Annotated in this window: 51 protein-coding genes and 1 tRNA gene (1 of these 52 running past the window's edge); 26 read left to right on the top strand and 26 right to left on the bottom strand. The window is 74.4% G+C overall.

The features are described from left to right. On the top strand, positions 1-507 hold the 3' portion of the coding sequence (locus KK617_RS07055; RefSeq protein ID WP_277499062.1) for an NHL domain-containing thioredoxin family protein. The gene continues 1,290 nt to the left of window position 1, outside the view; the window shows 507 of its 1,797 coding nt (coding positions 1,291-1,797); the start codon falls outside the window, past its left edge; its stop codon occupies positions 505-507. A gap of 53 nt (positions 508-560) precedes the next feature. Here KK617_RS07055 and KK617_RS07050 read toward each other — a convergent pair whose 3' ends face one another. Then, positions 561-1,283 (bottom strand): hypothetical protein, encoded by a 723-nt coding sequence (locus KK617_RS07050; RefSeq protein ID WP_277499061.1) that lies wholly within the window; start codon positions 1,281-1,283, stop codon positions 561-563. A gap of 293 nt (positions 1,284-1,576) precedes the next feature. Between KK617_RS07050 and KK617_RS07045 the strand changes: the two genes are divergently transcribed. Then, positions 1,577-3,598 (top strand): DEAD/DEAH box helicase, encoded by a 2,022-nt coding sequence (locus tag KK617_RS07045; RefSeq protein ID WP_277499058.1) that lies wholly within the window; start codon positions 1,577-1,579, stop codon positions 3,596-3,598. Positions 3,599-3,850: 252 nt separating this feature from the next. Here KK617_RS07045 and mnhG read toward each other — a convergent pair whose 3' ends face one another. The 7 genes from mnhG to KK617_RS07010 all read right to left on the bottom strand — a co-directional run bounded on the left by mnhG (position 3,851) and on the right by KK617_RS07010 (position 10,990). Continuing rightward, on the bottom strand, positions 3,851-4,219 hold the full coding sequence (mnhG, locus tag KK617_RS07040; RefSeq protein ID WP_277499056.1) for a monovalent cation/H(+) antiporter subunit G: 369 nt from the start codon (positions 4,217-4,219) through the stop codon (positions 3,851-3,853). Next, the gene (locus KK617_RS07035; protein ID WP_277499054.1) at positions 4,216-4,590 is read right to left on the bottom strand and encodes a monovalent cation/H+ antiporter complex subunit F; all 375 of its coding nucleotides are present in this window, start codon (positions 4,588-4,590) and stop codon (positions 4,216-4,218) included. The genes mnhG and KK617_RS07035 overlap by 4 nt, the downstream gene beginning before the upstream one ends. After that, the gene (locus KK617_RS07030) at positions 4,587-5,147 is read right to left on the bottom strand and encodes a Na+/H+ antiporter subunit E (RefSeq protein ID WP_277499053.1); all 561 of its coding nucleotides are present in this window, start codon (positions 5,145-5,147) and stop codon (positions 4,587-4,589) included. The genes KK617_RS07035 and KK617_RS07030 overlap by 4 nt, the downstream gene beginning before the upstream one ends. 8 nt (positions 5,148-5,155) lie before the next feature. Further along, a complete protein-coding gene (locus tag KK617_RS07025; RefSeq protein ID WP_277499051.1) occupies positions 5,156-6,847 on the bottom strand; it encodes a Na+/H+ antiporter subunit D in 1,692 nt (563 codons plus the stop codon). After that, positions 6,844-7,284 (bottom strand): Na(+)/H(+) antiporter subunit C, encoded by a 441-nt coding sequence (locus tag KK617_RS07020; protein ID WP_277499048.1) that lies wholly within the window; start codon positions 7,282-7,284, stop codon positions 6,844-6,846. Before KK617_RS07020 ends, KK617_RS07025 begins: the two co-directional genes overlap by 4 nt. A 1-nt stretch (position 7,285) precedes the next feature. Next, positions 7,286-10,198, bottom strand: coding sequence for a Na+/H+ antiporter subunit A (locus tag KK617_RS07015; RefSeq protein WP_277499046.1), 2,913 nt, complete (start codon positions 10,196-10,198; stop codon positions 7,286-7,288). 162 nt (positions 10,199-10,360) lie between these two features. Then, on the bottom strand, positions 10,361-10,990 hold the full coding sequence (locus tag KK617_RS07010) for a LysE/ArgO family amino acid transporter (RefSeq protein ID WP_277499044.1): 630 nt from the start codon (positions 10,988-10,990) through the stop codon (positions 10,361-10,363). Between the two features lie 70 nt (positions 10,991-11,060). On the opposite strand from KK617_RS07010, the gene KK617_RS07005 reads away from it, so the two are divergent. Then, positions 11,061-11,936, top strand: coding sequence for an ArgP/LysG family DNA-binding transcriptional regulator (locus KK617_RS07005; protein ID WP_277499042.1), 876 nt, complete (start codon positions 11,061-11,063; stop codon positions 11,934-11,936). A 139-nt stretch (positions 11,937-12,075) separates the two neighbouring features. Here the strand turns inward: KK617_RS07005 and KK617_RS07000 are convergent, their stop codons facing one another. Next, the gene (locus tag KK617_RS07000; RefSeq protein WP_277499041.1) at positions 12,076-13,944 is read right to left on the bottom strand and encodes an acyl-CoA dehydrogenase; all 1,869 of its coding nucleotides are present in this window, start codon (positions 13,942-13,944) and stop codon (positions 12,076-12,078) included. Positions 13,945-14,205: 261 nt separating this feature from the next. Between KK617_RS07000 and KK617_RS06995 the strand changes: the two genes are divergently transcribed. Further along, positions 14,206-15,114, top strand: coding sequence for a sulfite exporter TauE/SafE family protein (locus KK617_RS06995; protein WP_277499039.1), 909 nt, complete (start codon positions 14,206-14,208; stop codon positions 15,112-15,114). Between the two features lie 97 nt (positions 15,115-15,211). Then, positions 15,212-15,670: an Rrf2 family transcriptional regulator gene (locus KK617_RS06990; RefSeq protein WP_277499037.1), complete on the top strand. Its 459-nt coding sequence runs from the start codon at positions 15,212-15,214 to the stop codon at positions 15,668-15,670. Between the two features lie 32 nt (positions 15,671-15,702). Here the strand turns inward: KK617_RS06990 and KK617_RS06985 are convergent, their stop codons facing one another. The 3 genes from KK617_RS06985 to KK617_RS06975 form a co-directional block, all read right to left on the bottom strand. Then, positions 15,703-16,386 carry a DUF2461 domain-containing protein gene (locus tag KK617_RS06985; RefSeq protein WP_277499035.1) on the bottom strand — a complete coding sequence of 228 codons (684 nt, stop codon included), beginning with the start codon at positions 16,384-16,386 and terminating at the stop codon, positions 15,703-15,705. Further along, a tRNA-Gly gene (locus KK617_RS06980) sits at positions 16,386-16,461 on the bottom strand. The genes KK617_RS06985 and KK617_RS06980 overlap by 1 nt, the downstream gene beginning before the upstream one ends. Positions 16,462-16,490: 29 nt before the next feature. Then, positions 16,491-17,288: an SGNH/GDSL hydrolase family protein gene (locus KK617_RS06975; protein WP_277499034.1), complete on the bottom strand. Its 798-nt coding sequence runs from the start codon at positions 17,286-17,288 to the stop codon at positions 16,491-16,493. A gap of 67 nt (positions 17,289-17,355) precedes the next feature. Between KK617_RS06975 and dcd the strand changes: the two genes are divergently transcribed. From dcd to KK617_RS06945, 6 genes are all read left to right on the top strand, one after another. Beyond that, positions 17,356-17,931, top strand: coding sequence for a dCTP deaminase (dcd, locus tag KK617_RS06970; protein ID WP_277499033.1), 576 nt, complete (start codon positions 17,356-17,358; stop codon positions 17,929-17,931). A 112-nt stretch (positions 17,932-18,043) separates the two neighbouring features. Further along, on the top strand, positions 18,044-19,102 hold the full coding sequence (locus tag KK617_RS06965; RefSeq protein ID WP_277499032.1) for an ABC transporter substrate-binding protein: 1,059 nt from the start codon (positions 18,044-18,046) through the stop codon (positions 19,100-19,102). A 7-nt stretch (positions 19,103-19,109) separates the two neighbouring features. Next, positions 19,110-20,174 carry an iron ABC transporter permease gene (locus KK617_RS06960; RefSeq protein WP_277499029.1) on the top strand — a complete coding sequence of 355 codons (1,065 nt, stop codon included), beginning with the start codon at positions 19,110-19,112 and terminating at the stop codon, positions 20,172-20,174. 5 nt (positions 20,175-20,179) lie between these two features. Beyond that, positions 20,180-21,247 carry an iron chelate uptake ABC transporter family permease subunit gene (locus KK617_RS06955; protein ID WP_277499027.1) on the top strand — a complete coding sequence of 356 codons (1,068 nt, stop codon included), beginning with the start codon at positions 20,180-20,182 and terminating at the stop codon, positions 21,245-21,247. Beyond that, entirely contained in the window at positions 21,244-22,167 is a 924-nt protein-coding gene (locus tag KK617_RS06950; RefSeq protein WP_277499025.1) for an ABC transporter ATP-binding protein, read from the top strand. Before KK617_RS06955 ends, KK617_RS06950 begins: the two co-directional genes overlap by 4 nt. After that, a complete protein-coding gene (locus KK617_RS06945) occupies positions 22,164-23,135 on the top strand; it encodes a siderophore-interacting protein (protein ID WP_277499023.1) in 972 nt (323 codons plus the stop codon). The genes KK617_RS06950 and KK617_RS06945 overlap by 4 nt, the downstream gene beginning before the upstream one ends. 12 nt (positions 23,136-23,147) lie before the next feature. Here the strand turns inward: KK617_RS06945 and KK617_RS06940 are convergent, their stop codons facing one another. From KK617_RS06940 to KK617_RS06930, 3 genes are all read right to left on the bottom strand, one after another. After that, positions 23,148-25,688, bottom strand: a complete 2,541-nt coding sequence (locus KK617_RS06940) for a CocE/NonD family hydrolase (protein WP_277499022.1) — start codon at positions 25,686-25,688, stop codon at positions 23,148-23,150. Positions 25,689-26,013: 325 nt separating this feature from the next. After that, on the bottom strand, positions 26,014-26,901 hold the full coding sequence (locus tag KK617_RS06935; protein ID WP_277499020.1) for a DUF4097 family beta strand repeat-containing protein: 888 nt from the start codon (positions 26,899-26,901) through the stop codon (positions 26,014-26,016). A 104-nt stretch (positions 26,902-27,005) separates the two neighbouring features. Next, positions 27,006-27,560 (bottom strand): pilus assembly protein HicB, encoded by a 555-nt coding sequence (locus KK617_RS06930; protein ID WP_277499019.1) that lies wholly within the window; start codon positions 27,558-27,560, stop codon positions 27,006-27,008. Positions 27,561-27,675: 115 nt separating this feature from the next. Here KK617_RS06930 and KK617_RS06925 point away from each other — a divergent pair, with 115 nt between their 5' ends. Then, positions 27,676-28,866: an MFS transporter gene (locus KK617_RS06925; protein WP_277499018.1), complete on the top strand. Its 1,191-nt coding sequence runs from the start codon at positions 27,676-27,678 to the stop codon at positions 28,864-28,866. A 293-nt stretch (positions 28,867-29,159) separates the two neighbouring features. On the opposite strand, the gene KK617_RS06920 is transcribed toward KK617_RS06925, so the two are convergent. Continuing rightward, positions 29,160-32,954: a (Fe-S)-binding protein gene (locus tag KK617_RS06920; RefSeq protein WP_277499017.1), complete on the bottom strand. Its 3,795-nt coding sequence runs from the start codon at positions 32,952-32,954 to the stop codon at positions 29,160-29,162. 239 nt (positions 32,955-33,193) lie between these two features. Next, positions 33,194-34,447 carry an ROK family protein gene (locus KK617_RS06915; RefSeq protein WP_277499015.1) on the bottom strand — a complete coding sequence of 418 codons (1,254 nt, stop codon included), beginning with the start codon at positions 34,445-34,447 and terminating at the stop codon, positions 33,194-33,196. 155 nt (positions 34,448-34,602) lie between these two features. Here KK617_RS06915 and KK617_RS06910 point away from each other — a divergent pair, with 155 nt between their 5' ends. The 6 genes from KK617_RS06910 (at position 34,603) to KK617_RS06885 (ending at position 41,090) form a co-directional block, all read left to right on the top strand. Next, entirely contained in the window at positions 34,603-35,631 is a 1,029-nt protein-coding gene (locus KK617_RS06910) for a substrate-binding domain-containing protein (RefSeq protein ID WP_277499013.1), read from the top strand. Positions 35,632-35,692: 61 nt separating this feature from the next. After that, entirely contained in the window at positions 35,693-36,718 is a 1,026-nt protein-coding gene (locus KK617_RS06905; protein ID WP_277499012.1) for an ABC transporter permease, read from the top strand. Then, on the top strand, positions 36,715-37,473 hold the full coding sequence (locus KK617_RS06900; protein WP_277499010.1) for an ATP-binding cassette domain-containing protein: 759 nt from the start codon (positions 36,715-36,717) through the stop codon (positions 37,471-37,473). The genes KK617_RS06905 and KK617_RS06900 overlap by 4 nt, the downstream gene beginning before the upstream one ends. A 176-nt stretch (positions 37,474-37,649) precedes the next feature. After that, positions 37,650-38,513: a sugar phosphate isomerase/epimerase family protein gene (locus KK617_RS06895; protein ID WP_277499008.1), complete on the top strand. Its 864-nt coding sequence runs from the start codon at positions 37,650-37,652 to the stop codon at positions 38,511-38,513. 2 nt (positions 38,514-38,515) lie between these two features. Then, a complete protein-coding gene (locus tag KK617_RS06890; RefSeq protein ID WP_277499007.1) occupies positions 38,516-39,235 on the top strand; it encodes a nucleoside/nucleotide kinase family protein in 720 nt (239 codons plus the stop codon). A gap of 10 nt (positions 39,236-39,245) precedes the next feature. After that, positions 39,246-41,090 carry a S49 family peptidase gene (locus KK617_RS06885; RefSeq protein ID WP_277499005.1) on the top strand — a complete coding sequence of 615 codons (1,845 nt, stop codon included), beginning with the start codon at positions 39,246-39,248 and terminating at the stop codon, positions 41,088-41,090. 32 nt (positions 41,091-41,122) lie between these two features. Here KK617_RS06885 and KK617_RS06880 read toward each other — a convergent pair whose 3' ends face one another. Then, positions 41,123-41,422, bottom strand: a complete 300-nt coding sequence (locus tag KK617_RS06880) for a hypothetical protein (RefSeq protein WP_277499004.1) — start codon at positions 41,420-41,422, stop codon at positions 41,123-41,125. Then, positions 41,419-41,736, bottom strand: coding sequence for a WXG100 family type VII secretion target (locus KK617_RS06875; RefSeq protein WP_277499002.1), 318 nt, complete (start codon positions 41,734-41,736; stop codon positions 41,419-41,421). Before KK617_RS06875 ends, KK617_RS06880 begins: the two co-directional genes overlap by 4 nt. 200 nt (positions 41,737-41,936) lie before the next feature. Between KK617_RS06875 and KK617_RS06870 the strand changes: the two genes are divergently transcribed. The 6 genes from KK617_RS06870 (at position 41,937) to KK617_RS06845 (ending at position 47,975) form a co-directional block, all read left to right on the top strand. Next, positions 41,937-42,266, top strand: a complete 330-nt coding sequence (locus KK617_RS06870) for a hypothetical protein (RefSeq protein WP_277499001.1) — start codon at positions 41,937-41,939, stop codon at positions 42,264-42,266. Beyond that, complete coding sequence (locus KK617_RS06865; protein ID WP_277498999.1) at positions 42,266-44,695, top strand: putative T7SS-secreted protein; 2,430 nt, start codon at positions 42,266-42,268, stop codon at positions 44,693-44,695. Before KK617_RS06870 ends, KK617_RS06865 begins: the two co-directional genes overlap by 1 nt. Next, positions 44,692-45,078: a hypothetical protein gene (locus KK617_RS06860; protein WP_277498997.1), complete on the top strand. Its 387-nt coding sequence runs from the start codon at positions 44,692-44,694 to the stop codon at positions 45,076-45,078. The genes KK617_RS06865 and KK617_RS06860 overlap by 4 nt, the downstream gene beginning before the upstream one ends. After that, positions 45,075-45,929: a hypothetical protein gene (locus tag KK617_RS06855; RefSeq protein ID WP_277498996.1), complete on the top strand. Its 855-nt coding sequence runs from the start codon at positions 45,075-45,077 to the stop codon at positions 45,927-45,929. Before KK617_RS06860 ends, KK617_RS06855 begins: the two co-directional genes overlap by 4 nt. A gap of 227 nt (positions 45,930-46,156) precedes the next feature. Then, positions 46,157-47,095 (top strand): peptidoglycan-binding protein, encoded by a 939-nt coding sequence (locus tag KK617_RS06850; protein WP_277498995.1) that lies wholly within the window; start codon positions 46,157-46,159, stop codon positions 47,093-47,095. 28 nt (positions 47,096-47,123) lie between these two features. Further along, the gene (locus KK617_RS06845; RefSeq protein ID WP_277498994.1) at positions 47,124-47,975 is read left to right on the top strand and encodes a PhzF family phenazine biosynthesis protein; all 852 of its coding nucleotides are present in this window, start codon (positions 47,124-47,126) and stop codon (positions 47,973-47,975) included. A 60-nt stretch (positions 47,976-48,035) separates the two neighbouring features. On the opposite strand, the gene nhaA is transcribed toward KK617_RS06845, so the two are convergent. From nhaA to KK617_RS06815, 6 genes are all read right to left on the bottom strand, one after another. Then, positions 48,036-49,295 (bottom strand): Na+/H+ antiporter NhaA, encoded by a 1,260-nt coding sequence (gene nhaA, locus KK617_RS06840; RefSeq protein WP_277498993.1) that lies wholly within the window; start codon positions 49,293-49,295, stop codon positions 48,036-48,038. 117 nt (positions 49,296-49,412) lie between these two features. Then, positions 49,413-50,510 carry a DUF6882 domain-containing protein gene (locus KK617_RS06835; protein WP_277498992.1) on the bottom strand — a complete coding sequence of 366 codons (1,098 nt, stop codon included), beginning with the start codon at positions 50,508-50,510 and terminating at the stop codon, positions 49,413-49,415. 30 nt (positions 50,511-50,540) lie between these two features. Continuing rightward, entirely contained in the window at positions 50,541-51,008 is a 468-nt protein-coding gene (locus tag KK617_RS06830; RefSeq protein WP_277498991.1) for a hypothetical protein, read from the bottom strand. Beyond that, a complete protein-coding gene (locus KK617_RS06825; RefSeq protein ID WP_277498989.1) occupies positions 51,005-52,252 on the bottom strand; it encodes an acyl-CoA desaturase in 1,248 nt (415 codons plus the stop codon). The genes KK617_RS06830 and KK617_RS06825 overlap by 4 nt, the downstream gene beginning before the upstream one ends. A 67-nt stretch (positions 52,253-52,319) precedes the next feature. After that, positions 52,320-53,444: a ferredoxin reductase gene (locus KK617_RS06820; protein WP_277498986.1), complete on the bottom strand. Its 1,125-nt coding sequence runs from the start codon at positions 53,442-53,444 to the stop codon at positions 52,320-52,322. Between the two features lie 95 nt (positions 53,445-53,539). Then, complete coding sequence (locus KK617_RS06815; RefSeq protein ID WP_277498983.1) at positions 53,540-54,739, bottom strand: MFS transporter; 1,200 nt, start codon at positions 54,737-54,739, stop codon at positions 53,540-53,542. 75 nt (positions 54,740-54,814) lie between these two features. Between KK617_RS06815 and KK617_RS06810 the strand changes: the two genes are divergently transcribed. Beyond that, a complete protein-coding gene (locus KK617_RS06810; protein WP_277498981.1) occupies positions 54,815-55,510 on the top strand; it encodes an HAD family hydrolase in 696 nt (231 codons plus the stop codon). A 9-nt stretch (positions 55,511-55,519) separates the two neighbouring features. Here the strand turns inward: KK617_RS06810 and KK617_RS06805 are convergent, their stop codons facing one another. Continuing rightward, positions 55,520-56,875, bottom strand: coding sequence for an SLC13 family permease (locus KK617_RS06805; RefSeq protein WP_277498980.1), 1,356 nt, complete (start codon positions 56,873-56,875; stop codon positions 55,520-55,522). A 103-nt stretch (positions 56,876-56,978) separates the two neighbouring features. Between KK617_RS06805 and KK617_RS06800 the strand changes: the two genes are divergently transcribed. Further along, positions 56,979-57,602, top strand: coding sequence for a GntR family transcriptional regulator (locus KK617_RS06800; RefSeq protein WP_277498977.1), 624 nt, complete (start codon positions 56,979-56,981; stop codon positions 57,600-57,602). Positions 57,603-57,671: the final 69 nt, after the last annotated feature.

Raw genomic sequence — 57,671 nt, 5'->3', positions numbered from 1 at the left:
CTGGCGACCGACCTGGCGGAGCCCAGCGGCGCCCACGTCGAGGGTGACCACCTCGTCGTCGTGGAGTCGACGGCCCACCGCCTCACCCGCGTGGCCCTCGGCGGGGTCGTCGCCACCGACGGCTTCGCCCACACCACGCAGCGCCCCGTCACCGAGGTCGCGGGCGGCGTCGAGCTCGTCGTCGCGTTCACGCCGCCGCCGGGGCAGAAGGTCGACGACCGCTTCGGTCCGCCGTCGCAGCTCCACGTCTCCGCCACCCCGCCCGCGCTGCTGCGCGACGGCGAGGGGCGGGGCACCGACCTGGTACGCCGGCTCGTCCTCGACCCGGCCGTCGGGGAGGGCGTGCTCCACGTGGCCGCGCGGGCGGCGTCGTGCGACGTCGCGCCGGACGGCGTGCCCGCAGAGGGTGCGGCCTGCCACCTGCACCAGCAGGACTGGGGGGTGCCGGTCCGCGTCAGCGCCGACGGGCCGGCGCAGCTGCTGCTGCCGCTCGGCGGGGAGGGCTGAGCCCGGGGAGCGCGCCGGGGAGCGCGCCGGGCGCGCGCCGGTCCCGGCGGCCGTCAGGCGCGGGCGGCCTCGTAGAAGGCGGTGGCCTGGGCGGTGGCCGCGGCCGCGTCGGTGACCGACAGGGGGAGCAGGAGGTTGGCGACCGCGTCGCCGTACGCCGCCGCGCAGAACCACTGCTGCGCCTGCTGCTCGTCCGCGAGCAGGACGGGCACGAAGCCGCACGCCACGCCGCCGCCGTCGACCTCGTCGGAGACGATCTCCTGGCCCAGGTTGAACTCGACCGTCTGCGCCGCGATCTCGGCCGGCGGGGCGGTGCCCAGGGCCTCGCTGGCCAGCACCACGGCGACCAGCTGCTCGGCCGGGTCGCTCGTGCCCTCGACGACGTAGACGCCGCCCTCCGGACCGCCCTCCGCCCCCGCGGGTCGGTCCGACAGCACCTCGAGCGCCTGGTCGAGCCGCTGCTGCGCCGCGGGGGAGGTGTCGCGCTCCCACGCCGTGCCGCCGACGTCGAAGCCGTCGGGCACGCCCAGCGTCCCGTCGTCCGCGGCGCTCCCGTCCTCGCTGTCCCCGCTGTCCCCGCCGCTCTCGCTGGAGCTGTCGGGGTCGTCGGCGGGCGGGTCGGCGTCGGGCTGGCGCACCCACCAGACGACGGCCACGACCGCCGCCAGCAGCACCGTGAAGGTCACCCACCAGCGACGACGCATCAGCACGGGCCGGCTGTCGGTCGGCGTCGCGGTCGGGGTGCCCGACGTCTCGTCGGTGGGTTCGGTGCTCACGGGCACAGACTGCCACCACGGGTCGGACCGCCCCGGGGGTGACCCACGAGACAACCGTGAGGATTCACGGTCGGGGGAGCAGCGGCGTACTCTGGACGACGGCCAGTGGTCCGCCCCTCGCGGCGGCAGCCACCTCTTTCCTTGCACCCGGTGTGGTGCGTCCCCGCTCCAGGGGATGCAGAGACCAGCGATCGGGTTCATCGAGATCGCGTCTCGTCAGGCCCATCGGCTCCGCACCCGCGGTTCCGCGCGCAGACGCATGCCCGTCACCGCTGTGAATTGAAGGTTCCGCTTTGTCTTCCCACACCCCTGAGCACACCGCTGCCGCGAGCAGCACCTCCGAGAACCCGACGGCCGAGCCCGTCGTGACGGACCCCGCCACGGAGTCCGCGCCGATCGAGTCCGTCGAGACCGAGGCCGCCGCCGCGGCCGAGTCGGAGGCCCCCGCCGCCGACGAGACGACCGCGACCACCGAGGCCGCCGACGTCGAGGTCCCGGAGGTCGCCGAGGCCGACGAGGCCACCGAGATCGCCGAGGCGCTCGCCGCGGCCGCCGAGGACGCCCCGTCGTTCCCCGAGCTGCGCGCCGACCTCATCGCCGCGCTCGCCGTGCAGGGCATCACGTCGCCCACGCCGGTGCAGCAGGCCGTCATCCCCGACGGCCTCGCCGGCCACGACGTCCTGGGCCGCGCCCAGACCGGCTCCGGCAAGACGCTGGCGTTCGGCATCCCCGTGATGCAGCGCCTCGCCGGCAAGCGCAGCCGCCCCTGCCACCCCCGCGCCGTCATCATCGTGCCGACGCGCGAGCTCGCCACGCAGGTGACCCGCTCGATGCAGCCGCTCGCCGAGGCCGTCGGCCTCAAGCTGACGACCGTGTACGGCGGGGTGCCCTACGAGCGCCAGACCCGTCAGCTCCGCCAGCGCGCGGACATCGTCGTCGCGACGCCGGGCCGCCTGGGCGACCTGCTCGAGAACGGCTACTGCTTCTTCGACGACGTCGAGGTCACCGTCCTCGACGAGGCCGACCACCTGTGCGACCTGGGCTTCTTCCCGGTCGTCGACGAGCTCGTCGGCATGACGCCGGCCGGCACGCAGCGCATGCTGCTGAGCGCCACGCTCGACGGCGACGTCGACACGCTGGTGCGTCACCACCTGCGCGACCCGCGCCTGCACCAGCTCGACCCGAACGCCGGTGCGGTCACCACCATGACCCACCACACGATGGTCGTCGGCGGCTTCCGCGAGAAGGTCGACGCCGCTGTCGACCTCGTGAAGGCCAACGGCCGCACGATCGTGTTCACCCGCACCCGTGAGGGCGCCATCGAGCTCGCTGACGCCCTCGAGCAGGCCGGCCTCCCGGCCGTCGACCTGCACGGCGACCTGTCGCAGCGGGTGCGCGAGCGGAACCTCGCGCGCTTCTCCTCCGGCGACGCCCAGGCCGTCGTGGCCACCGACGTCGCCGCCCGCGGCATCCACGTCGACGGCGTGAAGCTCGTCGTGCACTTCGACGCGGCCTCCGACCCCAAGGCCTACCTGCACCGCTCGGGCCGCACGGCCCGCGCCGGTGACGACGGTGGTGTCGTCACGCTGACCACGCCGAAGTTCCTCTCCTCCGTCGTCCGCCTGCAGAAGGGCGCCGCGGTCGAGGTCCGTCACCACGACTTCCGCAAGGCGCAGCGTCCGCTGACCGTGAAGTCGCTCGACGAGTCCGGCGAGGCCGCTCCCCAGCGCACCGCCGGTCCCCGCAGCGAGGGCGGCCCCCGTGGCGGCGGCTCGCGCTCCTTCGGCAACCGCGGTGGTGGCCAGGGCGGCTACCGCGGCAACCGCGAGGGCGGCGGCTACCAGGGCAACCGCGAGGGTGGTGCCCGCGAGGGTGGCTACCGCGGGAACCGTGAGGGCGGCTACCAGGGCAACCGCCCCGAGCGCTCCGGCGAGGGTGGCGGCTACCAGGGCAACCGCGAGGGTGGCTACCGCGGCAACCGCGAGGGTGGTGCCCGCGAGGGTGGCTACCGCGGGAACCGTGAGGGCGGCTACCAGGGCAACCGTGAGGGTGGTGCCCGCGAGGGTGGCTACCGCGGGAACCGTGAGGGTGGCTACCAGGGCAACCGTCCCGAGCGCTCCGGCGAGGGTGGCGGCTACCAGGGCAACCGCGAGGGCGGCGGCTACCGCGGCAACCGCGACGGCGCCCCGGCCGGCGCCCGCAGCGCCGATCGCCCCGAGCGGTCGGAGCGCGGCCCGCGCAACCGCGACGACGCGCCCCAGGGCGCGGGTCGCAAGAAGGAGCGGTGGAGCAAGGAGCAGCGCTTCACGCGCTGATCGCCGACGCCCCCGGGCGTCCCCGGCATGACGAGAGCCCCCGAGCGATGCTCGGGGGCTCTCGTGCGTCCGGGGCGGGGCGGGGCCTCGAGCCCCGCCGAGCGGGAGAGGCGCGCGGCCGGGCGGGCCGCCGTACCGGCCCCGGACTTGCCTCCGGGCGACACTTGACGCCGCAACCCGCCACTTCCGGGTGAAAGCTTGGCACCGGAAGTGGCGGGTTCCCCGGTGCACCGGGGAACCCGCCACGCCCCGTCACGGCGCGCCGCGGTTCTCCTTCAGCCGCGGCAGGGCCTCGCTGAGCTCGTCGGCGACGAGGAGGTCGTCGCGCACCTGCCCGGCTCGGTACGACGCGCGCCCGGCCATGTGGGACGCGACGGGCGAGGTCACCATCTGGAAGATCGCGACGAGCACGAGCAGCGCGGTGGCGGAGGGGTCGCGCAGGCGCAGGGCGAGGCCGAGCACGACGAGGAGCAGGCCGAGCACCTGCGGCTTGGTCGCGGAGTGCATCCGGGTCAGCAGGTCGGGAAAGCGCAGCAGCCCGATGGCCGCGATGAGGGTCAGCAGCGCTCCGAGGAGCAGGAGCGCCGCGGCCACCACGTCGAGGACGTCCGTCAGGCTCATCGCTTCATCCTCCTCGCCCGCAGGCTGTCCTCGCGCAGGCTGCGCGCCCGGCGCTGGGCCAGCCGCGCGCGGTTGTCGGGGTCGTCGGACTCCTCGGCCTCGACGTCGTCGCTGCCCGGCGAGAACCGGGCGACGCTGACGGAGCCGACGAACCCGAGCAGGGTCGCCACGAGCAGCAGCGGGATCGTCTCGGTGTTGGCGTCGATCGCCGCCTCGACGGCGACGGCGCAGATGCTGACCGCGATGAGCACGTCGAACGCGATAGCGCGGTCGAGCATCGTGGGGCCCAGCGCCATGCGGAGCACCACGAGCAGGGCGGACACCCCGAGCAGCAGTCCCGCCACGGCCATGAGGGCCGTCATCACGGTCATCGGTCCACCTCCGTCAGGGTGTGCTCCTCGGGTCCGCCGAACGCGTTCAGCACCCGGTCCTCCTGCGCGAGCACGCGGCGGCGCACGTCCTCGATGTCGGCCTCGTCGGAGACGTCGAGCGCATGGAGGTACAGCGTGTGGCTGGCGCGGTGCACCTCGACCACGACGCTGCCGGGCACGAGGGAGGCGAGCTGGGCGACGACGGTGAGCACGAAGTCGGACTCGGTGCGCAGCGGCACCTCCACCAGGGCGCTCGTCAGGTCCTTCGGCGGGAACAGCGTCACGCGGGCCACCTGGACGCTGGCGACCAGCACGTCCCAGTGGAACCGGGCCACCAGCACGACGAACGCCCACGGCCGCAGCCGCACCTGCATCCGCAGGGGCGGGAGCGGGAAGACGAGGCAGACCCCCACCGCGACCACGACGCCGCCGACGAACGAGAACGCGCTGTAGCTGCCCCACAGCGCCCACCACACGAGGGTGAGCACCAGCACCATCGGCCACTGCACGGAGCGGTAGCGCGCCGGGCGCTGCAGGCCCCCGCGCGTCGTCTTCATCTGCGGGCTCATCCCTCGTCCCCCAGCACGGCGGAGAGGTACGGCGTGCGCTCGAGCAGGTCGTCCGCCGCGCGGTCCGTGAACGCGAACAGCGGGCCGGCGAGGAACGTGATGGCGACGCTCACCAGCACGAGGCCGGCCGCCGGCACGACCATGGACGCCGGCAGGCGCGACGGCAGCGAGCCGTCCTGGAGGCGCTGGTGGAGGTCCCGGTCGGGCTCGTCGTCGTCCGCCACCCGCTTGGCCTCGGCGACGTCGCGCTCGCCGAAGGCGACCGAGCCGACGTGCACGTGACCGCGGTGGCGCACGAGGTGCGGCGCCGAGGAGGTGGTGTCCTCCGCCGGGTCCGCGCCCGTGGGCAGCATCCGCATCATCTCGTGCGCCTGCTCGGGGGACCGCCAGAAGGCGAGCGCCCAGGTCTTCGCGACGGCGTACAGGGTCAGCAGGCTCGTCAGGGTGCCGCCGGCGACGAGCAGCACCGCCAGCCACGACCCGTCGGCGAGGCCGGCCTGCAGCAGCCCGGCCTTGCCGAGGAACCCGGACAGCGGCGGGATGCCCGCCAGGTTCATCGCCGGCACGAAGAAGAGCACGCCCAGCAGCGGCGCCAGCCGGGCCAGGCCGCCGAGGCGGAGCAGCGCCGTGCTCCCGGCGCGGCGCTCGATGAGGCCCAGCACGAGGAACAGCGCGGTCTGGATGGTGATGTGGTGCGCCACGTAGAACACCGCACCCGACAGCCCGGCCTCGGTGGCCAGGGCGATGCCGAAGATCATGTAGCCGATGTGGCTGACCAGCGTGAAGGACAGCATGCGCTTGATGTCCGACTGCGCGACCGCGCCGAGGATGCCGACGAGCATCGTGATCAGCGCCGCCCACATCAGCAGGTCGGTCAGCGGGCTGGCGGGGAAGAGCAGGGTCTGCAGCCGCAGGATCGCGTAGACGCCGACCTTCGTCAGCAGGCCCGCGAAGACGGCCGTCACGGGGGCGGGCGCGGTCGGGTAGCTGTCGGGCAGCCACAGCGACAGCGGGAAGACGGCCGCCTTGATCGAGAACGTGACGAGCAGCAGCAGCTGCAGCGTCAGTGACACGTGGTGGGGCAGGTCGTCGAGCCGCAGCGCGATCTGCGCCAGGTTGAGCGTGCCCACCGCGGCGTAGACCGCGGCCAGCGAGATGAGGAACAGCATCGAGGACGTCACGTTGACGACGACGTAGATGGTGCCCGCCCGCACGCGGGCCGCCGTACCGCCCAGCGTGAGCAGCACGTAGCTGGCGAAGAGCAGCATCTCGAAGCTGACGAACAGGTTGAACAGGTCGCCGGCCAGGAAGGCGTTCGAGACGCCGGCGACGAGCACCAGGAACGTCGGGTGGTAGATCGAGACCGGCGCCTCCGACTCGTCACCCGTCATGCCCTGGCCGATGGAGTAGGCGAGGACCGCGAGGGTGACGACCGACGAGACGAGCAGCATCAGCGCGGCCAGGCGGTCGGCCACGAGCGCGATGCCGATGTCCTCCCACGCCCCGAGCCACACCACCTGCGGCCCGTCCCGGTCGGCGGCGACGAGCAGCACGGCGGCGATGACGACGATGGCGACGAGTACGCCGAACGTCACCGCCCGCTGCGCCTGCGGGCGTCGCGAGAGCATGAGGGCGAGGCCGGCGCCCAGGAGGGGCAGCAGCACGGGGAGCGGGACCAGGTTGGTCATGCGCCGTCCTCCCGGGGGGCCTCGTCGTCGTCCTGCTGGGCCCGGGTCGTCAGGCCGTAGCTGTCCGACGTGGCGTCGTCGATGGCGAGCTTGCGGATGGCGGCGTCCTCCACGTCGTCCTGCACGTCGTCGTGCTCGTGCAGCTGCCACGACCGGTGGGCCATGGCGAGCAGGAAGGCGACCGTGCCGAGGGTGATGACGATGGCCGTCAGCACGAGCGCCTGGGGGAGGGGATCGGTCATCTCCGCGGGGTCCGACGAGCCCACGATGGGCGAGCTCCCCGACGGCCCGCTGGAGATGAGGAACATGATGTTGACCCCGTTGCTCAGCAGCACGAGGCCGACGAGCACGCGGGTCAGGCTGCGCTCGAGCAGCAGGTAGGTGCCGCAGGCCACGAGGGCGCCGCAGGTCACCACGAGGGTGGCGTTGACCTCCACGTCAGACCACCGCCCCGGGCTTCGAGCCGGAGCCGGCCGGACGGCCCTCGCGCTCCGCGCGCAGGATCTGGCGGTCCAGGCGCGAGCCGAAGGTGCGGAGCAGGTCGAGGATGAGTCCCACCACCACGAGGTAGACGCCGATGTCGAAGAAGATCGAGGAGACCAGGTGCACCTCGCCCAGCAGGGGGAGGTGGAGGTAGTAGTCCGCCGTCTGCTGGGGCACGCCGCCGAAGAGCATCGGCGCCAACCCCGCCAGCGCGGAGATGAACAGGCCCGTGCCGATGAGGATGCCCGCGTCGATCGGCGCAGCCTCGTCGAGCTCGTAGCGGCCCCCGGCCAGGTAGCGGATGACGAGCGCGAGACCCGTCACCATGCCGGCCGCGAAGCCGCCGCCGGGCTGGTTGTGGCCGGCCACGAGCAGGTAGATCGCGAACACCATGATCACGTGGAAGACCAGCCGGGTGACCACCTCGAAGATGATCGAGCGGCGGTCGGGGCTGAGGGTGCGCGGACCGGGCAGCCACACCCGGCGCCCCGGCGACGTGGGCTGCTTCTCGACGCCCTTCGGGTACGGGATGTCGTGGACGCGGCGGATGCCGGACATCCGGGTGTCGAGGAAGATCAGGCTGGCCACGCCGGTCGCGGCGGCGACGAGCACGGAGATCTCGCCCATCGTGTCCCAGGCGCGCATGTCGACCAGCGTCGTGTTGACGATGTTCTTGCCGTAGGCGAACTCGACGGACGCCTCGGGGAAGGCGGCGGACACGGGCGTTGCGGTGCGCGCGGCGGCGGCGACGACCATGAACCCGGCGGCCGCGGTGCCGAACAGGGCCGCGAGCCCCATGCGCCAGAAGCGCTGGCGGCTCAGCGGCCGGTTGGTGAAGTAGTCCGGCAGCCGGCGCAGCACCAGGACGAAGACGACGAGGCTGACCGTCTCGACGAGCACCTGGGTCAGCGCGATGTCGGGCGCGCCCTGCACGAGGAAGAGCAGGCCCACGCCGTACCCGGTGACGCCGGCCAGGATGACGGCCCGCAGCCGCCGGCGCGAGCGCACCGTCGCGATCGCGGCCGCCACGACGACGACGCCGATCACCGGCTGCGCCATGCGGTCCCAGGCCACGAGCTCGACGGGGGACTGACCGGTCGCGACGGCCCGCACCGCGGCGTACCCCGGCAGGAGCAGCACGACGCCGAGGATGATGGCGAGGTAGTTGGCCACCGAGCCGCGCTGCAGCGTCCCGGTGACCTCGACCGAGACCCGGTCGACCGCGCGCATGCAGAACCGGTAGACGCCCTCCGCGGTGACCGGCAGCGCCATCCGCCGCTGGAAGCGGCACAGCGGCTCTCGCACCACGAAGAGCGCGACGCCGCCGACGATCGTGACCAGCGAGAAGAGCAGCGGCAGCCCGAGGCCGTGCCAGAGCGCGAGGTACTCCTCGTGCTCGCCCGCGACGAGCGTGTCGGCGTACGGCGAGAACACGGTCGTCAGCGCCGCCCCGGCGAAGCCGAGGCCGAGGCCGAGCGCGGAGAGCACGACCGGGGAGACGACGAACGCGGGGTGGAGCGGCTTCACCGGGGTCGCCTCGACGCCCGGCTTGGCGGCGAACGCGCCCCACAGGAAGCGCGCCGTGTAGCCGGCGGTGAGCGCCGAGCCGGCGACGAGACCGGCGACGACGAGCCACCCGGCCCAGCCGGGGACCCCCGCGGTCTCGCCGTGGGTGAGCTCGAGGAGCGCGGTGAAGACGGTCTCCTTGGCGACGAACCCGAGCAGCGGGGGCAGGCCGGCCATGGACGCGCCCGCCAGGATCGCGGCCACCGCGACGGCCGGCACGGCCCGGCCGACGCCGGAGAGCCGGTGCAGGTCGCGGGTGCCGGTCTGCTTGTCGACGATGCCGACGGAGAGGAAGAGCGTCGCCTTGAACAGGGCGTGGGCCGCCAGCAGGCCGAGCCCCGCGAGCCCGGCCGTGCGGGAGCCGATGGAGAGCACGACGACGAGGAACCCGAGCTGGCTGACGGTGCCGTAGGCGAGCAGCAGCTTGACGTCGACCTGGCGCAGCGCCCGCCAGCCACCGACGAGCATCGTGACGGTGCCCAGCGTCAGCAGCGACAGGTGCCAGCCGGGCACGTCGGCGAAGGCGGGCGCCAGCAGCGCGACGAGGTAGATGCCGGCCTTCACCATCGAGGCCGCGTGCAGGTAGGCGCTGACCGGCGTCGGCGCCGACATGGCGCCGGGCAGCCAGAAGTGGAAGGGGAAGATCGCGGACTTGCTGACCGCCCCGACGAGCAGCAGCAGCACGGCGACCGTCACCGCCGTGCCGGCCGGCGGGTCGGCGAGGATCTCGCTGATGCGGAACGTCCCCGCCTCGCGGCCCAGCAGCAGCATGCCGACGAACATGACGAGACCGCCGAGCGTGGTGACGACGAGCGCCTCCATGGCCGCGAGCCGGCTGGAGCGCTTCGTCGGCTCGAAGCCGATGAGCAGGAACGAGAAGATCGTCGTGAGCTCCCAGAAGACGAAGAGCACGAGCAGGTCGTCCGCCATGACGAGGCCGAGCATGGCGCCGACGAAGGCGACGAAGCTGGTGGTGAAGATGGGGAGCCCGGGCGCTCCGTCCTCGAAGTACCAGGCGCAGTAGGTCAGCACGAGCGTGCCGATCCCGGCGACGACGAGCAGCATCACCCACTGCAGCGTGCCGACCGCGAAGGCCAGCTCGAGGTGGAGCGCGGGGACCCAGTCGACCACCGTCGTGACGCTGCCGCCGTCACGCACGTCGTCGAGGAGCGTGACCGCCCAGACGGTCGTGGCCCCGGGGAGCAGGGCGAGGGCGAGGAACGCGCGGCGGCCGAGCAGGCGCACGAGGGCGGGGGCCACCGCGGCGAGGACGAGGTGGGCGGCGACGACGGCGAGCAGCAAGGAGTGACGGCCTTCGTGGTCGGTGCTGGTCGCGGTCGCGGGTGCGGGCGGTGCAGCGAGGGCGGGCTACGGAGGTCGGGGCTCCCATCCTAGAGGAGGCCCGTGACCCCGCCCCTCGTCGTCCGCGCAGGCTCGCCGCGACGCCGGTCGGGGCGCCGTGACTCAGGCCACCGGCGCCCACGCGAGCCGCGCGGCGATGGCCAGCATGACGAGGCCGACGAGCGTCTCGACCACGCGCCAGGTCGCCGGGCGCGACAGCAGGCGGTGGGCCCGGCCCGCGCCGTACCCCAGCGCCGTGAACCACGCGAGGCTCGCGACGACCGCGCCGCCCGCGAACCACCAGCGCAGGTCCGGCCCCTCCTGCTGGGCCACGGAGCCCAGCATGAGGACGGTGTCGAGGTAGACGTGCGGGTTCAGCCAGGTCAGCGCCGCGGCCGTCAGGAGGGTACGGCGCGCCCCCGCCCCCGCGGCGGCCGCCGGGTCGAGCGCGTCGCCCCGGGTGGCGCGGCGCAGGGCGAGCACGCCGTACGTCACGAGGAAGGCGACCCCTCCCCACCGCAGCACCTCGAGCGCGAGGGGCGCGGCGTCGACCAGCCCGCCGACGCCGGCCACGCCGGCGGTGATGAGCACCGCGTCGGAGACGGCGCACACCGCGACCACCCCGGCGACGTGGCGGCGCAGCAGGCCCTGGCGCAGGACGAAGGCGTTCTGCGCGCCGATCGCGACGATGAGGCCGAGCCCGGTGACCAGGCCGGTGGCGAGGGCGATCAGGGCGGAGTCGGGGAGGGGCACGCGCCCGACGCTAGGGCGCCCCAGGTGTGAAGGGAAGCGAAAGGATCTTCGCATCGCTTAGCGTTGCTTCATGTTCGCGCCGGCCCAGCTCGCCGCCCTCGTCGCCGTCGTCGACCACGGCACGTTCGAGGCGGCGGCCCGCGCGCTGCACGTCACGCCGTCGGCCGTCAGCCAGCGCGTCCGCGCGCTCGAGGCCCAGGTCGGCCAGGTCGTCGTGAGCCGCGCCGCGCCGTGCCGCGCCACCGCGAGCGGGGAGGTGCTCGTCGCCCTCGGCCGGCAGACCGAGCTGCTGGCGGCGGAGGCCTCCCGGCGCCTCGGCGGTGACGCCGCGCCCCGGACGGTCGCCGTCGCCGTCAACGCCGACTCGCTCGCCACCTGGTTCCACGACGTGCTCGAGGCCGTCGCGGGCTGGGCCGGCGTCGCGCTCGAGGTGCACGTGGAGGACCAGGCGCACTCGGCCCGCCTGCTGCGCGAGGGGCGGGTGCTGGCCGCCGTCACCTCCGACGACCAGCCCGTCCAGGGCTGCTCGGTGCGCCCGATCGGCGCGCTGCGCTACCACCCCGTCGTCGACGCGGACCTGCTGGCGCGGGTCGGTGGACCGGACGCCGTCGACTGGCGCCGGCTCCCGCTCGTGCGGTTCAACGAGCTCGACACGCTGCAGCACGAGCAGCTGGAGCGCCTCGGCGTCCCGCCGCCGGACGTCGTCCACCGGGTGCCGACCACGGCCGACATGGCCGAGGCGGTGCGTCGCGGGCTGGGCTGGGGGATGTTCCTCGACGGACAGCTCGACGAGCCCGGCAGCGGCGCGCGGCCCGGACGCCGCGTCGTCCCGCTGCCCGGCGGCGCGCCGAGCTCGGTGCCGCTGTTCTGGCAGCGCTGGCGCGTGCGCTCCGAGGTGCTCGACCGGCTCACCGACGCGGTGGTGGCGGCGGCCCCGGGCGGGTGAGGGCCGCCGTACCCGTCCCGGTGGCGGGGGCCGGTGGCGGGGGCCGGTGGCGGGCGGGTACGACGAGGGGCCCCCGGCGGTGCGCCGGGGGCCCCTTGCGTGGAGCGGGTGGTGCGTCAGGCGGTCGCCCGCCGGGGGATCAGAACGCCGACTCGTCGAGGTCCATGATCGCCAGGTCGGTCGACTCGGCGATGGCGCGCTCCGCGCTGATGCGCGGGAGGTTGGTCTGCGCGAAGAACTGCGCCGCGGCGACCTTGCCCTCGTAGAACGCCTTGTCCTTGCCCGGGTCGCCGGCGAGCGCGTTGAGCGCCACCTCGGCGCCGCGCAGCAGCAGCCAGCCGCAGACCACGTCGCCGAGCGCCATGAGCAGGCGGGTGGTGTTGAGACCCACCTTGTAGACGTTGCGGATGTCGCCGCCGCTGGAGGCGTCGGCCGACATGAGGTCGTTGATCATCAGGCCGACGAGGGCGTTCGCGTCGTCGAGGGCCGTGGCGAGCAGGGCCCGCTCGGTCTTGAGGCGGCCGTTGCCCGCCTCGGACTCGATGAAGCCCTTGATCTCGCCCGCGAGGTGCCCGAGCGCGCGGCCCTGGTCCTTGACGATCTTGCGGAAGAAGAAGTCCTGGCCCTGGATCGCGGTCGTGCCCTCGTAGAGGGTGTCGATCTTGGCGTCGCGCACGTACTGCTCGACCGGGTACTCCTGCAGGAAGCCCGAGCCGCCGAAGATCTGCAGCGACTCGGTGCCCAGCAGCACCCACGAGCGCTCCGAGCCGTAGCCCTTCACGATCGGGAGCAGCAGGTCGTTGACGGCCTCGGCGAGGTCGTCCTTCTCGCCGGTGGACTCGGCGATCTGCACCTTGTCCTGCCACGAGGCGGTGTAGAGCACGAGCGAGCGCATGGCCTCGGCGAACGACTTCTGCGTCATCAGCGAGCGGCGCACGTCGGGGTGGTGCGTGATCGTGACGCGCGGCGCGGTCTTCGCCGAGTTGGTCAGGTCGGCGCCCTGGACGCGGTTCTTCGCGTACTCCAGCGCGTTGAGGTAGCCGGTCGACAGGGTCGCGATGGCCTTGGTGCCGACCATCATCCGGGCGTTCTCGATGACCTGGAACATCTGGGCGATGCCGTCGTGGATCTCGCCGAGCAGCCAGCCCTGGGCCGGCTCGCCGCCGCCGACCTGCGGGTCGCCGAAGGTGACCTCGCAGGTGTTGGAGACCTTGATGCCCATCTTGTGCTCGACGTTCGTGACGTAGACGCCGTTGCGCTCGCCGGTCAGCTCGCCGGTCTCGTGGTCGAAGTGGTACTTCGGCACGACGAAGAGGCTGAGGCCCTTCGTGCCCGGGCCGCCGACGCCCTCGATGCCCGCGGGACGGGCGAGGACGAGGTGGATGATGTTGTCCTGCAGGTCGGACTCGGCCGAGGTGATGAAGCGCTTGACGCCCGTGATGTTCCACGAGCCGTCCTCGTTGGGGGTCGCCCGCGAGCGGCCCGCGCCGACGTCGGAGCCGGCGTCGGGCTCGGTGAGCACCATCGTGGCGCCCCACTTCTTCTCGACCATCAGCTGCGCGATGCGCTTGTCGCGGTCGGTGCCGTTGCGGTGCACCACGGCCGCGAAGGCCGGGCCGGCGGCGTACATCCACACCGGGGCGTTGGCGCCGAGCACGAGCTCGCCGAGGGCCCACACGATGCTGGACGGGGCCTGCTGGCCGCCGAGGTCCTCGTCGATCTGCAGGCGCCACCACTCGGCGTCCATCCACGCGTCGTAGCTCTTCTTGAAGCTCGGCGTGATCGGGGCGGTGTGGGTGGTGGGGTCGAAGACCGGGGGGTTGCGGTCCGCGTCCTCGAAGGAGGCGGCCAGGTCCTCGCGGGCGAGGCGGTCGACCTCGCGCAGGACCTCGCGGGCGGTCTCGCCGTCGAGCTCGGCGAAGCGACCGGTCCCGAGGATCTCGTCGCGACCGAGCACCTCGAAGAGGTTGAACTCGATGTCGCGCAGGTTGCTCTTGTAGTGGCTCACGCTGCATCACCTTCGTGCGGTCGAAGAGGGGTCGGGCCGATCGCTACCAGCCAGTAACTTCAATGATCGGACGAGCGGCCGGAGATTTCAAGTCGCCGAGCGCATCGCGTCGCGAGGCGCTCACCACCTCGACCGCCGGCGGTCCCACCATCCGGACGCCTCCATACGCCCACGCGGCGACTAACCTAGGTTTCCTTGTCGAGTTAGCAGTCGCGGTCGTCTTGGCCGTGGACGGGGACGACGGGCCCGGAGGGGGCAGGTGTGCGCAAGCTGATCGTGCTGGGGGTCGTGGGGTTCCTGGCCCAGCTCGTCGACGGCTCCCTCGGGATGGCGTACGGCGTGACCTCCTCCACGCTGCTGCTCGCCGCGGGCGTCGCCCCGGCCGCGGCCTCCGCCGCCGTGCACTTCTCCGAGATCGGCACGTCGCTGGTCTCGGGCTTCTCCCACCACAAGCTGGGCAACGTCGACTGGCGCACGGTCGCGATCCTGGCGGGGCCCGGCTTCGTCGGGGCCTTCGCCGGCGCGACGTTCCTCGTCAGCCTGCCGGGCGACACGGCCAAGCCGTGGGTCTCCGGCATCCTGCTCGCCCTCGGCCTCTACGTGATCTTCCGGTTCCTCGTGCTCGGCGGGCGCCGCCCGCAGTTCAACGGGCGCCCCAGCGCCGGCTTCCTCGCGCCCATGGGGCTCTTCGGCGGTGCGCTCGACGCCATCGGCGGCGGGGGCTGGGGCCCGGTGGGCACCACGACGCTGCTGTCGTCGGGGCGGCTCGAGCCGCGCAAGGTGGTCGGCTCGATCGACACCTCCGAGTTCGTCGTCGCGGTCGGCGGCTCGCTCGGCTTCCTGCTCGGGCTCGGTGCGGCCGGCATCGACTGGGGCTACGCGCTGGCGCTCCTCGCGGGCGGCGTGGTCGCGGCGCCCATCGCGGCGTACCTCGTGAAGATCCTCCCGGCGCGCGTGCTCGGCGTCGCCGCCGGCGGCCTCATCGTGCTCACCAACTCGAACACGATCGCCGGCTCGGCCGGCGCCACCGGCGCGCAGGCGGGCGTGCTCGCCGCGGTGCTCGGCGTGCTCTGGGTCGTCGGCATCGTCTGGGCCGTCAAGCACGAGCGCGCCGCGCGCCGGGCCGCGGCCCGCGACGCGGCCGCCGACGAGCAGCTCCTCCCCGCCTGATCCCCCGCCCGACCGCCCGCCCGATCCCCGGCCTGTTCACCCCGACGGGGTCACCGGCGCGGGACCCGGGTGGTGTCGCTTCTGGTTGAATCGGCCCATGCGCGTCTCCGCCAAGTCCGACTACGCCCTGCGGGCCCTCATCGAGATGGCCGGGCGCGACAACGGACGGCCGGTCAGCGCGGAGGAGCTCGGTCGGCTCCAGGAGATCCCCCACGGGTTCCTCCAGGCGATCCTCGCGGACCTGCGTCGCGCGGGCCTCGTGGTCTCCCAGCGGGGTCAGTACGGCGGGTGGCGCCTGCAGCGCGAGGCCGGCGAGATCTCGGTGGCCGACGTCATCCGCGCCGTCGACGGCCCGCTGGTCTCCGTCTACGGCCTGCGGCCGGAGTCCGTGACCTACAACGAGGCGGCCGCCGTGCTGCAGCACGTGTGGATCGCCGCGCGGCACTCGCTGCGCGACGTCTTCGAGAACGTGACCATCGCGCACCTGTCGTCGCGGGAGCTGCCCGCCGAGGTCGTCGAGCGCACCGCCGACGAGGACGCCTGGCAGACGCGCTGAGCGCCCGGTCGACGCGCCGGCCAGGGCACGGCTCAGGCCGGCTCGGCGCCGAACGGGTCGTCGAGCACCTCGGCCAGCGCCTCGACGAGCGGGCGCAGGGAGCGCCAGTCCCGCCGTACCGTCTCTGCGAACGCGGGCACACCGATCACCGAGGGCTCGAAGCCGTGGTCGCGGCCGAACGAGAGCGAGCGGTGGCGCAGCAGCGCGATGCGCGGGTGGGCGGCGTCGAAGCCCCGGGGCGCGGTCTTGAGGCGGTCCCCGGCGAGCTCCCAGCCGTCGGCCTCGGCGGCCGCGACGAGCTCCGCGAGCAGCGGGCCGGTGTCGGGGTCGGCCGCGTAGGCGCGGTAGCGGGCCAGGGCCGGCGGGTCGGCGCGGTAGAACCCCGCACCGGTGCGCACGCCGCGCGCGGAGACCTGGACGTACCAGCCGCACGACGGGCCGGCCGCGACGAAGGCGCCCTGGTGGGTCTTGTACGGCGTCTTGTCCGTGCGGAACCGCACGTCGCGGTAGGGGCGGAACACCTTGGCGGCGCCGAACTCGTCCTCGAGCGCGGCGGTCAGGGCCAGCACCGGCGCGCGCACGGACGCGTCGTACTGCTCCTTGTGGGACAGCCAGAAGCTGCGGGTGTTGTCGACCTCGAGGTCGTCGTAGAAGTCGAGCGCGGCCTCGGGGAACCCGGTGAAGGGGCCCGGCTCGGGGGAGGTCGGGGAGGACATGGAGCGGATGACGAGACTCGAACTCGCGACATCGACCTTGGGAAGGTCGCGCTCTACCAACTGAGCTACATCCGCACGGCCGGGGCGACCGGCCGCCGCCGATGCTACTCGACCGGCGCGAGGCCGGGGCGCCGAGGGGCCACCGTGTCTCCCGACGAGCGGCCGGTCAGCCGCCGGTGGACCCACGGCCCGAGGTAGCGGCGCGTCCAGTCGAGGTCGGCGCGCACCTTCGCGAGCCGGGGTACGTCGGGGATCTCCGACAGCGGGAGCGGCTCCAGCCCGTGCTCGAGGACGCCGAGCGCGTCGAGCACCATCATCGCGACGAACTGGTGCCCGGCGGGGCCGAGGTGCATCCGGTCCTCGTCCCACAGGCGGGCGTCGGAGGAGGCCAGGTCGGCGGGGAGCTGGCGGGCCATGCGCCAGGAGTCCGCGATCGTCGCGCCGTGGCGCTCGGCGATCTCGCGCACGTGCTCGTTGTAGAGGGCGAAGCGCCCGCGGATGGGCGCGTAGATGCCGCCGCTGCCCGGGTCGAACGCGGTGAAGAGCACGACCCGCGCGCCCGTCGCGGCGAGGCGGCCGACCGCCTCGTCGTACACGACCGCCAGGGCGTCGAGGTCCACCTTCGGGCGGACGATGTCGTTGGCGCCGGCGTACACCGTGACGAGGTCGGGCTCGAGGTCGATGGCGGGCTGCACCTGCTCCTCGACGATGCCCCGCAGCTTGCGGCCCCGGATGGCGAGGTTGGCGTAGCGGAAGTCGTCGGTGCGGGCCGCCAGCACCTCCGCGACCCGGTCGGCCCACCCGCGCACGCCGTTCGCGCGGGTCGGGTCGTGGTCGCCCACGCCCTCGGTGAAGGAGTCGCCGAGGGCGACGTAACGGTGGAAGACGGTCTCGCTGGGCACGGATCCAGTGTGCCGGTGCGCCCGGGCGCCGCTGCCGGGGGGCCGGTCCCGGGTTAGGTTGGGCGCCGTGCTGCTCTCCGACCGCGACATCCAGGCCGAGATCGAGGCCGGACGCGTCTCGCTGGACCCCTTCGAAGCCGCCATGGTGCAGCCGTCGTCGGTCGACGTGCGCCTCGACCGGTTCTTCCGGGTCTTCGACAACCACCTGCACGCCCACATCGACCCGGCCGAGGACCAGGCGGACCTCACGCGGGAGGTCGAGGTGACGGGCGACGAGCCGTTCATCCTCCACCCGGGCGAGTTCGTGCTCGGCTCGACGTACGAGGTCGTGGGGCTGCCCGACGACGTGGCCGCGCGACTGGAGGGCAAGTCGTCCCTGGGGCGCCTCGGCCTGCTGACCCACTCGACCGCCGGCTTCATCGACCCCGGCTTCACGGGGCACGTGACCCTCGAGCTGGCGAACGTGGCGAACCTGCCCATCAAGCTCTGGCCCGGGATGAAGATCGGCCAGCTCTGCTTCTTCCGGCTCAGCTCGGCCGCGGAGCACCCGTACGGCTCCGCGCGCTACGGCTCGCGCTACCAGGGCCAGCGGGGCCCGACGCCCTCCCGGTCGTTCCTCAACTTCCACCGCACGGCCATCTGAGCGTCGCCCGCCGGGCGGGCGTGAGACCCGGGTCACGGGGAGTTGCCAAGGTTAGGCACACCTTAGTAGCGTCCGGCGGGTTGTCATCCCCCGTCACCTGAAGGGCACTCCGTTGTCTCTCCCCTCCCTGCGCCGCTCCACGGCCCTCGCGGCTGCGGCCGGCGTGGCCCTGCTCGGCCTCACCGCCTGCTCCACCGGTTCCTCCGACGCCGACTCCGCCGGCGAGTCGACGGCCAACACGACGGCGGAGGCCGACGCGTTCCCCGTCACGATCGCCACGAGCTTCGGTGACGTCACCATCGAGGACGAGCCCGAGAAGGTCGTCACCCTCGGCGTCGACGGCGAGAACGCCGTCGCCCTGGGTGTCGCCCCGATCGCGATCGAGAAGATGAGCTGGGGCGGCAACGCCGAGGGTCGCACCGACTGGTTCGACGAGGCGCTGGCCGAGATCGACGGCGCGGAGGAGCCGCAGCTGCTCGACGTCACCGACGGCATCCCGACCGCGGAGATCATCGCGCTGGAGCCCGACGTCGTCATCGGCACCAACTCGGGTCTGACGCAGGACGACTACGACACCCTCACCGACGCCGGGATCGACGTCGTCGGCTACCCGGGCACGCAGTGGGCGACCACGTGGCGCCAGTCGATCGAGATGGTCGGCCAGGCCCTCGGCCGCACGCAGCAGGCCGAGGAGGCCGCCGCCGACGTCGAGGAGGCCATGGCCACCGCCGTCGAGGAGAACCCGCAGGTCGAGGGCGCGTCCTTCCTGTGGACGTTCTTCTACCCGACGGACCTGTCGAAGGTCAGCATCTACACCGAGACCGACAACCGTCCCGGCATCCTCACCGAGCTCGGCATGACGAACCCGGCGATCGTCGAGGAGGCCGGCACCGAGACGTTCTTCTTCGACGTCTCCTCGGAGCGCGCGGCCGAGCTCGAGGCCGACGTGATGATCGCCTACGGCAACTCCGCCGAGGAGGCCGAGCAGCTGCTCGCCACCCCGCTGGCCCAGCAGATCCCGCCGGTGGCGAACGAGAACTACGTGATCTCGCTCGAGCCCAACGACACCCTGGGTCTCTCCTTCCCGTCGGTGCTCGGCATCCCGGTCGCGCTCGACGCCTTCCTCCCGAAGGTCGCCCAGGCGATCGACGGCACCCCCCAGGTCAACTGAGCACCCCATGACCACGTCCTCGACCGTCTCGTCCGAGACGGAGGACTCCCCGGACCTGCCCGGCCGGACCGCCACAGCCGGCCGGGCACGGACTCCACGCCGGAGGACGACGACGAGTGCCGCGATCTGCGTCGCGGCCCTCGTCGTCGCCACCCTGGCGTCGCTGTGCATCGGCAACCGCGCCGTCGACCCGCGCGCGCTCCTCGACGCGGGCCACCCCGACCACGCGGTCATGGAAGCCCGGCTCCTGCGCACGATGGTGGGCCTGCTGCTCGGGGCGGCCTACGGGCTCGCCGGGGCCGCCCTGCAGGGCCTGACCCGCAACCCCCTGGCCGACTCGGCCCTCCTCGGCATCAACGCCGGCGCCGCGTTCGCGATGGTCGCCGGCATCACCTACGTCGGCGCCGGCTCGCTCGGCGGCTACATCTGGTTCGGCTTCCTGGGCGCGGGTGCGGCCGCCCTCGGCGTGCACCTCGTGGCCAGCATCGGTCGCGGCGGCGCCACCCCGGCCAAGCTCGTCATCGCCGGCGCGGCGCTCACCGCCGCCCTCACCAGCTGGACGACCGGCATCCTGCTCACCAGCCGCGAGACGCTCGACCAGATCCGCGCCTGGCAGGTCGGCAGTGTCGCGGGCAAGCAGATGGACGCCTTCCTCACGGTCGCGCCCTTCCTGGGCGTCGGCATCGTCATCGCGCTCGCCAGCGCGCGCGTGCTCAACGCCCTCGCGCTCGGCGACGAGCTCGCCCGCGGCCTCGGCCGCAACCTGGCCCGCGACCGCGCCTTCGTCGGCGTCGCGGTCATGCTGCTCATCGGCGGCTCGGTCGCCCTCGCCGGACCCATCGCCTTCCTCGGCCTGCTCGTGCCGCACCTCGTGCGGCGCCAGGTGGGCGGCGACTACGCCAAGGTGCTGCCCCTCAGCGCGGCCTGGGGCGCGCTGCTCCTCGTCGTCGCCGACACCGTCGGGCGCTTCGCGCTGCCGCCCGGCGAGGTGCAGGTCGGCGTCATGACCGCCGTCATCGGCGCCCCCGTCTTCATCGTCATGATCCGTCGCGGAAGGTTGGCCAGCCTGTGACCGCCGTGGACGAACGCCCCGTCGGCGCACCGGCGCCGGCTGCCGTCGTACCGGACGTCGCCGCCGTGCGGCGGGCCCGGCGCGGCCCGCGCCGCCGCCACGCCCTCGTCGTGGCCGGCACCGGCGCGGCCGCCCTCACCGCGCTCGTGGTGAACCTGCTGCTCGGCGACTACACCTACACGTTCCCCGACGCCGCGCGGATCATCGCGGGCGTCGGCATCGACCGGCCGACGGCCGAGTTCCTCATGCTCGAGCAGAAGCTGCCGCGCGCCCTCGCGGCGCTGTGCGTGGGGCTGTGCTTCGGCGCGGGCGGCGCCGTCTTCCAGACCGTGCTGCGCAACCCGCTGGCCAGCCCCGACATCGTCGGCATCAGCACGGGCGCGAGCGCCGCGGCGGTCTTCGCGCTGCTCGCCCTCGGCCTGCGCGGCGACGTCGTGGCCCTCGCCGCCGCCGTCGGCGCGGTGCTCACCGCCCTCGCCGTGCGCTGGGTCGCCGGCGGGATCGGCAGCTACCGCCTCGTGCTCGTCGGCGTCGGCCTGTCCGCCGCGCTGCTCTCGGTGGTGCACTACCTCTTCACCCGCGCCGCCGTCTGGGACGCCCAGCTCGCGCTGCGCTGGCTGACCGGCAGCGTGGCCGGCTCGGGCTGGCCCGAGGTGCGGGTGCTCGTCGTCGTCCTGGTCGTGCTCCTACCGGTGCTGTGGTGGTCGGCCCGGTCGCTGCGCATCACGGAGCTCGGCGCCGACGCAGCGACGGGCCTCGGCGTCACCTCCCGGCGCGCGGAGCTCCTCATGCTCGTCGCGGTGCTGCTCGTGGCCGCCGGCGTGGCCGGGGCCGGGCCCGTCTCGTTCCTCGCCTTCCTCTCGGGGCCCATCGCGCGCGGCCTGAACGCGGGCCGCACGAGCATCGTCGGCGCCGCGCTCGTCGGCGCGACGCTGCTGCTCGCCGCGGACTTCACGGGGCAGTACCTCATCGGCACCGTCAACGTGCCGGCCGGCGTGCTCACCGGCGCCGTCGGCGCACCGTTCCTGCTCTGGCTCATGGCCCGGGGCGCATCCGGAAGGAGTCCGCGATGAGCGCGGCAAGGACCCAGGCCGCGCCCACGCGCCTGTACGCCGACGGGGTCTCGCTCGGCTACGACGACCGCACGATCGTGCACGACCTCACGGTCGCCGTGCCCGACGGCCAGGTCACCGTGATCGTGGGCGGCAACGGCTGCGGCAAGTCGACCCTGCTGCGCGGCATGGCCCGCCTGCTGCGCCCCCGCGGCGGCGCCGTGCTGCTCGACGGGCAGGCCGTGCACTCGCTGCCCACCAGGCAGGTGGCGCGCACCCTCGGCCTGCTCCCGCAGAACCCCGTCGCGCCGGAGGGCGTGACCGTCGTCGACCTCGTCGGCCGCGGCCGGCACCCCCACCAGGGCGCCCTGCGGCGCTGGGGGCACGAGGACGACCGCGCGGTCGCCGAGGCGCTCGCGCTCACCGACACCACCGAGCTCGCCGAGCGCGTGGTCGACGAGCTCTCGGGCGGGCAGCGCCAGCGCGTCTGGATCGCGATGGCGTTGGCGCAGGGCACGGACCTGCTGCTGCTCGACGAGCCCACGACGTACCTCGACGTGGCCCACCAGGTCGAGATGCTCGACCTGCTCGCCGACCTGAACGCGCGCTCCGGCACGACGATCGTCATGGTCCTGCACGACCTGAACCTGTCCGCCCGGTACGCCGACCACCTGGTCGCCATGAAGCAGGGCCGCATCGTGGCGGAGGGCGGCCCCCACGAGGTCGTCACGGAGGACGTCGTGCGGGACGTGTTCGGCCTGGAGAGCCGCGTCATCCCCGACCCGGTCTCCCACACGCCCCTCGTCGTGCCGGTGGGCCGCCACCTCGGGCGCGCCGTCCACCCGCCGGCCCCGGCCGGCTACCCCGAGCACGAGCCCGAGCGCGAGCCCGCCGTACCGGCCGGCGTCGGGTCCCACCCGCACAACGAGGAGTCGTCGTGAGCGAGCAGTCCCTGGTCCTGGCCGAGGTGGAGGTCCGCGCGGTACGGCGGGTCTCGCCGTCCTTCGTGCGGGTCGAGCTGGGGGCCGACGAGCTGGCCGACCTCGGCACCGACGGCCCGTGGCTGGACCAGCGGTTCAAGCTGATCTTCCCGTCGCCGGGCTGCCCGCTGCCGCCGATCCCGTCGGACGACACCTGGTACCAGGCGTGGCTCGCGCTGCCCGAGGACGAGCGCGGCTGCGTGCGGACGTACACGGTGCGCGACGTCGTCGGCGAGGGCACGGACACCCGCCTCGTCGTCGACATCGTCGTGCACGACCCGGGCGAGCACGGCGAGGCCACCGGGCCGGGCAACGACTGGGCGCGCTCGGCGACCGTGGGTGACCGCGTCATCGTGCTCGCCCCGCGCCGCGGCCACTTCTTCGGCGGCATCGAGTGGGCGCCCGGCGACGCCACCGACCTGATGATCGTCGGCGACGAGACCGCCCTGCCGGCCGTGTACGGCGTGCTGCGCGACCTCCCGGCCGACGCCCGCGGCGTGGCCTTCGTCGAGGTGCCGCACCGCGACGACGTGCTGGACGACGTCGTCGGCCCGCCCGGGGTCGAGGTCGTGTGGCTGCCGCGCGACGGCGCCCCGCGCGGCGACGAGCTGCGCGTGCGGGTGCTCGAGCGCCTCGACCGCACGGCCGAGGACCACGCCCGCGTGCTCGCCGCGGCGGCTGACCTCGTCGTGGCCGACGAGGAGATCGACCCCAACCTGTGGGAGACCCCGGCGTACTCCTCCTCGGGCGAGGAGGTCAGCGGCGACGGTCCCGTGGAGGGTCCCTACGCCGGGCTCTACGCCTGGATCGCCGGCGAGTCCAAGGTCGTCACCGGCCTGCGCCGCGCCCTCGTGAAGGACCTCGGCATCGACCGCCACCAGGTCGCGTTCATGGGCTACTGGCGCGAGGGCGTCGCCATGAAGGCCTGACGGTCCTCCCCGTCAGCGGGGACGCACCGTCCAGGTGGCGCGTCCCACCGACGCCTGGCCCCGCGCGTCGCCGAAGTAGGTGACCTGCACGGCGTGGGCGCCCGTGCGCTGCTGCCCCGGCAGGCCGAGCGTGCCGTAGCCGTCGACGAGCGCGACGTCGCGCAGCCGCACCCCGTCGAGGAGCACGCGCACCCGGCCCGTCGCCGGTGAGCCGTCGGCCCGGGCCACGGCGAACCGCACGCGGTTCACGCCCCCGCGCAGCGTCGGGTTCGCGTCGAGGCGCACGTAGGTGCGCGTCGCCTGCTGGGCCGGCGAGACCGCCGGGCGCACGGTCCACGTCGCCGACCGCTCCGACGGGGCCGCCACCTCGCTCCCCGCGTACGACGCACGCACCACGTGGGTGCCCGCCGCCGTACCCGCCGGGAGGGGCACGTCGGCGCGGCCGCCGACGAGCGGCACGTCGGCGACGGGACGGCCGTCGACCGTGACCCGCACCGAGCCCTGGGGCGCACCGAAGCCGGTGGTGCCCACGGCGACGCGGGCCGTCGTACCGGCGCCGGCCGGGGTGGAGGCCTCGGCGAGCCGGACGTACGTCGAGGTCGCGAACGGCTCGACCTCCGGCACCGTCAGCACCGAGGGGTGCTCGGCGGACGTGTGGATCGTCATGGGGACGAGCGTCGGGACGAGGTCGGGCAGCACCGGGAGCAGGTGGGGCACGTCGAAGGCCTGCACGGCCAGGCGCAGCCGGTGGCCGGCCGGCACCTGGGCGCCGGTCGGGAAGATCTCGACGTCGACGGGGACGACCTCGCCGGCGCCGGCCCGCTGCTTGGCCTCCGCGGTGAAGGGGTGGTGGGCCTGGATCAGCTCGCCGTCGAGGTAGCGGCTGCGGCTCTCGTCGAGCACGCGGTGGCTGATGACCTGCCAGCCTCCGGTGATGCGGTGGACGGTGCCGTCGGGGGCGACCGACGACACCGCGACCGACAGCATGCCGTCACCGGCCGGCGTCGAGGTGTGGAGCCGGGCGTTGAGCGGGCCCTGGAAGCGCAGCGGCTCGGTGAGCGGCTCGGTGTCCCAGACGACGCCGGCGAGGTCGTTGGCGCGGTTGTCGCTGAAGCACGGCAGGTCGGCGAGCACCTGGCTCGGGAGACCGGCGGTCCACTGGTCGGTGGAGCGGCTGCAGAGGCCGGCGACGGGGACGGGCGGCACGACGGCGGTGCCCGGGGCGGCGTCACCGGTGGTGAGCGTGCCGTTCGCGAGGCCGCCGGCGGTGGCCCCGCCGGAGAGCCGGAACGTGGTGGCGTCGAGGTTGTCGCCGATCCAGTCCTGCGCCTGGCGCCACGTGTCGGCGTTCTGCTCGTAGTAGGTGAGCGGCGCGATGTCGGTGTCGAGGCCCGGGTCGGGGATGCCGCGGACGTGGTGGTCGAACCACCGCAGCTGCAGCTCGTCGAGGGTGCCGTAGCCGGCGTCGGCGACGCCCTCGCCGGAGGATCCCTCGAGGTGGTTCCAGGGGCCGAGGATCATCTTGGTCGGCACCCCGCGGCTGCGCAGATCCTCGAAGAGCAGCGGCGTGCCGCGCTGGAAGAGGTCGTACTGGCCGCCGACGAGGAACGTCGGCACGTCCACCTGGTCGATGACCTCGATGGGGGAGCGCTCGCGGTAGAACGGCCCGTCGTACGCCGTGTCGCCGCCGAGCAACGAACCGAGCAGCAGCGGTGCCGAGAACGTGGCGGCGGCCGTCAGGTGGGAGAAGACGGTGGTGAGGGCCGCGGCCGGGTCGGTGGCGCCGTACGCCGGCGGGATGACCCCGGTGCCCGTCACGAGCCCCATCCACAGCGGGATGAAGCCGACGTCGAGCTGGCCGCCCGAGGCCACGACGTCGCGGTAGACGTCGGCCGCGGGCACCTGCGGGAAGAGCGCCTTCAGGCCGGCCGGCTTCCCGGCCGCGGCGAAGATCTGGTTGATGCCCATGTACGACGGGCCGCGCATCGCCGCCGAGCCGTTGCTCCAGGGCCGGTCGGGTGAGGTGGCCCAGGCGACGATCTCGGACGCGTCCTGGTTCTCGCGGGCGCTGAAGGCGCCCCACGTGCCGGGGGAGCCGCCGGTGCCGCGGGCGTCGACGGTGAGCTGGGCGTAGCCGCGCTTGACGAGGTAGTCCGCGCCGGACCCCGCGAGGTCGGAGGCGCCCGAGGCCGACTTGTTGTACGCCGTGATGGTGACGACCACCGGGAACCGGCCGGGCACCGCCGTGCCGTCCGCGTCGGCCGGGAGCACGAGGTCACCGCGCAGCACGGTGCCGTCGGAGACCGGGATCTCGAGGTCGCGCTGCGTGACCGTGCCGGGGTGGTCCTCGCCGCGCGGCGTCCAGCCGCTGGGGAGGGTGGTGCTCGCGGCGGCGGGCGCGGCGGTGGTCGCCGAGGTCGCAGGGGTGGCGGTGGTGCCGACGGGGCCCGCCGGGGTGGCGGTCGCCGCGGGCGCGACGGTGACGGTCAGCGCGACGGCGAGGCTGACGGCGTACGCCCCCCAGCGGTGCGGCGGGCGGGGGGCGCGGCTCATGGTCACTCCTGCGGCGGGGCACCGACGATCCCGGTCGTCGTCGGGTGTGACCTGGCTAACGACGGGGTGCGGCCGGGGTTACCGACGCGTAGCCCGTGAGCGTGGCGGGCCGTCGTCGTCGGGGCCGGTGCGGGGGCGCGAGCGGCGCGACCGGGCGCCGCGGGCCTCCTCGAGCCGGAGGCGGGCGAGGGCGGAGAGCGTGTCGGGGTGGTGCATCGGGTCTCCTCGGTGGGGGCGGGTGACGCTGGTGGTCGGTCGGCTGGGGCAGCGGTTCGTGGTGGGAGCGCCGGACGTTCCGCGGCGCTGCTACCACGAACGCGAGGGGTCAGACGTGGCGGAGCTCGACGGCGCCGCTGACGGTGCTGGCCCGCACCTCGACGTACGGCGTGCCCTCGGCCGGCGCGCCGAGGCTGGCGAGGCCGGAGACGATGCGGCCGGAGACGGTGGTGACGTCGGTCCAGACGGGGGTGCCGTGGGGGACGGCGCAGCGGACGGCGCCCGAGGCGGTGCGGGCCGTGAGGGCGCCGGCGCCGAGCCGGTCGACGCGGACGTCCCCGCTGCCGCTGGTGAACGTGACGTCGCCGTCCGCCCGCTCGACGTGGAGGCGACCGGACCCCGTCTTGACCTGGAGGCGGCGGTCGCTCGCCGCGACGCGGACGTCGCCGGAACCGGTGCGCACGAGGGCGTCGCCGGCGACGTGCCCCACGGCGACGTCGCCGGACCCGGACTTGACGAGCAGCTCGCCGCCCGCGGAGCCGACGCGGACGTCGCCCGAGCCGACGCCGATCTCGAGCCGGCCGACCGCCGCGCCGACGGTGACGTCGCCCGAGCCCGCGCCGAGCAGTGCGTCGGACCCCGCCTGCTCCACCCGCAGTGCCCCCGACCCGGTCTCGGCCGAGACGACCGCGAACGTCCCGGTCACGGTCACGGGGGCCGAGCCGGAGCGCAGTGCGAGCCGGCTCCCGGCCGGGACGCGGATGCGGGCGTGCACCTCGCGGTGGTGACCGAGGAAGCCGCTGGTGCGGGGGGCGAGGACGGCCAGGCGTCCGTCGCGCTCCTCGACGGTGGTCTCCTCGGCGCCGGAGCCGGTGAGCTCGACCCGCACCTCCGGGTCGTCGGCGGCGGTGACGGCGAGGCTGCCGGCGCCGATCTCGACGTACAGGTCGACGGGTGCGGGGGCCTCGATGGTGTGGATGGCGGGCGTCGTGCTCATGGCTGCTCCAGGGTGTGCGGGACCGCCGGGCCGGCGGGGCCGGACCGTGCGGGGCGGGACGGGGTGGTGGGGCGGGCGGTGAGAGGTGGGGCCGGGTGGGCGGGTCAGCTCCAGCCGGTCATGCGGCGACCGCGGCGCTGGAAGGGGTCGGCCGGCGAGCCGAGCGGGAGGCTGGTGAGGTCGATGGCCACGTCGCCGGCGTCGCGGGTGGCGGCGGCCCGCACGGCGGCGACGAGCCAGGTGTTCAGCGACTGGCCGGCGTCGGCCGCCCGGGCCTCCGCCTGCTGCTTGAGGGCGTCGGGGAGGCGCAGGCTGACCCGTGCGACCGCGCCGTCGGCGTCGGGCTCGCCGTCCGGCGTCGGCGGTGCGGGCGGCGTGGGCGGGGCGGGCGGCGCCGGCGGCGCGAGCGGCTCGGGGGCCCCGGGGTCGACGACGAACTCCACGTCGCGGCCGGCGAGGCGCACCTCGACGCTGCCGCGCGGCAGCTCGGCCGAGATCTGGGAGGCGGCGTCGGAGAGCGCCTCCATGAGCACGAGTCGCGCGGCCGGGTCGATCGCCATCGCCAGCCGCTCGGCGGCGGCGCGGATGTCGTCGCTGCCGGCCTCGGCGGCGGTGACAAGGTCGCGACGCAGGCCCGTGACGTACGGCGTGATGTCCATGACGCAACAATGACATCATCATGACGTCATGACAAGGGATATGTGATGTCACGTGGTGTCATCCGTGTGCGGGGCCGGTGGCGGGCGACTCAGCGCGCGCTGGGATGCTGGAGCGGTGCCCGACCCCGACGAGCTCCACCGACCGGGCACGGAGGGCTACCGTCGCCTCAACCTGGCGATGCTGGGCGCGGGCCTCGCCGCCTTCGGGCTGCTCTACGCGACCCAGCCCGTGCTGCCCGAGATCGCCGAGGAGTTCGGCGCCACCGCCGCGCACGCCAGCCTCACCGTCTCGGCGAGCACGGGGGTGCTCGCGGTCGCGGTCGTGCCGGTCACCGCGCTCGCGTCGCGGTGGGGACGCGTCCGCACCATGCGGGTCGGCCTGCTCCTCGCCGCGGTCCTCGGGCTGGCGTGCGCCGCCGCCCCGACGCTCGGCGTGCTCGTCGCGCTGCGGGGGCTGCTGGGGCTCGTGCTCGCGGGCGTCGTCGCCGTCGCGATGGGCCACGTGGGTGCGGAGGTGCACCCGAGCGGGCTGGGTGCGGCCATGGGCCTGTACGTCGCGGGCAACTCCCTCGGCGGCGTCGGCGGGCGGCTCATCACGGCGGGCGCGGCCGACGTCGGGTCGTGGCGCCTCGCGCTCGCCCTGCTGGCGCTCGCCGCGCTGGTGGCGACCGCGGTGTTCTGGCGCCTGCTGCCGCCGGCGTCGGCCGACGGGCGGGCGAGCGGCGTCTCGCCGCGCGCGTTCCGGGCGCTGCTGCGCGACCCGGCGGTACCGGCTCTCGTCGCCGTGCCGTTCCTGCTCATGGGCGGGTTCGTCGCCGTCTACAACTTCCTCACGTTCCGTCTCGTCGCGCCGCCGTTCTCGCTGCCGGTGGCGCTGGTGGGGCTCGTGTTCCTGGCCTACCTCGCCGGCACCACCTCCTCCGCCCTCGCCGGCCGCGCCGCCGACCGGGTGGGCCGCCCGGTGGTGCTCGTCGGCGCCGTCGTCGTGATGCTCGCCGGGCTGCTGCTGACCCTGCCGGGCTCGCTGCCGGTCGTCGTGGTGGGTCTCGTCGTGCTCACCGCGGGCTTCTTCGCCGCGCACGCCGTGGCCAGCGGCTGGGCCCCCGTCGTCGGCGGAGCCCACGGCACCCAGGCCAGCGCCCTCTACGTCTGCGGCTACTACGCCGGCTCCAGCCTCTTCGGCGCCTGGGTCGGCACCGCCTGGACCAGCCACGGTTGGCCCGGCGTCGTCGCCTGGGTCGCGGGCCTCGTCGCGCTCGCCCTCGCCTGCGGGTTGTACGTCGCGCACCGCACCCGCCGCGCCTGAGGCGGCGTACCCGCCGCTCTGAGCGCGTGTAACGCGGTGTCCGGGCTGCTGCACACGTGGTGTGCGGCGGGGCCAGTAGCGCCAGCGCCGCACCAGACATCAGTACCGCAGCAGACACCGGTACGGCGCGAACCAGTGCCCAGCTCGACGACGGGCTCCCGGCGGCGCCCGGCTGTCGGAGTGCGCAGGTTCAGCCGCCGGCGGCCCGTGAGGCTGAACCTGCGCACTCACGCCGAAGGGGCGGCCCCACCCGGAGGTGGGACCGCCCCTTCGTCACCGATCGGCTGCCGGTGTCACAGGTCGAACAGCGAGCTGCTCCCGTGGATGTCGGCGTCCGTGCGCGGCGTGTGCGTCGCGCCGCTCGACCGCGGCTTCTCGTCGGCCGGCTGCTCCGCGGGTGCAGGAGCGGGCTCGGCCTCCTCCACGGACTCGACGTCCTGCTCCTGCTCCTCGGCGTCCGTCTCCGGTACGGCGGGAGCCTCCGCGACTGCCTCCGTCTCGACGTCGGTGCCCTCGGCCTCGACGGCCTGGGGCTTCACCTCGGGCTCGGGCGCGGCCGTCGCCTCCGGCTCCGGCTCCGGCTCGGGCGCCGCCCCCGGCTCGGCCACCTGCGACTGCGTCGCGGCGGGCTGAGCGGCGGCGGCCGGGGCAGCCGTCACCTCGGGGGCCGGGATGTCGAAGAGCGACCCGGCGCCGTGGATGTCGACGTCCGACCGCGGCGTGCTCACCGTGCCCGACGAGGCCGGGGCGGCCGTCGTGGCCGGCGTGGCGGGCGCGTTGGCCTTCGGGGCCTCCGCGACCTCCGCCGCCGGGGCGGTGGGCTCGGGCTCCGGCTCGGGAGCCGTCTCCTCCACCACGGGCTCGGGCTGCGCCTCCACCTCGGGCTCGGCGGGCTCCTCGACCGCCGCCGGCGCGGGCTCCGGCTGCGCCTCGGGCTGCGGCGCCGCCTGCTCGGCCGCCGGCTCGGCCGCCGGCGCGGCCGGCTGAGAGGGGACGATGTCGAAGAGCGATCCGCCCGACGACAGGTCGACCTTCGGCTGCTCGGCCTTCGGCTCCTCCGCCGTCGGCGCAACCGGCTCGGCGGCCGGCTCGGCGGCGGGCTCGGCAGCCGGCTCCGCCTTCGCGGGGGCGGCCGGAGCCGACGCGGCGATGTCGAAGAGCGAGCCGCCCGAGCCGAGGTCGGCGGCGGGCTTCGCCGCCGGCTCGGCCTTCGCCGCCGGCTCGGCCTTCGCCTCGGGCTCGGACTTCGCCTCGGGCTCGGCCGGCGCAGCGGGCTCCGCCTTCGCGGCGGGCTGGTCACCCGCCACGTCGAAGAGCGACCCACCGGAGCCGAGATCGGCAGCGGGCTTCGCGGCCGGCTTCGCCGGCTCGGCCTTCGTCGCGGGCTCCGCCTTCGCCGCCGGCGTCGCGGGCTCGTCGCCCCCGAGGTCGAACAGCGAACCACCGGACGCGGGCTTCGCCGCCGGCTCGGCCTTCGTCTCGGCCTCGCCCGCCCCGGCGTTGGCCGGGGTGCGCTGTTGCGACGGGGCGTCGTCGTCGAAGAGCGACGAGGCGGACCCGGCGTCGAACAGCGAGCCGCCCGTGCCCTCCTTCTTCGGCTCCTCCTTCTTCGCCTCCGGGGAGTCGAAGAGGGAGTCACCGCCGGACGCCTTCGCGAGCGGGCCCGCGTCGGCCGTCTCGGTGACGGTGTCCTCGGTGATGGTCTCGTCCCCGGCCTCGGGCTCCGCCTTGGTCGAGACGTCGTCGCCCCCGGTCGGCGCGGCCTTCGCCGTGCCGTCCTTCGCCGTGCCGTTCTTCGCGCCGGCACCCGCCGTACCGTTCGCGGCAGCGGCGCCCTGGCCCGGGGCCAGCTTCGTGGCCTGCTCGCCCTTCACGGACGCGAGCAGCATCTGCGCGACGTCGAGGACCTCGACCTCCTCGCGGGCCTCGCCCTTCGACTGCTGCGAGGTGAGGCCGTCGGAGATCATCACGCGGCAGAAGGGGCAACCGACCGCGATCTGGTCGGCGCCGGTGCCGACCGCCTCCTTGGTGCGGTTGACGTTGATGCGCTCACCGATGTTCTCCTCCATCCACATGCGCGCGCCGCCGGCGCCGCAGCAGAAGGACCGCTCGGAGTTGCGCTCCATCTCCTTCAGCTCCGCTCCCGGCATGATCTGCAGGAGCTCGCGGGGCGGGGAGTAGACCTGGTTGTGGCGACCCAGGTAGCAGGGGTCGTGGTAGGTGATCTTGCGCTGGTGGGCGCCCGCGCCGTCCGCCACCGGGGTCAGCTTGCCGTCGCGCACGAGGCGGTTGAGCAGCTGCGTGTGGTGGATGACCTCGAGCTCGATGCCGAAGTCCTTGTACTCGTTCTTCAGCGTGTTCATGCAGTGCGGGCAGGTGGAGACGACCTTCTTGGCCTTGAACTCCTTCAGCGTCTCCACGTTCTGCTGGGCCAGGCCCTGGAAGACGAACTCGTTGCCCGCGCGGCGCGCGGAGTCACCGGTGCAGGTCTCGCCGTTGCCGAGCACGCCGAAGCTGATGCCCGCGATGTTGAGCAGCTCGGCCGTGGCGCGGGTGGTCTTCTTCGCGCGGTCCTCGTAGGCGCCGGCGCAGCCGACCCAGAACAGCCAGTCGACCTCGTCGAGCGACTCGATGGTCTCGCCGACCACCGGCACCTCGAAGTCGAGGCCCTTCGCCCAGTCCATGCGCGCGTTGGGCGACATGTTCCACGGGTTGCCCTTGTTCTCCAGGCCCTTGAACAGGCCGTTGAGCTCCGCGGGGAAGTTCGACTCGACGAGCACCTGGTAGCGGCGCATGTCCATGATGTGGTCGACGTGCTCGATGTCGACCGGGCACTGCTGGACGCAGGCGCCGCACGAGGTGCAGGACCAGAGCACGTCGGGGTCGATGACCGCGGCGCCGTTCTCCGGCATGTAGAACCAGTCGTCGCCGGTGTCGCCGACCAGGGGGCGCTCGGCCTCGCGGGCGAGCACCTCGTCCTTCTCGAGCAGGGCGACCGCGGCCTCGTTCTCCTCGCCGCCGGCCTTGCTGTACGGCGCCTTCGCGTAGGCGTGGTCGCGCAGGCCCATGATGAGCAGCTTCGGGGACAGCGGCTTCTCCGTGTTCCAGGCCGGGCACTGGCTCTGGCAGCGACCGCACTCGGTGCAGGTCGTGAAGTCGAGGATGCCCTTCCAGGAGAAGTCCTCGATCTTGCCGACGCCGAGCGTCGACTCCTCGTCGAGGTCGTCGATGTCGTCGAGCGTGACGGGCTTGCCGCCGGAGGTCAGCGGCTTCATGGCGCCGAGCGCGGTGCGGCCGCTGCTCTCGCGCTTGAACCAGATGTTCGGCCAGGCGGTGAAGCGGTGCCACGCGACGCCCATGTTGAGGTTCGCGGAGATGACGATCAGCCAGACCATCGCCAGCAGGATCTTGATCATCGCGATGACGACGATGATGTTCTCGAGCGTGGCCTCCGAGCCGGCGCCGCTCGGGAAGAGCGCGTTGCCGACGTGGGAGCTCAGCGGGAAGTGGAAGGTCGAGAAGTCCTCGGGGTGGTCGCTGTCGATCTGGCCCAGGTTGTACTCCGCGCCGCGGATGAACAGGATCGCGGAGCCCTCGAGCAGGGCCATGACCTCGACGAAGTAGCCCATCCACTGGTTGGAGCCGTAGAACCGGCTGCTGCGCCCCTCGCGCCGCGGGTGGTGCAGCTGGCGGTAGACGATGAGGAAGATGATGCCGACGGTGCTGAGCAGGCCGAGGCCCTCGCTCGCCCACTCGAAGAGGAAGAAGTGCCCGATGATCGGCAGGGCGAAGTCCGGCGCGAACAGCTGGACGTAGCCGGTCGCCACCGCGGTGGAGAGCAGCAGGAACCCGGCGTACACGAACCAGTGCATGATGCCGACCCAGTGCCACTGGAGCATCCGCGTGTGGAGGAAGGTCTCCTTCACCATGGTCAGCGTGCGCTTGACGGGGAGGTCGGTGCGGCCGGTGACCGGCTGCCCGACGCGGACGGTCGACACGATCGACCGGACTGCCTTCGTGGTCATCGCGACCGCCACGGCGGTGAACGCCAGGGAGACCACGATGGCGACGATCTGGATAGCACTCATGTGTGCGGGGCTCCTCTGATCACAGGCGCTCGTGCCGGCCACATCGGCACGCGCGCGTCGTCCGACCTTAGTGTTCAGGCGTTCGCTGCGTCACACCAACTTCTGTGACACGGATCCTACTAGGCGGTAACTTCGAGGGTACGGCGTGCCCTTCCCGCACCGGTCCGCGGGGCGGGTGGCGAGGGGGCCGGACACCAGCCGGGAGCGGGCCGGGAGTCGGCCGGGCGTCGGGCCGAGGGTCAGGCCGGGCCGGCGGGGTCGGCCAGCGCGGCGTCCACGGTGGCCGGCGCGAAGACGTGGTCGGCGAGCAGGAGCGCGAGGCCCACGGACCCCGCCCGCTCGTCGAGGCGGCTGCGGCGCAGCTCGAGGCGGCGCGTGGCGAGCGGCAGCGAGCGGGAGTAGACCATCTCGCGCAGTCCGGCGAAGATCTGCTCCTCGGCCTCGGCGAGCTGGCCGCCCACGACGACGACGCGCGGGTTGAGGATGTTGACCGTCTCGGCCAGGGCCACGCCCAGCACCCGGCCGGCGGCGCGGGCGAGGCCCACGGCGACGGGGTCCGCCGTACGGATGCGCTCCACGACCTCGTCGACGGTCGACACGTCCCGCCCGGCGGCGGCCAGGTCGCGGATCATCGCCCACCCGCCGGCGCGGGCCTCGACGCACCCGCTGTTGCCGCAGCGGCACAGCGGGCCGACGTCGCCCTCCTCGCCCGTGGCCTGGGTGTGCCCGATGTCGCCCGCGGCGCCGTCGGCCCCGCGGTGGATGCGGCCGCCGGCGATGATGCCGGCGCCCACGCCGGTGCCGAGCTTGAGCATGAGGAAGGTGTCGGCCGTGCCGTAGTGCGTGCGGTACTCGCCCCAGGCCATCGCCGTGGCGTCCTTCTCCAGCAGCAGCGGGCAGTCGTAGGTGCGCGCGAACCAGCCGCGGATGTCGAAGCGGTCCCAGCCCGTCATGATCGGCGGGCTGACGACGGTGGCCTGCTCGCGGTCGACCGGGCCGGGCACCGACAGGGCGACGCCCCGCACGTCGGCCGGCGTCCGCCCGCAGGCGGTGAGCAGCTCGGCGAAGAGGGGGTCGACCCGGGCCAGCACGGCCTCGGGGCCCTCGGTGACGTCGCTGACGAGGGGCCGGTCCTCGAGCACGCGCCCGCTCAGGTCGCAGATCGCGGCCCGCAGGGCGGTCGCCCCGATGTCGCAGACGAGGAGCACGCCGCGCTCGACGTTGAAGGCGAAGCTGCCCGCGGGGCGACCGCGGCCGCGGCCCGGCACGACGTCGGGCCCGCGCTCGATGAGGAGCCCGGCCTCCGTGAGCAGGTCGATGCGCTGGTTGACCGTGGAGCGCGACAGCCCGGTCAGCGTCATGACGTCGGTGCGGGTCAGCGGGGAGCGGGCGCGGAAGAGGGCGAGCAGCTCGCCGGGGCCGACGATGCCGGCCGGGGGGACGGGTACGCCGAGGGGCGGCGTCCCGATCGGCCCGGCGGGCGTGGTCGTCATGGCTGCACCCTATTAAGGAACGGCCACGACGAAAAGAGGGTGATTAATGATTGACAGAAGTCATTAATCAGGGTGTGATGCTCCGGACCCCATGACCCGGGTCACAGCACCCGCCGCGACGACGTCGTCGCGGCACCGATCCGAAGGACCCCCCGATGAGTCGTGCGCCCCACCTCCGCCGCCTGGCCCCCCTCGCCGTCGCGGCCAGCCTCTGCCTCGTCGCCTCTGCCTGCGGGAGCGACTCGTCCTCCGGCTCGGGCGGTGGTGACGGTTCCGTCGCCGCCGTGATCAAGGGCCTCGACAACCCGTTCTTCCAGCAGATGGAGGCGGGCATCGACGCCGGCGCGCAGGACGGCGACCTCGAGGTCGACGTGCAGGCCGCGGCCGACATCACCGACACCACGGGCCAGCTCGACAAGCTCAACGTCGTCGCAGGCCAGGACCCGGGCTGCGTCATCGTCAACCCGATCGACGGCACCAACCTCGTGCAGGGCCTCGCCGCCCTCGCGGCGAAGGACGTGCCGATCGTCAACATCGACAGCCCCGTCGACGCCGACGCCGCGAGCCAGGCCGACGCCACCCCCGCGACGTACATCGGGACGGACAACACCGAGGCCGGCCGCATGGCGGGCGAGCACATGCTGACCCTCCTGCCCGAGGGCGGCGACGTGGCGCTCATCGGCGGCATCGCCGGCGACGTGACCAGCAACGCCCGCCTCGACGGCTTCACCGAGGCCGCCGGCGACGGCGTCTCGATCGTCCAGACCGTGTCGGCGAACTGGTCGCGCGACGAGGCGCTGACCCAGGCCACCACCCTGCTGCGCGCCAACCCCGAGCTGGCCGGCTTCTTCGTCGCCAACGACGACATGGCGCTCGGCGTGGCCCGCGCGGTCTCCGACGTCGGGCGCACCGGCGAGGTCGAGATCATCAGCGTCGACGGCGTCGAGGACGGTCTCAACGGCGTCGCCGAGGGCGGCATCTCCGCGGTCGTCGCGCAGTACCCCTACGCCATCGGCGAGATGGGCGTGAACGCCTGCCGCGCCGCGATCGCGGGCGAGGACCTTCCCGAGGAGGTCACCGCGCCCATCGCGCTGGTGACCGCCGACAACGTGCAGGACGCCCTCGACGCCGCCCCGGCGCCGTTCGAGGAGTACGACGACCCGTTCGCCGCGCTCGTCGACTGACCCACGAGCACCGCACCAGCACCGCACCGCACCGCACCCCGCACCCGATCGAGGAGCCACGATGTCCACCGCCGCCACCGGTACGCCGGCCGGTCCCACCGCGTCGAAGGCGACGCCCCCCGCGAACCGGGGAGGCGCCGGCCACGCGGTCGCCAGCCGCCTGCGCGACGTCGGCTTCTGGGCCGACTGGGCCGCCCTCGTCGGCCTGATCGTGCTCGTCGCCGTCTTCACGGCGCTCGAGCCGTCGTTCCTCAGCTCGGGCAACGTCACCGGCATGCTGTCGGCCTCCGCGGCGCTGGTGATCCTGGCCGTCGCGCAGACCTTCGTCGTCGCCACGGCCGGCATCGACCTGTCGATCGCGTCGGTGACGACGCTCGGCATCGTGGTCCTCGGCCAGCTGTACGCCGGCGGGCAGTCCCTCGGGGTGGCGTTCGCCGGCGCCGTCCTCGCGGGGCTGCTCGCCGGGCTCCTCAACGGGTTCCTCGTCGCGAAGGCGGGGATCACCGACTTCGTCGTCACCCTGGGCATGCTGTCGGCCGCCTCCGGCCTGGCACTGGTGCTCTCCGACGGCCAGCCCGTCACCGTCACCGAGTCCTTCTTCTTCGACATCTCCCTCGACGGCCCGGTCGAGATGGTGACCTGGATCGTCGTCATCGCCGCCGTCATCGCGGTCGTCGCCCACGTCGTGCTCTTCCACACCCGGTTCGGCACGCACGTGCTCGCCACCGGTGGCTCACCCGAGGCGGCGACGGCCACGGGCATCTCCACCGCCCGCGTCAAGGTCGCCGTCTACGCGGTGGCGGGCCTGCTCGCCGGCATCGCCGCGATCATCATCGTGGCCCGCCTCGGGTCCACGCCGCCCGCGGCGAACACGGCGTACCTGCTCAACTCGGTCGCCGCGGTCGTGCTCGGCGGCGTCAGCCTCTTCGGCGGCAAGGCCAGCATCCTCGGTCCCGTCTTCGGCGCGCTGCTCCTGACCGTGCTGCTCAACGGCCTCACGACGCTCGGCGTCTCGCAGTACTACCAGCCCCTGTCCGTCGGTGTCGTCGTCGTCGCGGCGGCCTTCCTGATGAGGTTCCAGAAGTGAGCGCGCTCGAGAAGAAGACCGCCGCCGGCCCGATCGTCGAGGCGCGCAACGTCTCGCTGTCCTTCGGCAGCGTCAAGGCGCTGCAGGACGTCAGCGTCACCGTGGCCCCGGGCGAGATCACCGCGCTCGTGGGCGACAACGGCGCCGGCAAGTCCACCCTCGTGCGCTGCTTCTCCGGCGTGCACCGCCCGCAGTCCGGCGAGGTGCTCCTCGACGGCCGTCCGGTCTCGTTCTCCTCGCCCGAGGCCGCGCGCTCCGCGGGCATCGAGACGGTCCACCAGAACCTCGCGCTCGTCGAGGACCTCACGGTCTGGCAGAACCTCTTCCTCAACCGCGAGCTCACCCGCTTCGGCATGCTCGACCGCCGCCGGATGAAGGCCGAGGCCCAGAAGATGGTCTCCGAGCTCGCGGTCAACGTGCCCGAGGTGACCTCGCGGGTACGCCGGCTCTCCGGCGGCCAGCGCCAGGCCGTCTCCATCTGCCGCGCGGCCGGGTTCTCCTCGCGCCTCGTCATCATGGACGAGCCGACCGCGGCGCTCGGCGTGCAGGAGACCGCCCGCGTGGAGGAGCTCATCCTGCGCCTGCGGGACGAGGGCCACGCCGTGCTCCTCATCAGCCACAACTTCGACCAGGTCGTGCGCCTGAGCCAGCAGGTCTGGGTCATGCGCGCCGGCCGCTGCGTCGCCGGTCGCCGCACCGACGCGACCACCGGCCAGGAGATCGTCGGCCTCATCACCGGCGCCATCGCCGCCTGAGCCCCGGTCGGGTGGTCGGCCACGAGCCGGCCGCCCGGCCGGCCACCACGCCGCACCACGCCGCACCACGCCGCACCACGCCGCACCCGCCCGCCGTACCCCTGCCCGACCCCGGCGCGTCCCCGGCCGCCGCGACCCGGCGCCGTACCCCCTGCACCCCGAAAGGCACCCCTGAGATGACGAACCCGCTGGGCGTCCACGCCCTCGTCTGGGTCGGCGGCACCACGCCCGCCGACGTCGCGACCGCCGTCGAGAAGACGAAGGAGGCGGGTTACGACCTCCTCGAGCTGTCGCTGCACGACGCCGCCAACCTCGACGTGGCGTCGGCCCGCGCGGCCATCGACGCGGCCGGTCTCGCCGTCGCCTGCTCCCGCGGGCTGGCCTTCGACGCCGACGTCTCGAGCGCGGACGCCGCCGTCGTCGAGCGCGGCGAGAAGCTGCTGCACGACTCGCTCGCCACCACCCACGACCTGGGCGGGACCCACTTCACCGGGGCGCTCTACTCCGCCCTGGGCAAGTACGGCGCGCCGCTGAGCACGCGGGGCCGGGCCAACGTGGTCCGGGTGCTGACCGACCTCGCCGCCGAGGCGGCCGGGCGCGGCATGACGCTGGGCCTGGAGATCTGCAACCGCTACGAGACCAACGTCATCAACACCGCCGCGGACGCGCTGCGCCTGGCCGACGACATCGGCGCGGACAACGTGACGATCCACCTCGACACCTACCACATGAACATCGAGGAGGACTCGCTCTCCGAGCCCGTGCGCCTCGTCGGGGACCGCCTCGGCTACGTCCACGTCGGCGAGAACCACCGCGGCTACCTCGGGCAGGGCCACATCGACTTCGACGGCTTCTTCGGCGCCCTCGCGGAGATCGGCTACACCGGCCCCGTCACGTTCGAGTCGTTCTCCTCGGCCGTCGTCTCCCCGACGCTGTCGAACGACCTCGCCGTGTGGCGCAACCTGTGGGACGACGGCATGGACCTCGCCGTGCACGCCCGCGAGTTCATGGCCGCGCGCCTGGCCGCCCACCAGGGGTGAGCGTGCCCGACCTCGACGCCCTCGTGGCCCGCGCGCACGCCCTCGTGGCGCGGGCGGCGGGGACGGCGGGGACGGCGGGGGGCCGCGCCGTCCTCGGGGTCGTCGGCGCCCCCGGCGCCGGGAAGTCGACGCTGGTCGAGACGCTGCTCGCCGCGCTCGCGGCCGCCCCGCCCACCGGACACGGTCCGGGCTGGGTCGCCCACCTGCCGATGGACGGCTACCACCTCGCCGACGCGCAGCTCGACCGCCTGGGCCGCCGCGACCGCAAGGGCGCGCCGGACACGTTCGACGCCCGGGGCTACGCCGCGACCCTGCGGCGCTGCCGCACCGAGCGGGAGCACACCGTCTTCGTGCCCGGCTTCGAGCGCACCCTCGAGCAGCCGCTCGCCGCCGCGCTGGCCGTCCTGCCGGAGGCCGCGCTCGTCGTCACGGAGGGCAACTACCTGCTGCTCGGGGCGGCCGGCGACGGCGGGGCCCCGGCGCACCGCGAGCAGGGCTGGGGCGAGGTCGCCGACGCGATCGACGAGACCTGGTACGTCGAGGTGCCCGACGCCGTGCGCCGGGAGCGGCTCGTCGCCCGGCACGTGCGGTTCGGCAAGACGCCGGCGGCCGCCGCGGCCTGGGTCGACACCGTCGACGAGCCCAACGCGCGCCTCGTCGCCGCGGGGCGCGCCCGGGCCGACCTGGTCGTCGACCCCGACGGGCTCCGACCCGCCCCGTAGGGTCGAGACCATGGCGCCCGTCCGACTGCCCGACGTCGTCCGCCCCTACCTCGAGCCGCTCCTCGGCCCGCTCGGCTCCGCCGGCGGCCCGGCGCTGGCCCGGCTGCGCCGGGTGCGGGGGACCGAGCGGCTCCTGCTCGAGCTCGACCTGACCCGCGGCCTCCTCGAGGCGCCGCCCACCTCGCCCGTCGCTGCCCTGCGGGCGCTCCAGACGCCCACGCTGCGGGGCCTGGTGACCGCGCTCGGCAAGGCGGCGGAGGACGACGCCGTGGTCGGGCTCGTCGCCCACCTCGGCGGCGACCTGGGGCTGAGCGCGGGCGACGAGCTGCGCGCGGCCGTGGCCCGCTTCCGGGCCTCCGGCAAGCGCGCCGTGGCCTGGGCGGAGACCTACGGCGAGATGGTGGGCGGCAACGCGGCGTACCACCTCGCCAGCGCCTTCGAGGAGGTGTGGGTGCAGCCGACCGGCCAGGTCGGCCTCGTCGGGGCGCACGCGGAGGTCGTGTTCCTGCGCGGCGCGCTCGACAAGCTGGGCGTGACGACGCAGCTCGGGCAGCGCCACGAGTACAAGTCGGCCGCGAACACGTTCCTCGAGCGCGGCATGACCGACCCCCACCGCGAGATGATGACGCGCATCGTCGACTCGGTGACCGAGACGCTCGTCGCCGACGTCGCGCAGGGCCGCGGGCTCCCCGCCGCCGACGTGCGGGCGGCCCTCGAGGCCGGCCCGCTCACCCCCGAGGACGCGCTCGCGCGGCGCCTCGTGGACCGGATCGGCTACCGCGAGGACGTCTACGCGGCGGTGCGCGCCTCGCTGACGGACGGGGACGTCGACACCGACGGGCCCGTGCTGCGCTTCGTCGAGCGCTACGCGAAGCCGGGCGGCCCGCTCGGCGGGCTCAAGGACCAGCTGCCCAGCGGCCGCGGCAGGGGCGTCGTCGCCGTCGTCGGCGCCTACGGCCCCATCCACCTCGGCCGCAACGGCGGACCGAACCCGATGGGCGGGCCGAGCATCGGCTCCGACTCCCTGGCCACCGCCCTGCGCACGGCCGGCAACGACCCGGACGTGCGCGCCGTCGTGCTGCGCATCGACAGCCCCGGGGGCTCCGCGGTCGCCTCCGACGCCGTACGACGCACCGTCCTGCAGGTGCGCTCCGAGGGCACCCCGGTCGTGGCGTCGATGGGCGCGGTCGCGGGCTCGGGCGGCTACTTCATCGCCATGCCGTGCGACGAGGTCGTCGCCGGGGCCACCACGCTCACGGGCTCCATCGGCGTGCTCGGCGGCAAGCAGGTGCTCGCCGACACCCTGGCCCGCATCGGCGTCGAGCGCGAGACCGTGCGCGCCGGCCGGTTCAGCGACATGTTCTCCACCGACCGCCCCTTCGACGAGGAGGAGTGGGCGCGGGTCGAGGGCTGGCTCGACGCCATCTACGACGACTTCACGACGAAGGCGGCGCAGGACCGGGGGATGGCGCTCGCCGACCTCGAGCGGGTCGCCCGCGGCCGGGTCTGGACGGGCGCCGACGCGGCCGAGCGCGGCCTCGTCGACCGCCTCGGCGGGCTCGCGGAGGCCGTCGACCGGGCGTGCGCCCTCGCGGGCACGACGCGCCGCGACGTCGACGTGCGCGCCTGGCCGAAGCCCAACCCGTTCGCCGCGCTCACCCCGCCGGAGAGCAGCGAGGCGCCCGCGGCGGCGTACCTGACCGGTCCCCCCGCCCCGTCGGTGGCCGCGGCGCTGCTCGGCCAGGCCGGCGAGGGCGTCGGCGCCGTCGACCAGGTGCTCCGGCTGCTCGTCACCCACGCCGGGCTGCCGGCGTACGGCGCGCTCACCGTGCCGGGGCGGATCACGCTGCGCTGAGCCGCGTCGGGCGCGACGGGCCGGGGCGCGGGTCAGCCCAGCAGGGCGGCGTTGCGGACCTCGGCCTCGCGGCAGCGCTCGGCGTGGCTCTCGACCTCGCCCACCACCTGGGTGAGGGCCTCGGCCAGGCTGTCCACGTCGGTGGACAGCCGCTGCTCGGTGCGGCGCTGAGCCACGCGGGAGCCGGTCTCCTCCGACCAGCCGGCGGTCTGGCGGTCCACCGTCTCCGCGAGGTCGGCGATGAAGGTCCGGATCTCGTCGGTGGCGTCCCGGAGGGTCTGGGCGATCGCGTCGAGCGACGCCTCGTGGTAGACGAGTCCGCGCTCGCTCACACCGCACCTCCGCCGAGCCGCGAGGTCAGGGAGGCCATCGTCGAGGCGACCTGCACGTCGTTGGGCGCGTGCTCCGCGTCGACGCCGGCCAGCGCCTCGGCGTAGGACTGGAGCGCCGGCACCAGGGTGGCGGCGGACTCGAACCAGCCGCTCACCGCGGTGCCGAACGCGACGGCCGCGTTGCCCTGGAAGCCGGTGAGGTCGGTCTCGAGGGAGTCGCTCAGCGACTGCAGGAACTCCTGGAAGGTGGTGCAGGCCGTCTGCACCGTCTGGGCGGCCGTCGACTGCTCGCCGACGGTGAGCTGGATGTCCATCGCGGGGTCCTTCGTCCGGGTGCCGGGGGAGGGCCGACCGCGGTCGGCCCGAGGTCCAGTGTCGGCACCGCGCGGCCGGGTCAAACCTCGACCGGCGGGTTTGGACGTGCCGCGGCCCGGGGATCCCTGGTGCCGGTCGGTGAGCTCGGGTGCCGCCGGCCCCCGCCCCGTCCACCCGTCCAGCAGCAGGAGGTTGCACCGTGCCGTCCTACGACTACGAGGTGGACCTGCCGAGCCTCGCCGAGGCCGCGCAGGGTCTCGCCGAGACCGTGCAGCTGTTCAAGGACAACGACGTGGAGGACCTCGTCCCGTCGCGCGACGCCATCGGCCACGACGGCCTGTGGGACGCGGTCGACGAGTTCAAGGGACGGTGGGAGGAAGGCATGAACAACCTCTGCCAGGACGTCGAGGAGATGGCCGGCCGACTCGGGAAGATCACCATGAACTACGCGGAGGCCGACCAGGCCGGCAACGACGGGTTCACCCGCGTCGCCGGCTCGGTCGGGGACGTCGACGTCCTGGGCGCCTGATGACCACGACCGGGTGGCCGGGCGGGCTGACGGGCACGGGCCGCTTCCACATCCCGGGTGACCCGGGTGCGATCCGGAGTCGTGCGGCGACGATGCGCACCAAGGGCCAGACGTTCTTCGACACCGGGGACGCGCTGTCGCGGATCGACACCCAGGGCTGGATCGGGCGCGCCGCCGACATGTTCCGCGACGCCCACGAGACCGAGCCGCACCGCTGGACGCAGGCGGGCAACGGCTTCATGCGGGCCGCCCGTGCGCTCGAGGGCTTCGCCGACGTCGTCGAGTCGGCCCAGGCCACCGCCCAGTGGGCGCAGCGCGAGTACGAGCGTGGCGAGCAGGTCACCGCCGACGCCCGCTCGGCGTACGACGCCGACGTCAGCCGGGCCCGCAGCGAGGCGGACGCCCTGCGGGCGCAGGGCCAGACCGTCAACCTCACGATCCACCCCTTCTCCGACCCCGGCGACGACGTGCGCCGCAACGCGGAGGCCGAGTTCGAGCGCGCCCGCGCCGAGTGGGACCGGGCCGGCAACTCCTGTGCCTCCGAGGTGCGGGCCGGCTGCGCGGACGCCCCCGAGGAGCCGAACTGGCTCGAGTCGGGCCTCGACTTCGTCGGCGGCGTGTTCACGGGAGCCGGCGAGGCGCTCTGGGACCTCGTCACCATGTCGCCGCTCGGCCTCGTCTCCATCGTCGAGGACGCCTGGAAGCTCTCCACCGGGCAGCTCACGCCGGAGGAGTACGCCATGCAGTGGCAGCTCCGCGTCGAGGATGCCGAGGCCATGCTGCAGGCGCTGCAGGACGACCCGCTGGAGTTCGGCAAGCAGCTGGGCAAGGGGCTGCTCGACTGGGACACCTGGGCGGACGACCCCGCCCGCGCGATCGGCCACCTCGTGCCCGACGCCGTCGCGGCGGTCTTCTCGGGCGGCACGGCGACGGCCGCGACCCGCGGCGCCGGCAGCATCGACAACGTGCTCGACGGACTGCAGGCCGCGAGCCGCGGCAGCCGCGGCCTGGACGGCCTCGACCTGCCCGGCAGCGGGCTGCCCGGGGGGCGCGGGGGCACCCCCGACCTGTACGACGGGCCCTCCCCCGACGGCCCCGGCGGTGCCGACGGTCCGGGTACGCCGGGTGGTCCGGGCGGGTCGGGTGGCCCCGGTACGCCGGGTGGCCCCGGTGGGCCGCGCAACCCCGGTGAGCCGGGCGCCCCGACCGATCCGGGTACGCCGGGTGGTTCCGGGTCGTCGGGCGGGTCCGGCGGGTCCGGCGGGTCTGGCGGGTCTGGGAGCTCCGGCGGCTCCGGCGGCTCCGGCGGGTCCGGGAGCCCGGGCGGTTCCGGTGGGTCCGGGAACCCGGGTGGGTCCGGGTCGCCCGACACACCGGGCGCCGGCAAGCCCGACGGGGGCGACGGTGACGGCGGTACGTCGACGCCGCCGCGCGACGTCGAGGGTGGCGACACCGGCGGCCCGCGCCAGGACGGCGGGGACTCCGACGGCCGCGGTGACGGCGACGACCCGCGTACCCGCAACGACGGTGACCGCGACGACGGCGACCGCAACGACGGCGACCGCAACGACGGCGACCGCAACGACGGCGACCGCAACGACGGCGACGGCGACCGGAACGACGGCGACGGCGACCGGAACGACGGCGACGGCGACCGGAACGACGGCGACGACGCCGACGACCCGCGCACCGGCGACGACGACAGCACGCCCGGCGACCCGCCCCGCGACGGCGACGGCGACATCCCGCCGCGGGAGTACAGCGAGTACCGCCACGACCTGCGCGACCAGCTCGGCTCGGAGGAGGCCTACCGCGAGTTCCAGGAGGCCGTCCGCACGCCGGTGGACGAGCTCACGGTCGAGCAGCGTCAGCTGCTCATCGAGCAGCGCGCGCAGTACGAGCTGAACCCCGACACCGAGTTCCAGCGCGTGCTCAACCCGAACCACGTCGAGGGCATCCTCGACAACAACCAGTTCAGCCGGACCGCGGGCGGGTTCACCGCCCGCCTGGAGGACGTCGCGGACATCAACACGCCCCGCGAGGCCTTCGACGACCTGGCGCTGGACTACGGCGGACACCCCTTCAACGACCCCGACACCGGTCAGCTGCGCGACTCCATCCCCGTCATGCGCTACCAGGTCGAGGACGTCTCGGTCTACGAGGTGCCGACGCGCCCGAGCCTCTACGAGGGCACGGGCATCGACGCCCCGGACCAGCGGGGGAGCTACGACGACCCGCCGCCGTTCACCGGCAACGGCTTCACCAGCGGCGACATCCCGCGGCCCGAGTGGACGACGCCCGACCGCGACAACCCGGCGGTCCTGCGCGAGGGCGCCCAGATCTGGGAGCTGCGCTCCGACGGCACCGAGCGGCTGATGGGCGAGTACACGCTGGTCGACGGTGAGCTGAAGTGGGTGCGGACGCCGTGAGCGCACGGGTGCAGCGTCAGCCCGGGCTCTACGCCCGGCGCGACGGCACGGAGGTGCCGGCGCGACCGGGGAGGGGCACGTCGTACCTCGTGGGGGTCGACGGCTCGCTCGAGCGGGTCGACGGCGCCGACCTCGACGCCGTGGTCGACGTGCGGGTCGAGGCGTCGTACGACGGGGTGCTCGTCGTGCTGCTGGGCTTCGACGACGAGCACGCCTGGTGGCGGGTCAACGGCTCGCAGCTGCGCGACGAGCTGGCCGCGGTCGGGCTGGAACCCGTCGGCGGCGACCGGCAGGAGGGCTGGCAGTACCGCGTGCCGGTCGACCGGCTGTCCGACTGGCGTGAGAGCGTCACCGAGAGAACCCCCCGAGGAGGCCGATCATGACCGCGGTGCTGCAGAAGCTGCTCACCCGCGACGCCGCCCGCCGCATCACCCACTCCGGTGCGGGCCACGTCGAGGGCCCCGTGGTGGGCGCCGGCGACTTCGCGGCCGCGACGCCCGCGCAGATGGCGGACGCCTACGGCCTGGACCCGGCGGCCCTGGGGCTCGACGCGTTCGGGTACGTGGACCTGCTCCGCTTCCGCACCCACGACCTGATGAACCTGCAGACGCCGGCGGCGGTCGGTCCGCAGCCGTGGCCGACGTACGACATGGGGTTCCTCCGCGACGGCGCCCCCGTGTGGTGGCTCGAGCGCACCCGCATCCCGATGGGCGCCGAGTACTGGCGGATCCGGGCGGACGGCACCCAGCAGCACCTCTCGACGTACGCCTCCCCGGCGCTCGGCTGGTCGGGCGCCCGCAGCTACCGGCCCCCGGTCGACCTGGTGGGCACGCGCGCCGTGTTCCGCGGCCGCGACCTGCCCGCCGAGCTCACGCCCGAGCGCGACCGCGTCGAGGTCGTGCTCGTGGGGGCGGCGGCCGAGGGAGCGGAGGGGTTCGAGGACCTCGAGGAGGTGCGCCCCGGCGTGCGGCGGCTGCTCGTCGGGCTGGGGGAGTGCGAGCGCTTCTACGACCTGGTCGTGGCGGCCCGCTGGCGGGGTCAGCAGGTCCGCGTGCTCGAGCAGGACGGCACGTCGGCCCGGCTCGAGCTCACCGTCGCGACGGCCCCCGCGGTGGAGCGGCTGGGCGCCACCGAGGTCGAGCCCGGTTGCTTCGAGGTCGTCGCCCCCCGCGCCGAGCTCGTCGAGCTCGAGGCGCGCGAGCGCTCGCTGCCGGGCGCGGTCGCGGCCGAGTGAGCTGACGGGGCCGGCCCCGTGCCGACGGCCCCAGCGCGCCGGCACGGGCCCACCGGCACCCGGTGACCAGCGCAACGACAGCCCGTGACGCAGGTCACGCCCGCCCGCCACGAACCGGCACCTTCCGGTGACGAGCCCCTTGCCGCGGGTCCGCGCCGCCCACCAGCCTGGGCGCAGCGGTCGGCGCAGACGGGCGTCGACCGGGTCGTTCTCGGGAGGAACCACCCATGACCCGCATGTTCCGACGACGGCTGGCTGCCGTCGTGCTCACGATCGTGACCGCCCTCGGCCTGGCCCTCACGGCCGCCGCCCCGCCCGCGCAGGCCGCCTGGCCGGTGCTGCAGCAGGGCTCGAGCGGCCCCGATGTGACGGCGGTGCAGCACCTGCTGACGGCGCGCGGCCACGCCACGGGCGCGGACGGCGCGTTCGGGCCGGGGACCGCGTCGTCGGTGCGGGCCTTCCAGTCCGCCCGCGGCCTCGCCGCCGACGGCGTGGTCGGCCAGGCCACCTGGGGCGCGCTCGTCGTCACGGTCCGCCAGGGCGACGCGGGGTCGGCGGTGCGGGCCGCGCAGGTGCTGCTGAACAAGCACGGCGCCGGTCTCGGCGTCGACGGTGCGTTCGGGGCGGGGACCGCCGCGGCGGTGCGCTCCTTCCAGTCGGCCCGCGGGCTCGCCGCGGACGGCATCGTCGGCCCGGTGACGTGGGAGGCCCTGGCCGGCGGGGGTGGCGGGGGCGGCGGCGCCGGCTGGGCGCTGATGATCCCGCGCTCGAACCTGCCGCGCTCGGAGTTCGACGACCCGCACCACACCTACCCGGCCCTCGACCTGCCGACGGCGACCGGCGTGCCGGCGTACGCCGTGACGGGCGGGACCGCGACGGCGATGAGCAACAGCCGCTGCGGCAACGGCGTCAGCCTCGTCGCGGGCGGGGTGACGTACCTCTACTGCCACTTCTCGAGCCACGCGTTCTCGGGCACCCGCACGGTGGCGGCCGGCCAGCTGCTCGGGCACACGGGCAACACCGGCAACTCGACCGGGCCGCACCTGCACTTCCAGATCACCGCGGGCGGCGCGCTGCGGTGCCCGCAGGCGTTCGCCCTGGCGCTGTACGACGGCCGCACCCCGCCGTCGCCGTCGTCGCTGCCGACCTCGGGATGCATCGGCTGAGCCCTACGGTCGGCCTACGGTGGGGGCCGTGAGCACGCACCCGTTCCACCAGGTCGACGTCTTCGCCCCCCGCCCGCTGGCCGGCAACCCGGTCGCGGTCGTCCACGACGCCGAGGGCGTCCCCGACGAGCGGCTCGCCGCCTTCGCGCGGTGGACCAACCTGTCGGAGACGACCTTCCTCCTGCCGCCCACGCCGGAGGGCGCGGCGGCCGGCGCCGACTACCGGCTGCGGATCTTCACGCCCGGCCGGGAGCTGCCCTTCGCCGGGCACCCCACCCTCGGCAGCGCGCACGCGTGGCTCGCCGCGGGCGGGGTGCCGCGGCGGGCCGACGTCGTGGTGCAGGAGTGCGGGGTCGGCCTCGTGGAGGTACGGCGGGACGCCGACGGCCTCGCGTTCGCGGCGCCCGCCCTGCTGCGCTCCGGCCCGGTCGAGGACGACGTGCGGGATCGGGCGGTCGCCGCGCTCGGGGTCGACCCCGGCGCGGTGCTCGACCTGGCGTGGGTCGACAACGGCCCCGGCTGGCTGGGCGTGCGGCTCGACGCGGCGGCGACCGTGCTGGCGCTGCGCCCGGACTTCGCGGCGATGGGCGACCTGCGCATCGGCGTCGTCGGCGCCCACCCCGACGGCGGCCCCGCCGACGTCGAGGTGCGGGCGTTCGTGCCGTCGCTCGCCGTGCCGGAGGACCCGGTGACGGGCTCGCTCAACGCCGGGCTCGCGCTGTGGCTCACGGCCGCGGGGGTGCTGCCCCCGTCGTACGTCGCCCGTCAGGGCACCGTGCTGGGGCGCGACGGCCGGGTGGTCGTCACGACCGGCGACGACGGGCGTGTGTGGGTGGGTGGCGCGACCCTCGGGCTCGTCGAGGGCGTCGTCGAGTTCTGAGCGCGCCGTCCGTGGGAGGAGCGCCAGGCATTCCGCGGCGCTGCTCCCACGAACCGGGGGTCAGCCGCCGATGAGCGGCAGGTCGCCGTCGTCGATGCCGTCCTCGTTCATGTCGCGGGTGCGGGCCCGGCGGGCGTCCCAGCGCAGCAGCAGCGCGCCGAGCACGGCGCAGACCACCGACGCGAGGAGCACGGCGGCCTTGCCCGCGGCCACGAAGTGCTCCTCGGAGAACGACAGCTCGGCGACGAGCAGCGCCACCGTGAACCCGATGCCGGTGAGGAACCCGATGGGCAGCAGGTCCCGCACGCCGATGCCCTGGGGCAGGCGGAACGGGGTGGCCCGGGTCACCAGTGCGGTCGTGCCGAGCACGCCGACGATCTTGCCGACGACGAGACCCGCCATGACGCCGAGCGCGACCTCCTCGCGCAGCACGGCGAGCGGCCCGCCGTCCTCGACGACGGTGACGCCGGCGGCGAAGAACGCGAAGACGGGCAGGGCGATCGCCGAGGACCACGGGTTCCACACGTCGGCGTAGTGGTGGGCGCGGCCCGCCCGCTCGCCGTGGACCGCGATCGCGGGCACCACGAGACCGAGGAGCACCCCGGCCACCGTGGCGTGCACGCCCGACTCGTGCACCAGCACCCACGTGACGACGCCGATCGGCACGAGCGCCCACAGCGGGGGCCGGCGCAGGCGGGTCAGCACCCCGAAGAGCGCGACGAGCGCGAGGGCGGGCAGGAGGTACACCGGGTCGAGGTCGGCGGTGTAGAAGACCGCGATGATCGTGATGGCGATGAGGTCGTCGACCACCGCGAGGGTGAGCAGGAAGACGCGCAGGGCCACGGGGAGACCACGCCCGAAGATGGCGAGGACCGCCAGGGCGAAGGCGATGTCGGTCGCGGCGGGGATGGCCCAGCCGTCGCGGTGCCCGGCGTCGCCGCTGCCGACGACCACCGCCAGGTAGAGCAACGAGGGCACCGCGACGCCGCCGGCGGCGGCGAGCACCGGTACGGCGGCCTCCCGCGGGTTGCGCAACGACCCCACGACGAGCTCGTGCTTCAGCTCGAGCCCGACGACGAGGAAGAAGACCGCGAGCACCGCGTCGGCCGCCCAGGTGGCGAGCGACAGGTCGAGGTGCAGCGCCGCGGGGCCGAACGTGGAGGCTGACAGGTCGGCGTAGGAGTCGCGCCACGGCGAGTTCGCCCAGACCAGGGCGACCAGGGCGGCGACCATCAGCAGGATGCCGCCGGTCGTCTCGCGGCGGGTCCAGGCGGCGACGCGCTGGCGGGAGGTGGGGCGGGTCTCGGCGGGGGAGGTCACGGTGCTCCTACGACGGGTCGGGTCCTGACCCCGGGAGGCCCGGGGCGACCGCCGACCAGACTTCCCGGCACACCGCGGACCAGCCTAGCGGGGCGGGGGGCCGCCGCCGTACCGCGCTCAGGAGCGGGGGCGGAGGTCCCGCTCCTCCTCCAGCTCGTCGACGAGCCGGAACCCGTCGTCGAAGACGCCGACGACGTAGCCGCCGTACCGCGCGCGGACCGCGCCGCCGACGTGCTGGGTCCACGTCACCTGCCACAGACGCGGCGCGATGCGCACGGCCTCCCACCCGTCGTGGGCGGCGAGGTCGTAGTCGGAGCCCGTGCCCTGCACGCCACCGATGAAGTAGGTGTCGTCGCGGCGCCAGTGCCGCTCCTGCAGCGTCCGCTGCAGGCGCATCAACCGCCGCCTGTCCTGCCGCTCCTCCTCCGTCAGGTCACGGCGACGCCGCTCGGGGTCCAGCGCGTACGTCGGTCGCAGGGCCGCGAAGTAGCGCTGCACGAAGCCCACCACCTGCTCGGCGCGCACCTCCGGCTCCGGGCCGGCGGTCTCCGGCGTGCCGCTCATCAGGGGCATGCCCGCCACGGGCCCGGTGGTCCGCGGCTCCGGCAGGTGCTTCGTCGGCACGACCGGCGGCAGGCTCGGCAGGGCGGCGGGGGCGACGTACGGCGGGAGGTCGGGCAGTGCGACGACCCGCACGGTCCCGTCCGGCTCGGTGACGCGGGCGGGCCCGTGCGTCATGAAGACGTGCGTCTCGCCCGACGTGCCCTTGTAGACGCCCTGGGCGCCGGTGAGGCGTCCGGCGACGGCGCAGTAGTCCCAGCCGTCCTCGACGGTGGCCTCGACCATCCGCGTGGTCAGCGCGTCGAGGCCGTGGTCCTCGCCGTGGGCCCGCACCCGCTCGGCGGCGCCGCGCAGCGCGGGCGGCACGGACGGGTGGTCCCAGCCCCACAGCCACGTGCCCTCGGGGGAGACGGTGCCGACGACCTGCATCGAGCAGTCCGCGGTGCGGCCCGTCGCGTCGTCGACGAAGCGCAGCAGGCCCTCGTCCATCCGGACCTCCCAGCGCATCTCGCCCAGGCCCCAGTCGGCGTCGTGGCCCTCGTGGCGCGCCTGCATGGCGGCCCGGGCGTCGTCGGCGAGGCGCGCCCATCCCGCGTCGTCGCGTGGCGAGGAGAGGTGGGTGGGGCCGGAGAAGAAGGGCAGGCCGGGGATCACGACCCCGGCCCTACCCGTCCTGCGCAGCGCTCACGCGTCGTCGCGCCGCTCCACCACCGAGTTCGGCCGGAACACGTGCAGACCGTCGCGGGTGCCCGGCCGCACGAGGTCGAACCCGCCGGTCGCCACGACCGTCCAGCCCCGCTCGCGCCCGGCGGCCGGCACGGGGTGGCCGAGCACCGGGCCCGTCGCGGCGTGCAGCAGCGACAGCAGCTCGTCGCTGCACCCGGGGTGCACGGGCGGCACCCGGAACGCGTTGTCGTCGGCCTCGGCGGGCGTGCCGACGAGCACGAGCGGGTGCGTGAGCGTCTGCGCGCACACGGCGCACACCCGGCTCAGAGCGCACTGCAGCACGCGGGCGCGCCGCAGCTGCTCGAGGTCGCCGGCCCCCGACGGGTCGGTGCAGACGAAGGGCACGCCGACGAGGTGGGCCGGCGGCCCGGACCGGTCACCCAGTCCGAGCCGCGTCAGCCCCTCGCCGATCCTCAGGGCACTCACGCGCGCGCCTTCGCCCCCGCACGGGACCAGCCGCCGAGCTCGGTACGCCGCCGCGGCCGCTCCGCGTCGCTCTTGCGGCTGCGGTCGGTGACGGTCTTCGTGGGCGGGGTGATCTCGCCGTACTTCTCGCTGGCGTGGCTGGTCCAGGAGTTCGGCAGGCTCAGCAGCGTGATCGTGCGCAGCGCCTGGCCGTACTGCTTGTGCAGCGGGCCCGTGGTGTAGGGGATCCCGTACTCCTCGCAGATCGCCTTCACCTCGACCGCGATCTCCGGGTAGCGGTTGCTCGGCAGGTCGGGGAAGACGTGGTGCTCGATCTGGTAGCCCAGGCTGCCCGACAGGATGTGCAGGGCCCGGCTGCCGTTGAAGTTCGCGGCACCCAGCATCTGGCGCAGGTACCACTCCGCGCGCGTCTCGTCCTCGATCTGCTCCTCGGTGAAGTGCAGCGCCCCGTCGGGGAAGTGACCGCAGAAGATGATCACGTAGGACCACACGTTGCGGGTGATGTTGGCCGCCGCGTTCGCCTTCAGCGTCTGCTTCCAGCCGGGGCCGGACAGCGCCGGGTAGACGATGTAGTCCTTCAGGATCTGGTTGCGGCCCTTCCGGAAGATCTGCGCCAGCTGGCGCTTCATCTCCGCCGGGTCCTTCTCCAGCTTGCGGATGCGCTCGATGTCGAGGTCGTGGAGCGCGACCCCCCACTCGAACAGCAGGCTGAGCAGCGCGTTGTAGACGGGCTGACCGAAGTTCGCCGGGTGCCACTTCTGCTCGCGGGCCATGCGCAGGATGCCGTACCCGATGTCGTTGTCGTAGCCGAGCACGTTGGTGAACTGGTGGTGGATGTAGTTGTGCGAGTGCTTCCACTGCTCGGCGGGCTGCGCGGTGTCCCACTCCCAGGTCGAGGAGTGGATCTCGGGGTCGTTCATCCAGTCCCACTGGCCGTGCATGACGTTGTGGCCGATCTCCATGTTCTCGAGGATCTTGGCCAGCCCGAGCATGGCGGTGCCGGCCACCATGGAGCCGCGCCGCAGCGCCTTGCGCTCCTTCGGGGCGTAGGAGCCGGCGAGCATGGCCACGCGGGCGCCGAAGGCGAGCCCGCGCTGCACCTTGATGAGCCGGTGGATGTACGCCGCGTCCTTCGCGTCGCGGGACGCCTCGATGCGGGCGCGCAGCTCGTCGAGGCGGCGGCCGATGGTCTCGACCTCCTCCTCGCTCAGGTGCGTGTACTCCTTGACGTCGGCGATGGCCATGCCGTGCCTGCCTCTCGTGCGGGGTCGGTGCTGCGGGTGCTCGTGCGGGGAGGGTGTCGGGGGACGGTCAGATCGCGATCGTGCAGTCGCCGTTGGGGACGGCGACGCACGTCTGGATGCGCTCGTTGGGCTGGTCGTAGCGGTCACCGTTGCGGACGTCGGTGACGGAGCCCTCGACCAGGGTCAGCGTGCAGGTGTGGCAGATGCCCATGCGGCAGCCGAACGGCATGCCGATGCCGACCGACTCGCCGGCCTCGAGCACCGTCGTACCCGGCTCGACCTCGGCCTGCTTGCCCGAGTTCTGGAACGAGATGCTGCCGCCCTCGCCGACGTCGTCGCCGATCTGCAGGGTGAAGCGCTCGAGGTGCAGCGCGTCCTCCAGGTCGGCCTCGCGCCAGTGCTCGACCGCCGCGTCCAGCATCGGCGAGGGCCCGCAGGCCCAGGTCTGCCGGTCGCGCCAGTCGGGCACGACCTCGCCGAGCCGGTCGAAGGTGAGCATGCCGTCGGTGTCGGTGTAGATCGGCGTGAAGGTCACGGACGCGTGCTCGGCCGCCACCTCCTCGAGCCGCTCGCGGAAGATCATCCGGTCCGGGGTCGGGGACGAGTAGACGAGGTGGATGTCCGGCAGGGGCCACCGGCCCTCGCCCGCCCGCCGGACCAGGGTCTTGAGCATGGCCATGACCGGCGTGATGCCGGAGCCGCCGACGAGGAACAGGATGCGCTCCGGGGGCGGGTCGGGCAGCACGAAGTCGCCGGCGGGCGCCGCGAGCCGCACGACCGTGCCGGGCTCCAGGCCGTTGATCAGGTGCTCCGAGAGCAGTCCCTCGGGCATCGCCCGGATCGTGATCGTGATCCGGCGACCACGTCGTCGCGGCGTGCTCGTCAGCGAGTAGGAGCGCCACTGGTAGCGGCCCTCGACGGGGACGCCGATCCCGACGTACTGCCCCGCCTGGTGGTCGAAGCGCCACCCCCAGCCGGGCCGGATGACCAGCGTCGCGGCGTCGTCGGTCTCCCGCACCACGGACTCGACGCGACCGCGCAGCTCCCGCGAGGTCCACAGCGGGTTGACGAAGCGGAGGTAGTCGTCGGGGTGCAGCGGCGTGGTCAGCCCGTCGGCGAGGGAGCGGACCGCGTGCCAGTCACGGCGGCGGCGCGTGGGGGAGAGCTCTTTGACGGCGGTGCGGAGTGCCACGGGCGGCTCCCGGTGCTCGGGTGATGCGGGTCACTGACTCAGTGGTCAGTTGTACACCGACGGTGGTGACGGCGGAAGGGGGGCGACCACGCGGGTCACGTCGCCGGCCGCTCGCCCCGCACGGGCACGAGGGCGATGGCCAGCACGGGGAAGAGCGCGGCCAGGGCGTACGTCGCGGGGTAGCCCCAGGCGGCGATGGTCAGCCCCGCCACCGGCGGCACGGCGGCGGCCACGAGGTTCTGCGCCGTGTTCTGCACGCCGAGGGCGCGCCCGGCCCAGAACGGCCCGCCGCGCTCGGCCACGGCGGTGAACGCCAGGCCGTTGTCCGCGACGGTCACGGCGGAGGCGACGACCATCGCGACGACCGCCACGGCCGGGGCGAGCTGCGCCGTCACGGCGAGGACCAGCATCGTCGCGACCGCGCCGTACGCCACCCAGCGCAGGGGCCGCATCCGCGAGCCGACGAGGTCGGACAGCCAGCCCGCGCCGACCCGCGCGGCCGCGCCGACGAGCTGGGCGCCGGCCACCACGCCGCCCGCGGCGGCCGCCGTCCAGCCCAGGTCGGTCACCAGCCACGTCAGCGCGTAGGTCCACACGACGAACTGCGGCACCACCAGCAGCAGCGAGACCCCGTGGATGCGGGCGAGGAACCGGTCGGCGCGGTAGGGGTTCGGCGCGGCGGCGACGGAGGTGGCGGGCCGGGGCGGGTCGAGCACGACGACGGCGACGACCACGAGGGAGACCAGCGTGGCGACCGCGGGCACCCCCAGGGCGGTGGCCACGCCGTACCGCTCCGCGAGGACCGCGACCGTCGCGGCCGCGATGCCCACGCCGAGCGGGGCCGCCATCTGGCGGATGCCCATGGCCAGCCCGCGGCGGTGCGGCGGGAACCAGCCGACGACGACGCGACCCGAGGCCGAGTTCGTGGCCGCGGCGCCGGCGCCCGCGACGAAGAGGGTCGCGGCGAGCGCGGGCAGACCGTGCACCTGGGTGGCGGCGACGCTGCCGAGCAGGGCGAGCAGGAGGCCGGCGAGCAGGCCGAAGCGCTCACCACGACGGTCCACGACGGCACCCCAGGCGTAGAGCGTCACCATGATCCCGGCGAGCGGGGCGGAGGCGACGAGGCCGGCCTGGGCGAGCGACAGGCCCTCGTCGCGGTGCAGCGTGGGGATGAGGAACGCGGGACCGTTCACCGTGATCGCCGAGGCCGCCTGCGCCACCGTGCCGGCGCCGAGGATGGACCACCGTCGCGCGCCGCTGATGCGTTCGTGCGCGGGCACCTCGACGTCGGTCACGGGGGCAGTCAACGCCTGGTGCGTCCATCATGTGAAACGTGGGTCTTGTCCTGTGAGACGACTACGGTCGGGGGGGTGATCGTCACCGTCGACCTCTTCAGCGCCCTGACCGACAGCCGCCGCGGCGGCTCCCCCGTGCTGGGCGCTCTCGCGCGGGAGCGAGGCTGGCCCGAGACCGGCGAGCAGCTGTACGACGCGTGGGACGGCCACAACAAGGCGCTGCAGCGGACGGCGCAGGCGCCGACCACATTCCACGACCTGTCCCGCGAGGCGCTGGCGCGGGCGTACGGCGACCTCGGGCACGGCCCTGCCGACGGGGCCGACGTCGACGCGGACCTCGCCCTGCTCGAGGAGTCGGTGGCCGACTGGCCGCTGTGGCCCGACGTCGCCGCCGGCATCGAGGCGCTGGCGCGGGTGCACCGGGTCGGCATCCTCTCCAACGTCGACGACGCGCTGGCCCGCCGGACCCGGGCGCACGCCCTGGTCGACCCGGACCTGGTGCTCACCTCGCAGCGGCTGGGCGCCTACAAGCCGAGCCCCGCGCTGTACGCCGCCGCCGCGGCCGCCGTGGCCCCCGAGCGGCTGGTGCACGTCGCCGCCTCGGGGCGCGACGTGCGCGGCGCGCTCGAGGCGGGGCTCGCGACCGTGCGGCTCGCGCGGCCCGGCCACGTCGTGGACGCGGCAGGGCCGCGCCCGCCGGTCGAGGTGACCGACGCTGCGGCCCTGGCCGCGGCGGTGGAGCAGGTCGCCGGGGACCGAGACCCCCGCTGACCCGTCGCGTCAGGCGGTGGGCACGACCAGCAGCGCCCAGGCCACGAGCGGGGCGACGACGACGATCGACATGCCCCACTGCATGAGGCGCTTGAACACCAGCTCGCGGTCCTCGTCGTCGGCGTTGGCGACCACGAGGGCGCCGTTCGTCGAGAACGGGCTGCAGTCGACGACCGAGCTCGAGATGGCCAGCGCGGCGATGAGGCCGACGGCGCTCACCTGGTCGGTGAGCAGGAACGGCACCGCGAGCGGGATGAGGGCGCCGATGATGCCGGTGGTGGAGGCGAAGGCGGAGACCACCGCGGCGATGAAGCAGAGGAGCAGCGCGGCGACGAGCGGGGCGCCGACCTCGGCGACCTTCTCGCCGACCCAGTCGACGACGCCCTCGGACTGCAGCAGGTTGACGTAGGTGACGATGCCGCCGATGAGCAGCACCGTGCCCCAGCTGATCTTCTCGACCGCGCCCTTCGCGGACTCGGGGAAGACGAGGGTGAGGACCACGGCGATGGTGAGCGCGGTGAAGCCGACGTCGAGGTCGAAGCCCAGCGCGCCGATCATGAGCGCGACGAGGCCGACCAGGGTGACGATGCGCTGCGCGTCGAGCGCGTGCGGGGCGCCCGCGTCGCCGTGGGACTCGCGGGCGCGGGCGGCCTCGACGGCCGAGTGCGGCGTACCCGGACCGCCGGGGCGGGTCGCCGCGTGGCTGGCGGCCTCGGCCTCGACGCCCATCGCGGCCACGGTCTCGGTCTCCTTGCCGCGGGCGATCAGCGCGCGGCCGCCGAAGGCCACGTAGGTGATGGCGGCGATGAGGGCGGCGGCCGTGAAGGTCGTGAGGAAGAGGACCAGCTGGTTGCCGGGGAGGTCGTTCTGGTCGACGACGCCGTTCGTGATGCTGCCGAAGATGCCGATGGGGGAGAAGCTGCCGGCGGTCGCGCCCTGCACGACCATCATGCCCATCATCATCGGGTTGATCTGGTAGCGCAGGGCGAAGCCCATGGCGACCGGCGCGACGATCGCGACCGCCGCCGGGCTGACGGCGCCGATGGACGTGACGGCCGCGCAGACCAGGAACATGGCCCAGGGGACGAGGGCCACCCGGCCGCCGACCGCGCGGACCGCGGCGTGCACGATCCAGTCGACGGTGCCGTTGTTCTTGGCCAGGGCGAACAGGTAGGTGACGCCCACGAGGATGACGAACAGGGCGCTCGGGAACCCGACGAGCACGCCGTCGGCGTCCAGGTCGAAGACGCTGAGGCCGACCACGAACGCGGCCACGAGCGCGAGCGCGCCCATGTTGATGCCGCGGAGCGTCGCGACCAGGAAGACGACCACGAGGACCGCCAGGGACACGAGTTCGGTGGACACGAGAACTTCCCATCGGATTGTGACGCAGGTCATGCGGACCGAGCGATCATGTCAGTGGCTAGGCCACCTGGCAACTGGACCAACCGGTCCCTACGATGACGCCATGTCCGGTGATGCCCCGCGGCGGCTGCCGCCCCTGCGCCGCGAGCGGCTCTACGAGAGCCTGGCCGCCCACATCTCCGACTTCATCGAGGCCCAGGGCCTCGTCGGCGGCGACCGACTGCCCCCCGAGCGGCAGCTCGCCGCCGAGCTGGGCGTCAGCCGGGCCACGCTCTCCCGGGCCCTCGCGGCACTGGAGACCCGCGGTCGCATCGAGGTGCGCCATGGCGTCGGGGCGCTCGTGCGCGAGCCCGACCTCGGCCCGGGCGACGGCGACGGCTGGGACCGCCGGGTCGCCGCCAGCCCGCGCTCGGAGGTGCTCGTGGCCCGCGAGGCCGTGCTCGCCGGCCTGGCCCGCGCGGCCGCGACCAACCCGGACAGCTCGCTGCGCGTCGCGATGCTCGCCCCCGACGGGCGCCGCCGCACGTTCGACCACACGTGGCGCTGCGTACGACGCCTCTCGGCCGCCCCGCTCCTCGCCGAGCTCGACGACGTGCTCGCCGAGCACGCCCCCGCGCCCGCGGGCGACGACGGCATCCACCGTCGCCTCGACGCGGTGGCCGAGGCGATCGTCGACGGCGACGCCGTGCGCGCCGCGACCGCGTGCCAGGGGCTGCTCGGCGACTGAGCCCCCCCGGGCGCCCCGGCGCCCCCGGCTCGGGCGGGCGCCCCCGGCTCGGGCGGGCGGCTCGGCTCG

The organism is Nocardioides sp. ChNu-99 (assembly GCF_029493445.1).
In the GTDB taxonomy this organism is placed as follows: Bacteria; Actinomycetota; Actinomycetes; order Propionibacteriales; family Nocardioidaceae; genus Nocardioides.
This window is presented reverse-complemented; position numbering and strand designations above follow the sequence as displayed.

Coding starts and splice junctions, on each gene's coding strand:
- KK617_RS07025 (WP_277499051.1), bottom strand. CDS start 6,847: ATGACCAACCTGGTCCCGCTCCCCGTGCTGCTGCCCCTCCTGGGCGCC.
- KK617_RS06915 (WP_277499015.1), bottom strand. CDS start 34,447: ATGACGACCACGCCCGCCGGGCCGATCGGGACGCCGCCCCTCGGCGTA.
- KK617_RS07030 (WP_277499053.1), bottom strand. CDS start 5,147: ATGAAGACGACGCGCGGGGGCCTGCAGCGCCCGGCGCGCTACCGCTCC.
- KK617_RS06865 (WP_277498999.1), top strand. CDS start 42,266: ATGACCACGACCGGGTGGCCGGGCGGGCTGACGGGCACGGGCCGCTTC.
- KK617_RS06825 (WP_277498989.1), bottom strand. CDS start 52,252: ATGGCCATCGCCGACGTCAAGGAGTACACGCACCTGAGCGAGGAGGAG.
- KK617_RS06800 (WP_277498977.1), top strand. CDS start 56,979: ATGTCCGGTGATGCCCCGCGGCGGCTGCCGCCCCTGCGCCGCGAGCGG.
- KK617_RS06960 (WP_277499029.1), top strand. CDS start 19,110: ATGACCACGTCCTCGACCGTCTCGTCCGAGACGGAGGACTCCCCGGAC.
- KK617_RS06990 (WP_277499037.1), top strand. CDS start 15,212: ATGCGCGTCTCCGCCAAGTCCGACTACGCCCTGCGGGCCCTCATCGAG.
- KK617_RS06895 (WP_277499008.1), top strand. CDS start 37,650: ATGACGAACCCGCTGGGCGTCCACGCCCTCGTCTGGGTCGGCGGCACC.
- mnhG (WP_277499056.1), bottom strand. CDS start 4,219: ATGAGCCTGACGGACGTCCTCGACGTGGTGGCCGCGGCGCTCCTGCTC.
- KK617_RS06850 (WP_277498995.1), top strand. CDS start 46,157: ATGACCCGCATGTTCCGACGACGGCTGGCTGCCGTCGTGCTCACGATC.
- KK617_RS06940 (WP_277499022.1), bottom strand. CDS start 25,688: ATGAGCCGCGCCCCCCGCCCGCCGCACCGCTGGGGGGCGTACGCCGTC.
- KK617_RS06935 (WP_277499020.1), bottom strand. CDS start 26,901: ATGAGCACGACGCCCGCCATCCACACCATCGAGGCCCCCGCACCCGTC.
- KK617_RS06910 (WP_277499013.1), top strand. CDS start 34,603: ATGAGTCGTGCGCCCCACCTCCGCCGCCTGGCCCCCCTCGCCGTCGCG.
- KK617_RS06885 (WP_277499005.1), top strand. CDS start 39,246: ATGGCGCCCGTCCGACTGCCCGACGTCGTCCGCCCCTACCTCGAGCCG.
- KK617_RS06905 (WP_277499012.1), top strand. CDS start 35,693: ATGTCCACCGCCGCCACCGGTACGCCGGCCGGTCCCACCGCGTCGAAG.
- KK617_RS06985 (WP_277499035.1), bottom strand. CDS start 16,386: ATGTCCTCCCCGACCTCCCCCGAGCCGGGCCCCTTCACCGGGTTCCCC.
- KK617_RS06930 (WP_277499019.1), bottom strand. CDS start 27,560: ATGGACATCACGCCGTACGTCACGGGCCTGCGTCGCGACCTTGTCACC.
- KK617_RS06920 (WP_277499017.1), bottom strand. CDS start 32,954: ATGAGTGCTATCCAGATCGTCGCCATCGTGGTCTCCCTGGCGTTCACC.
- KK617_RS07005 (WP_277499042.1), top strand. CDS start 11,061: ATGTTCGCGCCGGCCCAGCTCGCCGCCCTCGTCGCCGTCGTCGACCAC.
- KK617_RS06875 (WP_277499002.1), bottom strand. CDS start 41,736: ATGGACATCCAGCTCACCGTCGGCGAGCAGTCGACGGCCGCCCAGACG.
- KK617_RS06950 (WP_277499025.1), top strand. CDS start 21,244: ATGAGCGCGGCAAGGACCCAGGCCGCGCCCACGCGCCTGTACGCCGAC.
- KK617_RS07035 (WP_277499054.1), bottom strand. CDS start 4,590: ATGACCGTGATGACGGCCCTCATGGCCGTGGCGGGACTGCTGCTCGGG.
- KK617_RS06855 (WP_277498996.1), top strand. CDS start 45,075: ATGACCGCGGTGCTGCAGAAGCTGCTCACCCGCGACGCCGCCCGCCGC.